The organism is Streptomyces sp. IBSNAI002 (assembly GCF_052244475.1).
GTDB lineage: Bacteria > Actinomycetota > Actinomycetes > Streptomycetales > Streptomycetaceae > Streptomyces.
This window is the reverse complement of record NZ_JBQPXG010000002.1, coordinates 3,374,311-3,429,598: the sequence shown is the minus strand read 5'-3', so window position 1 is coordinate 3,429,598 and position 55,288 is coordinate 3,374,311. Positions and strand designations below refer to the sequence as shown.

The window sequence follows — 55,288 nt, the reverse complement described above, 5'->3', positions numbered from 1 at the left end:
GTGCGTGCAGATGACGATGACACGGCGTCGTGCCTGTGGGACGCCGTGGTCGGCCGCATTCATCACGGCGGGCTCCACCGTGTAGTCGTGCAGCGGATGCCCTGGGGTAGCGGAGGCGGAAAGCAGCTCGGCGTACTGCGGGGACTTCAGGAAGCGATCGACGTTCTCGATGACGAACACCTTAGGGTGAACCTTGGCCACCACACGCACGTACTCCTGCCAAAGCTCGTTGCGAGGGTCCGCCGGATCTTCTTTGCCGAGCCCGGAGAAGCCCTGGCAGGGCGGGCCGCCCATGATCACGTCGACCTGACCCTTGAAGGGCGTGGGATCGAACCTCGCGATGTCACCGGCGAAGACGTGTGCACCGCCGAAGTTCGCCGCGTAGGTGGCTGCCGCGGCCCGGTCGAACTCGACGGCGGCGACGGAGGTGAACGGACTTGCCGCCCCCATCGGGATGTACCGGCTGAATCCAGATGAAAAGCCACCAGCTCCGGCAAACAGGTCCATCACGCGGATCTGCCCAGGTTGAGACGGCTGGGGCTGCTTTCTGGTCATGGGGGTCAAGTGTAATCACCGAGCAGGCTCAGCACGCCTCTCTCCCGCTCCGTCAGGCCCGCAGTGCGGCGGCGATGGCGGTGCCCAGCACGCGTCCGACCGGAGGCGGCGAGGCATGGCCCACCTGCCGGTACATTGCGGTCTTGCGGCCCTCGACCCGCCACGAGGGAGGGAACCCCTGGAGCAGCGCGGCCTGGGCCACGGTCAGGGGCATCATGCCTGCCCGGCCGAGCGCCGGATCCCAGTGGAAGTCGGCGTCCGGGACGGCGTCCGCCACCGTCGCCCCATCGACCCCGAGGCGCGCCCAAGCGCGCTTGGACCCTGTCGGCCCCAGGTCCGCACCACCTCGTTCCCAGGAACCGCCGACGAGGGTCGGGGCGGGTTGGTCGGCTTGTGCCGCCCACCTGCGTGCCTGGGACCAGCCGCCGGCGGACATCGATTCCAACAGCGTCTCACCGACCGTCTTGTGCGGATCGGTCGTCGGAGTCGGCTCGACGAAGGCGTCGATCACGTCGCCCTTGAAGGCCACCAGAACCCCCTGGCGGCGGGTTTGCGGAACACCGAAATCTGCGGCGTTCAAGACGAACCACGCATGCCGATAGCCCAAGTGGGACAGTTCCTCCGCGACGTACGAGCGAATCGCCTCGTAGGCCGGCTTCGTCACCAGGTCGGGCACGTTCTCGACGAGCAGCGCCCTGGGCTGCACGCCGTGGAGGAGGAGCATCGTGGCTCGCAGCAGCTCGATTTCGGCCTCGCTGTCGCGGCGCGCCGCGGTGGCCGTCGCCTTCACCCGTGGCAGGCCCGCCGACAGCAGGTCCACGTCGTAGGTCTCGGTGTGCTCGGACGGGTCGAAGTCGAGCAGGTTCGCTTCGAGGACGTTCCAGGAAGGACGGTTGGCGTGCAGGGTACGGCACGCGACGTCGCGGTTGTCGAGCAGGAGGACGGGATCGAAGCCGGCGTCCTCGAGGCCCAGCGCCAGCCCGCCGGCGCCTGAGCAGACGTCCAGGGAACGCAGCCGATCCGTCGTTCCAGTGTTCATCCCGCCCCCGGAGTCCCCGTGAGGGCGGTGAGGCCTGTTGCCTGCCTCGCCGCCGTTGTACCAGGAGATCAACTCTTGTCGATCTCCGTGACGTCGATGATCGCACTGGCCTTGGGGGAGACTGTCGTGAACTGGACCACCTGTCCGTTCGCGCTGTGGGCCGATGCCGGCGCCACGAAGGCGAACGCCATGACGATCTTGTCCGAATCGATGCGCCGGTCCGCGCCGATGGAGCCTTGTCGAGTCGTCTCGATGACCGGGTAGAGGACGATGGCCCCTCGGCGCTCGGCCACGAGGCTCTCGGTGGCCCCGTCCCCCGAGGCCTCCAAGGTGCTTGCGATCCGGTATGCGACCCCGCGGTGCTTCTTGTCGCTGATCGCTCCGAAGAGAGGTCCGCGGTCGGCGCGACGGTCACGGGAGAACCACGAGTACGACCGGCCCGCCGAGCCGAGGGTGACGGTTTTCGCCTCCGAACCCGAGGCGTGCTGCGGAGCCAGAACGACCCAGTCGTCCACCTTGCCGGCCTCGGTGATCTCCGAGAGGTAGCGAAGGTGCGGAGGAAACTGCTCGGGAACCTCCCAGCGCAGTTTGCGGAGCGTGTCCAGGACCGTGGCCGCCGGGAAGATTCCACTCAGCGCACGGAAGCGGTGGACCAAACCCTTGTCCGGGAAGTGGCACCCGTACGCGATCGCCTGAGAATCGAGGGAATCGAGATACGGAAGCCACAGCTCCGTGTTTCGCCGGAGGTCTTCGCCTTTCTGTGGATAGGCGGTGGGCTCTTCCCAGCGTCCGGCGGACCGCACGAGTTCCAGCCTGGCGTTGTACATCTTGTTCGGGCTGGCCGGCTTCAGCCACGGCAGGTGTTGGGAGACCAGGGGAGGGATCTGTGCGGGTGTGATCTGCGGCCTTCCGTCCACCATGACGGAATACCGGTGTAGCTCCGAACGGAATGCCTCTTCGTCGAGGCAGATCGCCTGGAAGGCGTCGTACAGATCCACCTCGGTCCGCCCCATGAGCTCCCTGCGGCCGAGGTAGAGACGCACCAGGTCGCGGTAGCCCTTGCGGAACCCGAACCAGCGGCCCATCTGCATGAGAGTGGAGGCGTTTCCGGCGCGACGGCGGAAGAATGACACGGTCAACCCCTCGACCGTGAACCCGCGTGCCAATTTTTGGCCCCCGATGAGGATCTTCCAGATCGGACGCTTGTCGAAGTCGGCCTCGCCCGTCTCCAGGTCCTTGTCGCCGTTCACGACAATGATCGGTTGGGCGTCACCGCCGATCCGTACGCTCGCCGGACCGACGTAGCGCATCAGCTCGTCGTAGGACGCGGGAACCGCCTGCCCCTCGGCCCGGACCTCCGAGACCGGAGCGACATCCGTCTCGAAGAGCTTCCGCAGCCGCTCGTGCCCACGGGGGCCGGTATAGCCTGCGTCGTGCCACAGGTTCAGGACCCGATCGTGCAGGTCGCGATGGACCCCGGTGCGCACCGACTCGTGGATGAGCATCGTGTGGTGCTCGAAGTAGCCGTCACCGAGCCTGCCCACGTCCTCCCGGTACAGCTTCATGGCGGCCGTCAGCACGAACATGTCCATGGCCTGCTGCAGGCAGGTGTCGTCCTCCACGTCGTCGACGATGTCCCGGACGTGTGCCTTCTCGTTGGAGTTGGCGACGGTGCGCTCGTGCTCCTCCACGTCGCTGTCCAGATCGTGGAAGTCGCGCGCCCCCATGTATCCCTCGGGGCGTGGCAGGGAGATGAGGAAGTCCTTGGGGAAGATGTCCTCTGTGTCGCTCGGGTCCACGAAGACGTTCGCGAAGGGTGTAGCCGTGTAGCCCACGTATTGAGCGCGCGGCAGCATGTTCAGCAGCTTCGAGATCTGCTCGTTGATCGCGCTGCGCTGGACGTCGGGCTTCGCGGTGTTGACCGAGGCCTCGTCCGACTCGTCGTCGATGATCAGGACGGGGATCTCGGCCAGGGGGGTCTTGATCTTTCCCAGGTCCTTGACAAGTTTGGCCAGCACGGTCTTGTTCTTCTTGACCACCATCAGGCGGGCGGACGAGCGGTGCAGGTTCTCCCGGTCGTACAGCGGAAGGGCCGGCTCCCGCTTCTCGAACTCCAAGGCGGTGATGCCCTGCAACAGGCTCTTGTAGTCGTCGTTCCGTGTGGTCATTCGCACGATGTCGAACGCCCCGAGTGCGGACGGAAGGCCGTGGTGCGTCACGAACTTTCCGGCGGTCCAGGCCGGGTCGTCGGCGTAGTCCGATTCCAGTTCGTCGGCTCCCCTGAGGATGTTCTCCTTGCCGACGAGTTCCATGTCGAGGCGCCGCTGGGTCTGGGCCCGCAGCATGTTGAGCGTTCCCCCGAGAACGATCACCAGCCGGTACCCCGCGTCCACGGCCTTGGCCATGACACCGGTGAAGTTCGCGGTCTTGCCCGACTGCACATAACCCACGACGAGGCCCTTGGACTGGTACACCGCCGGGTCGGTCGGGTCGGCCAGCCGCTCGATCACCTGGTCGGTCGCCACGTCCAGCGCAGCCACGGCAGCGGCAGGCCATCCCTTGGCGGCGAGCAGGCCGCGATAGGCGGGCCAGTAGTGGGGCCGACTGAGCTGGGACTGCGGCGTGTACCAGGGCTTGTGCTCCGGGCTGATCACTACGGAGACCGCCGCTTTAGATACGGGAATCAGTCCGTCGAGCAGCGCGCGCGTGGACTGCTCAAGCTTCAGCAGGCAATGGATATCGGCCCTGCGCTCGTCCGTGCGCGGCGCGGTTTCGGTCCAGGCAGGGCTGTCCGCGTAGTCCCACCGCGTGAGCTGCTTGCGCCACAGTTCGACGAGCTGATGCGTCGAACGGGATCCCTTCAATGCTGCTTGGAAGTCCGCCTCGTCGGCGAATGCCGTGACTTCGGGTGGCATGTCCTCGGCCTGGTACGCCAGAGCGCGGGCCAGGTTCTTCGGCTTGCTGCCGTCGAGATCGGCCAGCACCGCACTGTGCAGCTCGAGCCGAAGGGTTTCGTTGCTTGTCAATTGGGGGTCCTCGTCGGTCACGGAAGACAGAAGTCGCTGAGGTCGACCGGCGAGCCGGGTGCCGAGCTCAGATGGGTCACGTCCATGCGGTAGTCGATCGACGAGACGTGCTCTCGGACGGAGACGGGAATCATCGACTCGGTCAGCCTCGGAAGCTGCTCGGCCGGGACGAGCAATGGTGCCGTGCGCAAGGTCCAGCGCTCGTCGTCCGGGTCGCTCTCGCTCCAGCCTTCGGCCGCGAGGGCGTTCTCCAGTCGCACGGACGCGATGCGCTGCGCAGCGCGGGCGTCACGGATCACCGAGGCCACCGACTCGCCCAGGGAACGGCCGCCGAGGCCTCCGCGGGTCAGTTGGAGAGAGGCGAGCCACAAGGGTCGCCCGGGGCTCTCCGTGAGCTGCTGTATCCCGTGAATGGTGTGCCTACGCCTGTCGGAAGCGGTGGTCTTCACCTCGAGATCGGAGTCGGGCAGCCCGAAGTCGTGCTGCTCCGCCTTGGGGCCGGTCCATGCCTCGACGGCCTGAGCCCACCCGTGGGAGCGGGCCACGGCCCGCAGCACCGCCAGTTCGCCGTGCAGCCCTATGCGACGCTCGACCCCGAGGCCGCGCGGTTGGTCGAGCAGTCGTCCCCAGGCCTGGACGGTCTCCTCGAAGGCCTGCCCGAGATCCCGCTCGCCCGTGACGATCCGGTCCGCGACCGCGATGAGCAGATCGTGGAAATCGCGCATCAATGCGACCTGGGTGGTGTGGATGCGCGCCATCCGACTCTCGCCGCGCCGCACCTGGTCGATGGTGACCGCGGGCAGCGACGAGCGCGGCGGCTGCTGGTGTCGGTCGAGCTGCACCTGTAGCGAGATCTCCTGCCCGCCGTCCCCGATCTCGTACCAGACAGCGCGCTCCGCGCTCGGCGCGGAAAGCCGATAGCTGGCCGCCTGCCGTTCCCCGAGATAGTGCTCGACGGTCGACCATGGGAGTTCCGGGTATCCGGCGGCGTCAGTCATCGTCGCCCATGCGTTCCAGTTCGGTGCGAGCGGCCGCCACCAGGATGGACTGCCACAATTGAAGGTTGTCCTTTTCTCGGCTCCCGCTGTATTCCTTCTCGAACACCTGGTGGAGGAGGAGGTACATAAGGGACTTCAGCGTAGGGGCGTCATTGAGCCCGCCGCGCCTTCCGCCGAGAATCGCCGACCGATAGTGGTGATTCAGGACGATGGTCCGATTCTCCCTGTCGACTTCGAAGAACAGGCTGTTGTCCAACGCATGCCAGCGGATGGCGATGGGATCTTCGCCCGGCAGCAGGGGCAGCTCGTCCTCGATCGCCTCCCGTACGGCGGGGTCGAAGCCCTTGCCCGGACCCACCACGGATCTTCGAGTGGTTCCCGCCCGCTTCCGCGCCTCGCGATAGACGGACTCGGCGTCCGCGACATACTCGACGAAGCGCCGCCCGTCGGCATCCCGCGCCTCTTCCAATGCGGAGACGAATTCGGGAGAGACCTCCACGCCCTCCTTCTTCACGGTCAGCCGAAAGACGTCGCTTCCGTCCGGCGGCAGGTCGACGGCGACACGGGAAAGCGAGAGGTGCTGATCAGGCTGGCGAAAATTGTTCCACCCGCCCGCCTGCACGAGACGGTTGTGCCGGTAGAAATAGAACCCCTGGCGTTCCAGGACGGAGCCAACCGCCTTGTATCCGTCCAGGGTCGACTTCGCCGGCCAGACATGGGCTTCGAGGGATACGGGGAGGACAGAAGCGAGGTCCACGGTAAAGCGCCGAGGGTAGTCGACGTGCCCCGGGACCGGATATCCGAACGGGTCGAGAGGCTCTACACCGAAATTCATGTACTCGGTTCCGGTGTTCACGTCCTCGACCGCGATCGTGATGTTGAAGTCGTCCTTGGCGAGGAACCTGTGCAGGTACAGACCGAGCTGGAGGCCGAGTCGGTTGATGGTCCGGTGCAGGTAGCGGTCGGTTTGGCCGCCTCCGCCGTTGCGGGGGAAGTTCTTGACCCCGTCCCACCGCACGACGGTGCCCTGCCAGGTGATCGGCCGTTGGGCGTACCGGTCGATCAGTGTCTGGGCGTAGTCCCCGGCCACGATGTCGCACTGGTACCCGTTCACCGCCCGTTCCATGAGCCAACGGCGGCCCACGGCCCTGCTCCTGCGCGTCTTGCTCACGACCGTCACGGCGGACGCGTGGCTGAGCGATGCCGACTTCAATCCGGTGCCGAACATGCCCAGGGCTTCGGAGGCGTAGTCGCGCCGGCCTCCGACGGTCATGGCGACGTCGAGTTCCTCCTCGGTCATCCCCTTCCCGTCGTCGATGACGAGGAGGCTCACAAGGCGGTCCTCGTCGCGCAGGAAGTGGATCACCACGTCCCTGGCGCCGGCGTCGATCGAATTGTCGACGAGATCGGCGATGGCCACCTCGAACCCGTACCCCTGGCTGCTGAGCGCCTCCATGTATCGGGCGTCAGGGGGGAGGTGCTTGCTGCCAGTGGTGGGGACGTCGAACTGCCAGTCGTCGGTCATTACCTGCCTCGGGGATCGTCGAATCGAGGACGAGCCTAATCCGCGGCTGTCGCCTTCGGCAGGTCTGGGTGAATCCCGCAGGGATCCCCGACCCGGGAATCAGGGGCCGGCGTTCCCGTGGCACTCCGAGTACGGCTTGCCCGAGGTGCACCAGCAGGGGTTTGTGGGGGTGGGGGGCCAGGGGGTGGCCTTGCCTCGGGCGGCCAGGGTGGTGGCGTATTCGGCCAAGAGGGACGGGGAGGCCGGGGAGGTGCGTTCGGAGGCGGCGAAGGCCTCGTACGAGGGGACGCTGGCCGTGACGATGCCGAGGTTCGTGGTGCCCGAGGCGGCCAGGGCGCGGAGCGAGGTTTCGGTCTCCCGGAGGTGGGCCTCGTGTGAGGGGTACTCCGCGGCGAGGGTGGGGTACGAGGTGAGGAGTTCCGCCAGTTCGCGGGCCGGCCAGTGGAGGATCGCCACCGGGAAGGGGCGCGAGAGGGCGGCGCGGCGGTCGCCCAGTTCGGCGCGGAGGCGGGCGATCTCGGCGCGGAGTTCGGCCGGGTCGTCGGAGCCGAGGGCCCAGATGCGCTTCGGGTCGTGGAGTTCGTCGAGGGGGATCGGGCCGATGTGGCGGGTGTCGGCGACCATGTCCCAGTCGTCGTGCGGGAGTCCGAGCAGGCGGCGGACGCGGTGGCGGCCCGTCAGGAGGGCGGTGGTGGCCGGGGTGAGCGGGTCCTCCTCCGCGATCAGGAGGGTCGCCGCCTCGGTGAAGCAGTCGTGCGAGGCCTCCAGCTCGTCGTGGGCCTCGAGGGCCTCCGCGATGACCTCCCAGGGCGCCGGGTCCTTGGGGGAGGCCGCGCGGAGGCCCGAGATCAGGGCGCGGGCTTCCGCTTCGTGGCCGTACTCCCAGAGGTTCGCCGCCTGCAGGGCCTTGATCAGGTGAGGGTTGGCCGGCGAGGCGGAGAGGAGCTGGTCGTACAGCGCGCTGGCGCGGTCCCGGGCGTCTGCCAACTCGAGGTGGGCAGCGGCCTGGAGGAGCAACGGCTCCTGGTCCTCGGGATAGCGGGTCGCCGTGCGGATGAGGCGCTCGGCTTCGGCGATGTGCTCGGCAGGCGTGTCAGGGCGCATGGATCACACCGTACTGCCGCTGGTCAGTTGACGGGGGAGGACTTAGGGTGCCGCCCGTGCGGGATCACATACCTGTGGTGGTTCAGGGGAGCGGCCGGCGGGCGCGCCGGGCCGGTCTCGCGGGGGTGCTGTGGGCGGCCGCCGAGCTGACCGTCACCGTGGGGGTGGTGGTCCTGCTGCTGGTGGTGCACCAGGTGTGGTGGACCAACCGCCAGGCCGTCGCCGCCGCGCAGCAGCAGGTCAGGGCGCTGGAGAACGACTGGGCCCGGGTGCCGGACGAGCCGGGTCCGGTGGATGAGCCCGCCGGGTCCGGCGACCCCGGCGAACCCGTTGCTTCCGCTTCTGCCGGTGAGGAGGGGGCCGGTGCCGGGCCGCCGCGGCCTGCCGCGTCCGCGCCGGGCCGCGCCCCCGCCGCCAAGCCGCCGGCCCGGGACCAGGCGTACGCCGTGCTGCGGATCCCCCGGCTCGGTCTGACCGTGCCGGTCGCTCAGGGGATCGACAAGCGGGCCGTGCTCGACAAGGGGTATGCCGGGCAGTACCCGGGGACCGCCGGGCCGGGGGAGCGGGGGAACTTCGCGCTGGCCGGGCACCGCAACACGCACGGGGAGCCGTTCCGGTACATCAACCGGCTGCGGGCCGGGGACGAGCTGATCGTCGAGGTGCGGGGGCGGCGGTACACGTACGTCGTCGGGAAGGTGCTCGGCGAGACGACCGAGCGGGACGTCGGGGTGATCGCGCCCGTGCCGCGGAGCCTGGTGAAACCGGAGTACGGGTACGGCGAGCCCGGTGCGTACATCACGCTCACCACCTGCACGCCCGAGTACACCTCCAAGTACCGGCTGGTGGTGTGGGGGGTGCTCAGGTCCTGATCTCCTCGCCGTCCCCTCGCCTTGTCAGTGGGGCCGGTTAGTATCGATCGCAGGAAGCGGGTCTCGTACGGAGGTTCGCTCGGGGGAGTGGAAGGGGGAGGTCCGTATGGCTCGGCGCTTCCTCCTGCTGTTCGCCCGGACGTCACTGGTGCTGGTGCTGCTCGGGGCGGTCCTCGCGCTGTTCGCCGGAGAGGGCGGGCTGGGCGGGCTGGGCGCGGTCGTCGTCGCCTTTGCCGCCGCCGTTGCCGTGGGCGCCGAGGCGCTCGCCGCCGTCGCGCGCCTCGCGCGGCCCGTGCCGCCGCACCGAATACGCACCGCGATCCGTGATCGCGAGCAGCGCACGGCGTTCCTGCCGCAGCGTGATCCCGATGCCTCGGGCCGGTCGCGGCCCAGGGCGCCCGGCCGTCCGGTCCCGACGGCCGCGTAGGGGCGCGCAGTAGCTTCACGCCTTCCCTGACTCCGATCACTGCTTTGCCCCTCGCGGGTCGTCACGCCGAAATGCATGTCCTTGCATCTCATTCGACGTAGACGAGACCCTCCGGAGGGCCCGCGTGTCCGTTTTCACCCATCTTGTTGTTGAGCTGGGCCGGTTCCTCGAGCCGGTGCTGGCCGAGTCCGCGACCGCTGCCGCGATCGTGCTGTTCACCGTGCTCGTGCGGCTCGCGCTGTATCCGCTGAGCCGGGCCGCCTTCCGCGGGGCGACCCCGGCGGCGGGGTGTCTGCCGGTGCTGTTGCAGCTGCCGGTGTTCTTCCTGATGTACCAGGCCTTCACCTCGGGGGGTGAGCTGCTGGAGCACCGGCTGTTCGCGGCGCCGTTGGGCGCCCGGTGGACCGAGGCGCTGGGGGACGGCGGGCTGTTCGGGGCGCAGGGGCTGGTGTTCCTCGGGCTGTTCGCGGCGATCGGGGTGGTGGCCGCGTGGAGTGCGGTACGGGGGCGCCGGGCTGCCGCCGAGGCCGCGCTCGCGCCGTCCCGGCCCGCCCCGGCCGGGGTGAGCGCCGAGCAGCAGGAGGCCATGCGCAAGCTGGGCGGCGTACTGCCCCTGCTGTCCTTCGGGACGCTGATCACCGCTGCCGTGGTGCCGCTCGCGGCCGGGCTGTACCTGCTGACCACCACCGCGTGGTCGGTGGCGGAGCGGGCCTGGATGCAGTCCCGCCGGGAGGGGGCCGCCGCTGGTGAGGTCGCCGGGAAGGCTGCGGGGGCGGCTGCTCCCGGGAAGGCTGTCGGGAAGGCTGCCGGGGCGGCTGCTCCCGGGAAGGCTGCGGGGCGGCGGCGTTCCAGTCCGTGAACAGGGTCTTGCGGATTGGCCGGACTTCTTGGAGGATCAACCAATCCTCCGATGGCCGCAACCCATCGGCCGGCGCTCGGGCCTGCCTTGCCTGCCCATGCGCCGACCACCCACGACCACGGGAGAATGCCCATGAAGCTACTGCGTGTCGGACCCGTCGGGTCGGAGCGCCCCGCGCTCCTCGACCAGGACGGCACCCTGCGTGACCTGTCCGGCCTGATCACGGATGTGGACGGCATTCTCCTCGCCGAGGACTCCGTACTCTCCCGGGTACGCGACGCGGCGGAGGCGGGCGAGCTCCCGGTGCTGGACGCCGAGGGGCTGCGGATCGGCGCGCCGGTCGGCCGCATAGGCAAGATCGTGGGCATCGGGCTGAACTACTTCGGGCACGCGGCCGAGATCGGTGCGGAGCCGCCGGCCGAGCCGATCCTCTTCCTGAAGGCCGCCGACACCGTGGTCGGCCCGGACGACACCGTGCTGATCCCGCGCGGCAGCGTGAAGACCGACTGGGAGGCGGAGCTCGGCGTCGTCATAGGCAGCACGGCCCGCTACCTGGGCTCCGCCGAGGAGGGCCTCGCGCACGTCGGCGGGTACCTGCTGGTCAACGACGTCTCGGAGCGCGAGTTCCAGATCGAGCGCGGCGGCACCTGGGACAAGGGCAAGAACTGCGAGACCTTCACCCCGCTCGGCCCGTGGCTGGTCACCGCCGACGAGATCCCGGACCCGCAGGCCCTGGACGTGAAGCTGTGGGTCAACGGCGAGCTCAAGCAGGACGGCAACACCGCCGACCAGATCTTCCCGGTCGGCGAGGTCGTCCGGTACCTGAGCCAGTTCATGACCTTGTACCCGGGGGACGTCATCGTCACCGGTACGCCGGCCGGCGTGGCCATGGGCCAGCCGGAGCCGAAGCCGTACCTGCGGGCCGGTGACGTCGTGGAGCTGGAGATCGACGGCCTGGGCCGCCAGCGCCAGGAGTTCAAGGGCGCGTAGCGGAGACACCGCGGAACACGCGGAAGGGGCGGGCTGCCATCCATCGGCAGCCCGCCCCTTCCCGTGCGTACGTGTGACCTCGGCCCGGCCGAAGGCTCAGCCTTCGGCCGACGTGCGGCGGCGGCGGTTGGTGAGCACCAGGCCGGCGCCCGCGGCGAGCGCGGCGGCGCTGCCGGCCGCGAACCAGGCGTTCTCGGAACCGGCGCCGGTGTTCGCGAGCGGCGCGGACCCGCCCGCCGCGGTCACGTTGCCGTTGCCGCCGGTGCCCTGGGCGGCGACCTGGGTCGTGGTGCCGGCCGTGCCGGTGCCCGTGCCCGTGGAGCCGTTCTTTTCCTTGTCCTTCTTGTCCTGCTCCGCCTTGGCGGCAGCCTCCTCGGCGGCCTTGTCCTTGGCGCGGGCCTCGTGCTGGCCGGTCTTCAGGAACGTCGCACGGTCCTCGGGCGTCCCCTTGAGGGCGGCGATGGCCGCCTTCTTCAGCTCCGGGCCGGGGTTGTTCAGCATCGACCAGATCAGGACGGTGTTGTCCTCGTCGCGCAGCTTGTGCTGCCCGGTCTTCACGAACTCGCGCAGCTCCGCGTTGGACGGGTGCCCGTTGAGGAGGGCGTTGATGGCCGCCTTCAGGCCCGGGCCGGCGCCCTCGTAGATGCGCGAGAGCTCGACGCGGTCGTCGCTCGCCCGGACGTTGTGCTGGCCCGTCTCGATGAACTCGCGGACCTGCTCCGGGGTTCCGCTGCGCAGCAGCTTCTCGACGGCCTCGCGGATGCCCGAGCCGGCGCCGTTCAGCATGCGGAACAGCTCGACCTGGTCGTCCTCGTAGCGGGCCTTGTGCTGCCCGGTGGCGAGGAACTCCTTCAGCGCGGCGTGGGTTCCGGCCCGCAGGGCCTTCTCGGCCTCCCGCTTGACGGCGGTGCCGCCGGTGCTGTGGATCCGGGAGACCCGTACCCGGTCGTCGGTGTACTGCTCCTGCTGCCAGACGACCTCCAGGAAGTGCCGCATGTCCGCGGCCGTCCCCTTGAGCGCCTTCTCGGCCGCCTCGCGCACGCCCGGCCCGCTCGCCGGGTCGGCCAGGATCGCCTGGATCGCGGCCCGGTCCTTCACGGCCTGCGGGTCCTCGGCGGGCTTCTCCGCGGGCTTCTCCGCCGGGTCCGGGGCGGTGGGAGCCGTCGGGGTGGACGGCGTCGCCGCGGACGGGGCGTCGGCGGCGAAGGCCGGCGAGGAGAGCAGGACGGCCGGGGCTATCGCGGCGGCAGCGACGACCGACGCGATCCGGGGCAGCTTCACAGGAATTCGTTTCCGTTCTTTACACACGTACACGTGGTGATCGTGTGGATGGCAATCCGTGCAGGATAGATCGTCGTCCGCCCCGGACGCGCCCGTTCCTGTGAGCGTTGGCTCACAGCTCCACGATCACTCCGTCCCGGGACGAGGTACGGGCCGCCTCCAGCACCTCCAGGCAGTGCGCGGCCTCGTACGCCGTGACCGGCGCGGGCCCGCCCTCGCGCAGGGCGGCCGCGACCGCCGCGTAGTACGCCGGGTAGTCGCCCGGGGCCGTCGGTACGGGGGTCCCGGCGCCGGTCAGCGGGGACTCGCCGGAGCCCAGCCGTCCCCACAGGTGCTCCGGCTCCTCGCCCCACGGCGCATCCGCGCCCGGCCGCAGCCCCTCGCGCAGGGCGCCCTCCTGCGGGTCGAGGCCGTACTTCACGTAGCCGGCCCGTGAACCGAGGACGCGGAAGCGCGGGCCGAGCTGGGCGGTGGTGGCGCTGACGTAGAGGTGCGAGCGGATTCCGTTCGCATGCGTGATGGCGATGAACGTGTCGTCGTCGGTCTCGGCGCCCGGCCGGCGCGCGTCGGCCTCCGCGTAGACCCGTACCGCCGGGCCGAACAGCACCAGCGCCTGGTCGACGACGTGACTGCCCAGGTCGTAGAGCAGTCCGCCGATCTCCTCCGGCGCACCCGACTCGCGCCAGCCGCCCTTCAGCTGCGGGCGCCAGCGCTCGAAGCGGGACTCGAAGCGCTGGACCTCGCCGAGTTCGCCGTCCGCGAGGAGGCGGCGGACGGTCAGGAAGTCGTTGTCCCAGCGGCGGTTCTGGAAGACGGACAGGAAGGTTCCGGTCCGCTCGGCGAGGGCGGCGAGTTCGCGCGCCTCGGCGGCGGTTGCGGCGAGCGGCTTGTCGACGACGACGGGGATCCCCGCGGTCAGGGCGGCCGTGGCGAGCGGGACGTGGGTCCGGTTGGGCGAGGCGATCACGACGAGGTCGAGGGCGTCGGCGCCGCCCGTGCGCTGCCACAGCTCGTCGGGCGAGGCCGCGATCCGGACGTCGGGGAACTCGGCGAGGACCTGCTCCTGCCGGCCCGGGTCGGAGGTGACGACCGTGTCGAGGACGAGCCCGTCGGTGGCCGTCACGAGGGGGGCGTGGAAGACGGAACCGGCGAGTCCGTAGCCGATCAGGCCGACGCGGAGGGGGGCGGAGCGGGGGGCGGCGGGGGCGGTGGCGTTCATGGGAGCCACTTTGGCAACAGTGTTGCCGAAGTGCAAGGAGGGTGGACAATGGGCGGGTGAACAGGGGAAACGGGGACGGCGGCGAGGGCGTGGGTGCGGGTGAGGGTGAGGGCGTCGGCCCTGGTCCTGGTCCTGGTCCGGGCGGGTACGGGCGCGGCGGGGTGAACCTGCCGGCGCTGCGCGGGCACAACGAGGCGCTCCTGCTGGACCTGCTGCGCGGCGCCGGGCCCGCGGGCCTGGGCCGCACCGAACTCGCCGCACGTACGGGGCTCACCCCGCAGGCCGTCAGCAAGATCACTGCGCGGCTGGGCGGGGAGGGGCTGATCGCGGAGGCGGGCCGTGCCGTGTCCACCGGCGGCAAGCCGCGCACGCTGCTCAGGCTGGTGCCGCAGGCGCGGTACGCGGCCGGGGTGCACCTGGACCGCGACGAGCTCCGGGCGGTACGGGTGGACCTGGCGGGCACGGTCGTCGCGGAGAGCGGGGGCCCGCTGGACTTCGGGGCCGGTCCGGATGCGGTGGTGGAGGAGGTCGTACGGGCGCTCGCGCGGGTCGGTGACCCGGGCGGGCGGCCGGTGCTGGGGGTCGGCGTGGCCGCGCCGGGGCCGCTGGACCACCGGGCCGGGGTGATGGGCCGGGTGACGGGGTTTCCGCGATGGGAGGGGTTCCCGTTGCGGAAGGTGCTGGCGGCGCGGCTGGGGGTGCCGGTGCTGCTGGACAAGGACACGAATGCCGGGGCGGCCGCGGCCGCGGCCGGCGGGTTCCGGGGGGCCTCGGTGTACGTACACGTCGGGACCGGGCTCGGGGCGGGGCTGCGGCTGGGCGGGGAGGTCTACCGGGGCGGGCGTTCGGGGGCGGGGGAGTTCGGACACCAGGTGCTGCTGCTGGACGGGCCGCCGTGCCGGTGCGGGGCGCGGGGGTGCGCGGAGGTGCTGTGCCTGGCGGCGGTGGCCCGGGGGGATCTGGCCGAGGCCGCCCGGATCGTGGGGGAGGGGGCGGCGAATCTGGTGGGGCTGCTGGATGTGGAACGGGTGGTGCTGGGCGGGCGGGTGGTGGCGGGGGCGCCGGAGGTGTTCCTGGACGGGGTCCGGCGGGTGATCGCGGGGCGGGCGGCGGGCGGCGGGCCGGGTTCGGTGTGCGTGGCGTTGGCCGGGGCGGGGGTCGCGGAGGGGGCGGCGGAGCTGGTGCTGGGGCCGGTGTTCGGGCGGGCGGGCTGAGGGTTGGGCCGGGCCGGGCCGGGCCGGTGGGCGCGGCGCCGCCTCGCCCCAAACGCCGGCGAGGCTGAAAGACCGGTGCTCCGCCCCGGACCCCGCGCCTCAAACGCCGGCGAGGCTGAAGTTGCCCCCGGCAGAGCCGAGTCTGACCGGCGGAGCCGGGAGTGGGCCGGCAAGGCGGTGGGAGTGGCCGGTAGGGCCGGGATGCCCCCGGTGGAGCTCGCCCCCCTCGGGTGGAGCTTGGCCCCCCGGGCAGGTTCTTGACGGTTTGGGCTGATTGGGCGTAAACCGTAGGGGCTTGGGCGTGGTGGGGGTGGGGGGTTCGGGCGGCGTGGGAAGGTGCGGGCTGGGTGGGGTGATTGTCACCTCGTCCTACCATCGTCCCGTCCGGTGAGCAGCGAAGCAGCGAAGGGTCTTCCATGCGACTGCGCAAAGCCCTTGCCCTCGGCGCCGCCCTCTCCGCCGCCCTGGTCGTCACCGCCGCACCCACCGCCGGAGCGGACATCGGCACCGGCGGCGGGGCCCGGCCGGCGCCCGCGTGGCCGTCCCGTGCGCAGGCCACCTGCGGGGACGGGAAGAGCACCGCCTTCCCCATCGGCGCCCGGATCCGCGGCGGACCGGCCGTGTACCGGACCGGCGGCGGCCCGCAGACCTGGTACCTGGACCTGACCAACACCACCGACTCCCTCTGCACCGCCATCCACCCCGTCGTCGTCCTCACCGACAAGGCCCGCGCCCTGCGCCCCGCCCACCTGCGGATGGAGTTCGACACCCCCGGCGGCACCCTCCCCGTCAGCCTGGAGCGGAGCGACCGCGACGAGATCATCGCCGTCTTCGACGGAGGGTCCGCCTTCCCCGGCTTCACGGTCGCCGCAGGCGGGTCGCTGACCGTCCGGGTCGGCCTCGCCTTCGCGTCCGACGCGCCCACCGGTGAGGTGCTCGCGGACGCCGCCCTCGTGCAGCGCAAGGGTGACGACGGCGACTGGGTCGGCGAGGCCGGCGGCTACCGGTTCACCGTCGAGGGTCCGCAGGACCCCGTGGAGGCGGGCTCCCTCGCGCACACCGGGCCCCGCGACGAGCGGGCGTACGGGGCGGGGGCGGGGGCCGTCGCGGCCCTCGTCGTCGGTGGCGGACTGGTGATCGGCGCCCGGCGGCTGCGCGCCCCGGCCGCACGCTGATCCGCCCGCCCCGTCCGGCCCGCCCGCCCGGGCGTCCGCGTACACGGCGTCCGCGTACACGGCGTCCGCGTACACGGCATCCGCGTACACCCGCCCCGCATAGAGTCCCAGCGTGGAAGAACAGACCCAGCACCACCGTCCCGGCTCGCCCGTCCGCTCGGGAATCCCCGAGCACGGCCGCATCCCGAAGTACTACGCCGTCAAGGCCCGCATCGCCGAGCTCCTCGACGAGCTCGGCGAGGGCGGGGCGCTGCCCACCGAGCGCGATCTCGCCGAGCGGTACGAGGTGTCCCGCGAGACCGTCCGCCAGGCCCTGCGCGAGCTGCTGCTCGAGGGCCGGCTGCGCCGCGCCGGCCGGGGGACCGTCGTCGCCGGGCCGAAGCTGGAGCAGCCGCTGTCGCTGGCGAGTTACACCGAGGGCGTCCGCCGCCAGGGCCGCCGCCCCGGCCGTCACCTCATCGGGCTCGAGCGCTTCCCCTGCCCGCCCGACCTCGCGCCCGGCATCGGCGCCGAGGCCGGCGAGCCGGTCTGGCACCTGGAGCGCGTCCTGCTGGCCGACGACGAACGGGTCGGCCTGGAGAGCACGTACGTCCGGGTGGCCCGGGCTCCCCGGCTCGACAGCGATTTCCCGCCGGACTCCTCCTTCTACGGATACCTCCGCGACCGCCTCGGCATCTCCTTCGGCGACGCCGACGAGAAGCTGGAGACGGTCCTCGCGACCCCCCGCGAGGCCCTGCTGATCGGCACCCCGCCCGCCCTCCCGATGCTGCTCATCCACCGCTTCTCGCGGGACCAGGACGGCCGGCCGCTGGAGCGGGTGCGTTCGCTCTACCGTGGTGACCGGTTCAGCTTCACGACCCGTCTGCGGCCCGAATAGTCCCCACCGGAACGCCCCATACGCGACGGAATCGGACGTATCGAGATCACAGAAAAGTAACGGGTCTAGTCCAAGCTTGGGGGGCTGTTCACCGGCGGGTCGTCCACCGGATCCCCCCGGGGCACGGGGCGCGCCCACCGTGGACGGCGTGAGAGTCATAGTCGTCGGAGGCGGCGTGGTCGGCACCATGCACGCCTGGCAAGCAGTCGAACGCGGCCACGAGGTCGTCCAGATCGAGCGAGAAGCGGAGGCACGCGGCGCGTCACTGCGCAATTTCGGCCAGATCTGGGTGAGCGGAAGAGCCGGTGGGGAGGAGCTCGACACCGCCCTGCGGGCCCGCGAGCTCTGGGAGCGGATCGGGGAGCGGGTCCCGGGGCTGGGATTCCGCGCCATCGGTTCCCTCACCCCCGTCCGCAACGCCCGTGAGTACGCGGTCGCCGAGGCGGCCGTCTCCCGCCCCGACGCCGCCGCCCGCGGCTACAAGCTGGTCACCGCGGCCGAGGCCCGGGAGATCAACCCGGCCCTGCGCGGCGCCTTCGAGGCCGCGCTGTGGTGCGAGCGCGACGCGGCCGTCGAACCGCGCACCGCGCAGCTCCACCTGCGCGAGGCCCTCGGGGCCACCGGCCGGTACACCTTCCTCCCCGGGCGGGAGGTGCGCGAGGTCGCAGGTCATGGCGCCGTCCGCGACGACCACGGCGACGTCCACCGCGGCGACGCCGTGGTCCTGGCGACCGGGGCCTGGCTGTCGGGCCTGGTCCGCGAGCTGGCCCCCGGCCTGCCCGTGCGCCGCGTCCGGCTCCAGATGATGCAGACCGCCCCGCTCGGCGAGCCGCTGACCACCTCCGTCGCGGACGCCGACAGCTTCCGCTACTACCCCGCCTACGCGTCCGGGGCCCTCGACGCGCTCAACGCCGCGCAGGCACAGGCGCCGGTCGCCGCCGCGCACAAGATGCAGCTGCTGATGGTCCAGCGCCTCGACGGCGGACTGACCATCGGCGACACCCACGAGTACGAGCACCCCTTCGCGTTCGACACCCTCGAAGACCCCTACGAGCACCTCACCGAGGTCGTCGAGTCCTTCCTGGGCCGCCCCCTGCCGAAGATCAGGCACCGCTGGGCGGGCGTGTACGCGCAGTGCACCGACACCACCCGCGTCGTCCACCGCCAGCAGGTGGCCGACGGCGTCTGGCTGGTGACCGGACCCGGCGGCCGCGGCATGACCTGCTCCCCCGCCATAGCCGAGACCACCGCGAACGAACTGGGCTGGTAAGTCTGATGAGTCTGATGACCGAGAACCGCACGCAGAACCTGATCGTCCTGGACATGGCCGGTACGACCGTCGCCGACGGCGGCCTCGTCGAGCGCGCCTTCGAGCGGGCCGCGGAGCGCCTCGGCGTCGAGCCGGGCAGCGCCGACCACGCCGAGAAGCTCCGGTACGTACGCGACACCATGGGCGAGTCGAAGATCTCCGTCTTCCGCCACCTCTTCGGTACGGAGGACCTCGCCCGGCGCGCCAACTCCGCTTTCGAGGAGGCGTACGGGGAACTCGTCGACGGCGGCCTGATCGCCCCGGTCGCCGGAGCCCGCGAGAGCATCGAGAAGCTCCGCGCCGACGGCCGCACCGTCGTCCTGACCACCGGCTTCGCCCGCGTCACCCAGGACGCCATCCTCGACGCCCTGGGCTGGCAGGACCTGGCCGACCTCACCCTGTGCCCCGCCGACGCGGGCGGCCGCGGGCGCCCGTACCCGGACATGGTGCTGGCCGCGTTCCTGCGCACGGGCGCCGTGGACGACGTACGGGACACGGTCGTCGCGGGCGACACCGCCTACGACATGCTCAGCGGCCGCCGCTCCGGAGCCGGGATCGTGGCGGGCGTCCTCACCGGCGCCCACGACCGCGCGGCCCTGACCGCGCACGGCGCCACCCACGTCCTCGGCTCCGTCGCCGAACTGCCGCGGCTGCTGGCGGACCCGGCGTGAGCGGCATCCGCTTCGAGGGGGTCAGCGTCGCCTACGGCGGCAACACCGTCCTGGACTCCCTCGACCTGAGCGTCGAGCCCGGCGAGGTGATGGCGCTGCTCGGCCCCTCCGGCTCGGGCAAGACCACGGCGCTGCGGGCGGTCGCCGGCTTCGTACGGCCCGCGGCGGGCCGGGTGCTGATCGGCGGCCGGGACGTCACCGCGCTTCCGCCGCACAAGCGCGGCATCGGCATGGTCGTCCAGCAGTACGCGCTGTTCCCGCACATGAGGGTGGAGGCGAACGTCGCCTTCGGCCTGAAGGCCCAGAAGGCGTCCAGGGCCGAGATACCCGGCCGGGTCGCCGAGGCCCTGGAGATGACCGGCATGGCGGCCTACGCCAAGCGCTACCCGCGCGAGCTGTCGGGCGGCCAGCAGCAGCGCGTGGCCATCGCCCGCGCCCTCGCCATCCGCCCGGGGGTGCTCCTGCTCGACGAGCCGCTGTCCGCGCTCGACGCGCAGCTGCGCTCCGGGATGCTCGCCGAACTGGCCCGCCTGCACCGCGAACTGCCCGACGTGTCCATCCTGTACGTCACCCACGACCAGGTCGAGGCGCTCACCCTGGCCGACCGGATCGCCGTCATGGACAAGGCCCGGCTCCAGGACTGCGGGACCCCGCAGCAGCTGTACCGGACTCCGCGCACCGAGTTCACCGCGTCCTTCGTCGGCAACGCGAACCTGCTGCCGGTGACCGTGGCGGAGGGCGGTGCGCTCTTCGAGGGCCGCCCGCTGGCCCTCGACCGCGGCCGCGCCGTGCCGGGGTCCACCGCGACCCTGTGCGTCCGGCCGCACCTGCTCGGCCTGGGGGACGGCCCGAACGCGCTGAGCGGCCGCATCGCCGAGGTCCAGTGGCGCGGCTCGACGCACCGGCTGTACGTCGACGTCGAGGGCCACCGGGTGAAGGCGGACCTGCCCGAGCTGCGGGAGACGCCCGCGCTGGGGGACCGGGTCACGCTGCACTTCGAGCCGCGGGATGCGGTGCTGCTGGCCGCCGGGGTGTCGGATGTCTGATGCCACGCGGTACGCCGCGCCCGTCCCGGCTCAGGACCGCGGCTCGGCCCCGGGCCCCGCGCCCCGTACGACGGCGGGGCCGCAAGGTCCCCCGGCGGGGCGCAGGGGGCTGCGGGTGCCGCGGAGCGTGTGGGCGCTGCCGCCCGTGGCCGTGCTCGCGCTGGTGTTCCTGTACCCGCTCGCGCTGGTCGTCCAGCAGTCGCTCAGCCCCGAGGACGGCGGCGGCGCCTTCGACGCCTATGCGCAGGTCTTCGCCTCGCAGAGCTTCCGCGAAGCGCTCGGGACCACCGTCTGGCTGGCCGTCGGGGCCACCGCCGGATGTCTCGTCCTCGGTTTCGCGCTCGCGCTCGTCATCGCCTTCGTACCGTTCCCGGGCGCCCGGGCGGTCGCGAAGTTCATCGACGTCTTCCTCTCCTTCCCCTCCTTCCTCATCACCCTCGCCCTGCTCTTCATCTACGGCACCGTCGGCATGGCCAACGGCGTCTGGACCGACTTCACCGGCGCCGCCGAGGGGCCGTTCCACTTCCTGACCACGCCGTGGGGCGTCCTGCTCGCGGAGATCACGTACTTCACGCCCTTCGTGGTGCGCCCCCTGCTGGCCGCCTTCTCCCAGCTGGACACCGCCCAGCTGGAGGTCGCCGCCGGCCTCGGCGCCCGGCCCGCGCGGATCATCCGGCAGGTGATCCTGCCCGAGGCGCTCCCGGCCCTCGCCGCGGGCGGCAGCCTCGTCCTCGTCATGTGCCTCAACGAGTTCGGGATCGTCCTGTTCACCGGAGCCAAGGACGTCACGACCCTCCCGATGCTCATCTACGGCAAGGCGATCCTCGAGTCCGACTACGCCGCCGCCTGCGTGGTCGCCGTCGTCAACATCGTGATCTCCGTCGGCCTGTTCGGTCTCTACCGGGTGGTGAGCAAGCGTGCTGGTGCATAGCAAGACGGGCCGCTGGGCGGTCTGGAGCCTCTTCGGCCTCCTCTTCCTTCCCTTGTTCGCCCTGCCCCTGCTCGTGGTGGTCGCGGCCTCCTTCGCCACCCACTGGTCCGGCGCGTTCCCCTCCGGCCCGACCACCGCGAACTACACCTCCGCCGTGCGGGGCGAGTCCCTCCAGGCCCTGACCACCAGCCTGGTCACCGCGGTCGCCGCGAGCCTGCTCGCGCTCACCGTCGGCACCTGGGCGGCGCTGGCCGGCTCGGCCCTCGGCAAGCGCGGGAAGCGTTCCCTCGACGCGCTGTTCATGCTGCCCGTCGCCGTGCCGTCCGTGGTCGTCGGCCTCGCCGTGCTCGTCGCCTTCAGCCGGCCGCCGCTGCTCCTCAACGGCACCGGCTCGATCGTCATCCTGGCGCACACGATCCTTGTCACGGCGTTCGCCTACCAGTCGGTCTCGGCGGCGATCGTACGGCTCGACCCCGCGTACGAGCAGGCCGCGGCCTCCCTCGGCGCGCGCCCCGGCTACGTGCTGTGGCGGGTCAGGATCCCGCTCCTGCTGCCGTCCCTCACCGCGGCCGCCGGGCTCTGCTTCGCCCTGTCCATGGGCGAGCTGAGCGCCACGATGATGCTCTACCCGCCGGACTGGATGCCCCTTCCGGTCCGGATCTTCACGGCCACCGACCGGGGTTCGCTCTTCAGCGGGTCCGCCGTCGCCGTCGTGCTGATGGCCACCACCCTGCTCGTCCTGCTGGCGGTCTCCCGCGTCCGCACCAAGGCCTCCTACCGCTGACCCCCACACCCCCCGCTGCCCCACCCCCCGCCGTACCCCTGCTGAGTCCCTGCCGACTCCCTTTCCCCGTAAGGAAGTTCCATGCCCAGCAAGCTCCTGCTCCGCACCGCCGCCGCCCTCGCCGGCAGTCTGGCCCTCGCCGTCTCCCTCACCGCCTGCGGCGGCTCCGCCACTGCCGGCTCCGGCAAGGCCGGCGAGGAGAAGGTCGTCACCGTCTACAGCGCCGACGGCCTCAAGAGCGAGAAGGGCGACGGCTGGTACGACAAGGTCTTCGCCGATTTCACCAAGAAGACCGGCATCGAGGTCAAATACGTCGAGGGCGGCTCGGGCGAGATGGTGCAGCGCGCCGTGCGCGAGAAGACCAACACCCAGGCCGACGTACTGATCACCCTGCCGCCCTTCATCCAGCAGGCCGACGGCAAGGGCCTCCTCCAGGCCTACGCGCCGCAGGGCTCCGAGAAGGTCAACGGCGCCAACAAGGCCGCCGACGGCAAGTGGACCTCGGTCGTCAACAACTACTTCGGGTTCATCTACAACAAGAAGGAGCTCGCCGAGGCCCCCAGGACCTGGGAGGAGCTCCTGGACCCCAGGTTCAAGGGCAAGCTGCAGTACTCCACACCCGGTGTCGCGGGCGACGGCACCGCCGTCCTGATCAAGTCGATGCACGACTTCGGCGGCAAGGAGCCGGCGATGGAGTACCTGAAGAAGCTCCAGGCCAACAACGTCGGCCCGTCCTCCTCGACCAGCAAGCTGGCCCCGAAGACCGACAAGGGCGAACTGCTCGTCGCCAACGGCGACGTCCAGATGAACTTCGCGCAGTCCAAGTCCATGCCGAACATCGGCATCTGGTTCCCCGCGAAGGACGGCGGCAAGCCCACCACCTTCGCCCTGCCGTACGCGGCCGGCCTCGTCGACAAGGCCCCGCACACCGAGAACGGCAAGAAGCTCCTCGACCACCTGCTCAGCGAGGAGGCGCAGCAGCTGGTCAGCGGTGTCGGCGGCGGCTTCCCGGCGCGCACCGACGTCAAGCCGACCGACGCCAACGCCGTCGAGCTCACCAAGCTCATGACGGGTGTCGAGGTCTTCGAGCCGAACTGGGCCGACATCGACGCGAACCTCACCGCCTACGTGGACGCGTGGAAGTCGGCAACCGGCAGCTGACCGGTCACCTACCGGCCACCCTGGTCCGGAAAAATGACGCTTGCATAACGGGTCTGGACCGAAATGCCCTTCGGTCCGGACCCCGGGCCCCCGGACCCTCCCCCGGCCACCACCGGGGGTGCTTCCCTCCGGGGGCGCCGTGCGCACTGTCCCCGCACTCTTCGCCGCTCACCTGCTCCCAGGAGGAGTACGTGTCCACTGCCCTGCCCGGACGGCGCGTCATCGCCGTGACCGCTTCCGCCGCCGCCCTGATCGCCGCGTCCGCCCTGACCACCCCGGCCGGCGCCGCGGACGCCGCCGCTGCCGCCAACACCGACAAGGTGCTCGTCATCGGCATCGACGGCGCGGTCCTCGACCGCGTCAAGGCCGCCAACGCCCCGCACCTGAAGGGCCTGATGGCCCAGGGCCTGACCGCCCGCAGCACCCTGTACGCGAACCCGATGGCCGCCACCTCCTCCGGCCCCGGCTGGTCCACCATCGCCACCGGCGTATGGCCCGACAAGCACGGCGTGAAGGACAACTCCTTCGCCGGCAAGAACTACACCGCCCACCCCGACTTCCTGACCCGCATCGAGAACGCCAACCCGGCGCTCAACACGTACGCGGCCGCCGACTGGGAGCCGATCACCTCCACCGACGCGGGCGGCCCGATCTTCTCCGCCAAGGTCGACAAGCGGCTCTCCCTCAAGGGCGACCGCGACGGCTACCGCAACGAGGACCCCAAGATCGCCGCCGCGGCCGCCGCCGAACTGCGCGACCAGAACCCGGACGCCGCCTTCGTCTACCTCGGTGAGATCGACGTCGCCGGCCACTCCTACGGCGCCGCCAGCCAGCAGTACCTCGACGCCGTCGCCCGCGTGGACGCGCTGATCGGCCAGGTGCTGACCGCCGTACAGAACCGCCCGACCTACGCCCAGGAGAACTGGAAGGTCTTGGTCACCACCGACCACGGCCACACCAACTCCGGGGGCCACGGCGGCTCCACCATCCAGGAGCGCGGCACCTTCGTCATCGCCAAGGGCGCGGGCATCGCGGCCGGTTCGGTACGCGACGACGTCAAGCTGGTCGACGTCGCCGCGACCGCGCTCGCCCAGGTCGGCGTCTCCACCGCCCCGCTGGACGGCGTACCGCTGAACGCCCCCGACAGCGACCCCTTCGACACCCTGCGCCCCGCCCTCCAGGCCCGCGTGGACGAGACGGGCATCCCGGCCGGCGTGAAGGGTTTCACCCGCACCCCGCCCGCCGGCTGGTCCGTCGACAACTCCCGGATGGGCACGGGCGGTGTCGGCGAGTGGGCCGGCTGGGCCTTCGCGACCGACGAGTTCTGGAGCCAGGCCCAGCGCGACCAGTGGCGCGAGCTGAACGTCCGCTCCCGTGACGTCTTCGCCGTCGCCGATTCCGACGAGTGGGACGACAAGAGCCACACCGGAAGCTTCGACTCCACCCTGATCACCCCGAAGTGGGCCGTCACCGGCGGCACCACGAAGAACCTGACCTTCCAGACGCACTACCGCCACGAGGCCGGCCAGACCGCCCAGGTCCTGGTCGCGTACGACGGCGCCGCGCCCACCGTCGTCAAGAGCTACACCGCCGACGCGGTGGCCAGGTCCGAGTCCCTGAACCTCCAGGTCCCGGCCGGCGCGACGGACGTGCAGATCCGGTTCCGCTACACCGGCGACAACAACTGGTACTGGACCGTCGACAACGTCCGCCTGGGCTGACCCCAGGCCCCCGGGGTCCGGGCCGTGGACGCGCCGTACGTCCCCGACCCGGCCCCGATAGGGTGGTAGAGACCACATGGGTCACAGAGGTCAGACGCCACCGAGAGCGGAGAACAGTCCAGTGGCAGAGCGCAAGCCGATCGAATCCTGGCTCACCGACATGGACGGGGTCCTGATCCACGAGGGCACCCCGATCCCCGGCGCGGATGCCTTCATCAAGCGGCTGCGTGAGTCCGGCAAGCCCTTCCTGGTGCTGACCAACAACTCCATCTACACCCCGAGGGACCTCCAGGCCCGCCTCAGCCGCATGGGCCTCGACGTCCCCGTCGAGAACATCTGGACCTCCGCGCTGGCCACCGCGAAGTTCCTCGACGACCAGCGCCCGGGCGGCACGGCGTACGTGATCGGCGAGGCCGGCCTGACCACCGCCCTGCACGACATCGGCTACATCCTGACCGACCACGAGCCCGACTACGTGGTCCTGGGCGAGACCCGGACCACCAAAACACACTTCGCCCTGACCTGCGGGTTGTCGCCCTCCGTGAGACCTAGACGACCAGCGAGTCACGAACACGGAAGGCCCTCCCAAGGTACCGGGAGGGCCTTCTCTGTATCTACCGGGAAGATCAGATGCGGTCGACGAGATCCGCGATCGAGTCGACGACAGTGGTAGGTCGGTACGGGTAGCGGTCGATGTCCTTCCGCCCCGTCAGCCCCGTGAGAACGAGGAAGGTCTCCATGCCGGCTTCCAGTCCGGCGAGAACGTCCGTGTCCATCCGGTCGCCGATCATCGCGCTCGTCTCTGAGTGCGCGCCGATCGCGTTCAGGCCGGTCCGCATCATCAGCGGGTTGGGCTTGCCAACGAAGTACGGCTTCTTGCCGGTCGCCTTCGTGATGAGCGCGGCCACCGCACCCGTGGCCGGAAGCGCACCCTCGGCGGACGGGCCGGTCTCGTCAGGGTTCGTGGCGATGAACCGAGCCCCGTTGTTGATCAGGCGGACGGCCTTCGTCATCGCCTCGAAGGAGTAGGTTCGCGTTTCGCCCAAGATCACGAAGTCGGGCTCGTGGTCAGTGAGGATGTAACCGATGTCGTGCAGGGCTGTGGTCAACCCGGCCTCGCCGATGACGTACGCGGTTCCGCCGGGGGCCTGGTTGTCCAGGAATCGCGCCGTCGCGAGGGCGGATGTCCAGATGTTCTCGACCGGCACTTCCAGGCCGATGCGCGTCAGTCGGGCGTGGAGGTCCCGCGCGGTGTAGATCGAGTTATTGGTCAGAACCAGGAAGGGCTTACCGGACTCGCGGAGCTTCTTCAGGAAGGCGTCTGCGCCGGGGATGGGCACGCCCTCGTGCATGAGCACGCCGTCCATGTCGGTGAGCCAGGATTCGATCGGCTTGCGCTCTGCCATGCGTCCGGACTCCTGCCGTAAAGGGGTATCTCGTCAGGCGATCATTTCACGCCGCACAGGCATCGAACCTAGGGACCATCGACCCTTGACGATTGGTAGGTGCGTCCGATAAGCGGACACGGATACTCGGTAGTAGGTCACGGGCGTGTGGCCCACTTCACAGATTTAGGTGCATCCTAAACGATTAGGGCATAAATCGATCTTCAAACACATGATTGGATTTCCGGAAGTAAAGATTCCGTTAAAGGGGGGTCCGCCCATGAACCGACGCGACGAGGCGTCGAAGGATGAGATCAGCACTCATCCCATTGGGAAGCTCCTTGCCATACCCGTCCGGGGTAGGTCCGATCGGAAGATCGCAATTGCAACGTGGTGTGTCCTCGCGGGCGTCACGTTCACGTGCCTCACCATGAGGATCAGCCTGCAAGATCGGGAGCCCGCTCCGAAGCCCAAGGAGAAGCCGCACGGCACGGAGGTCAACGACGCCTTCAAGGCCGCCCCGGAGGCGGGTTACTACCCGACGTACCTCGACGGCGGAGGCGGCATCGCAGGCGTCCCGCTAACGGAGGAGCAGCGCAAGGCGGTGATCCGTGAGGCGCAGCGACGCGGACTGTCGGCTGCGGATGCGTACGCGCTCGCCTATGGCGACGGAGCCGTAATCCACGTCCACCCAGACGGCACGGCGCATGTCCACACCGAGAAGGTCGTTGTTCCGGATGGCCCGGTCTATGCGAAGGCGGGGCGTGCCGAATCTGGCAGCGTCGCGGCGTCGAGCGGCGGGGCCGCCCAGGGCGTGAAGCCCGAGGGGGCGGCGTCGGGCCCGGAGAATGCGGAGGACGAGCCCGCCGGCACGGAGAAGGCGAAGAGCGGGAAGGTCAAGGACGAGAAGGCCGCCAAGAAGGAGAAGAAGGCTGGCAAGGGCACCCAAAGCCCGTCAGGCAGCGCCTCTCCCGTAGGCGAGGGGTACTACCCGACCACCGGCAAGAGTCTGTATGAAGAAGACGAAGGGGCTGGGCTGAAGACCGTCCTCCCGCCCGCGCTGGAGAAGGTGGTCGACGCGGCAGACGTCTTCACTGAGTGGCTCCGCGCTGCGTCTCCCGGCGAGGCCGTAGTGAGCGGGCCCGTACAGAGCGCCAGCCGCATGTCGCTCAAGATCGAGGCGCCGATGATGGCGGACCTCACGGTCACGACCACGATCGAGGCACCCCTCAGCGCAGAAGCCGCGGTGCAGCCGGTCGTGAGCACCGTCGTCACGGACACGGAGACTGGCGAGGTCTTGGCCGAACAGCGCCCAGAACGCTGCCCCAACGCCGATGCGGTATCCAGCTTGGCAATCGAGCAGGTCGTAGATGCGGTCACGGAAGCGCGCGAATAATTCCGCAGTGGTCATCCGTTCGTGTAGCTCAACCATGCATCGTCCGAGATGAATTGGCCCTAGACTCGTAGCCACTCCACCAGAACCCGAGAATGGATTCGCCCAGGATGGCTCAGGTCGCTCGGCAAGGCAGCAGGATCGTACGGATTAAGAATCCCACGGCTCCGAAACTGGCACTCTCGCTTCGGTCGGCAGAGATGCCCAGGGATAACCTTGAGGATGACGCGATCATCAAGGGGGTGCGCTACGACGGTACGTGCTTCATCGGCTTGGAGGTGGAGGCTCTTGAGGCTGAGGGGAGCGTCTTCGAGAACTCCCGCTTCACGGGAACTCGCCTGACCAGAAGCCAGTTCAGCGACTCGCAGTTCACAACTTGCGACTTCGCCGAGGTGACCGCGCAGGACGTGTCCTTGGTCCGCTGCACCGTAAGCGGCAGCCGGATCACGGGCTCGTCATGGAAGTCGGGGACGTTCCGGGACGTGCGAATTGAGGGATGCGTGATTGCTCCTGCGATGTTCCGGCACATGAAGCTGTTCAGCGTCGTATTCAGCGACTGCAAGATGGTCGGCGCGGACTTTCAGTCGGCCCACATGCACAATGTGCGGTTCGAGAATTGCGACATGACCGGAACGCAATTCGCCAATGTGCAGATGGGCGCTGTTCGTTTCGAGAACAGCACCCTCATTGACGTTGGCGGCGCAGCGAGTTTGAAGGGGGCAACCGTTCAAGGCCCAGGGTCGATGGAGCTGGCCCTGAGCCTTGCGCGGGAGGCGGGGATCGTCTTCGAGCCGTAGCCCGTCAGGCGGCGATGCTGGGCCGGTAGCCCGCGTACTCCGGACTGGAGATCGCGCGGGCTACGAGGTCGAAGTCGATGCGCTCGCCGAACTCGCACAGCTCGTCGAGAAGCATCTGTCCGTACTCGTTGAAGTGCCGGCGCTGCTTCTTCAGGTCTTGGCAGGCGTCCCGGAGCGACTCGGTGTAGAGGTCGACCAGCATGGTCACGCCCTGATGGTTCTGCATGAACATCAGGGGGACCGTCACCACGGCGGCGTGGAACGCCTTGTCGAGCGGACGGCGCTGGCCGATCTTCACGGCCGACAGGGCGCGGTACTCGTCCGATTCGAGTTCGCTGGACGGGAGGTTGAAGGTGCCGTACACCTTGTCCCCCACGAAGAGGTTCAGGTGCATGCCCTCGTGCACGAGGCACATGGCGTAGTCGAGCAGGTCCCACTCCGGGCCGGGGCTCATGACGACGAGTCCGGGGACGTGAGAGGCCGAGCCGCCCCCGTCGACGCCGGAGTTGAGGATCACGAGGTCGGTGATCAGTAGGTCGACAATGCGGCGAAGGTCGGGGCTGATCTCCTGGATGAGATCCAAGGCCGCGGTGACCTGGTTGTCCCAGTCCTCACGTGTCGGTCCATCCGTGGGGCCGGCGCCCTTGAAGATGTGTTCGAAGATGCCGTTGGCGGTGCAGTACTTCGCCCAGGGCCCGTCCTCGTACGTGATCGAGATGCCCTCACCGTCCACCGGCATGGGGCGGAAGCTCGGGTCCGAGATGGCTGCGCGGTACGCCGCGTCGAGCCCTTCGGCGTCGGGGTACGCGTCCGTCACGGCGTGGATCAGGCGAGCGGTGTTCTCGTAGGTGTGGCCGATGTTCATGAAGTGCACGATGGGCCTCCTTTGGAAGTGACCAGGGGGCGTGCGCCCGGAACGGAAGACCGCTCCGGGCGCACTGAAGGGGGTCAGCGCGTCAGCGCATCGCGGGGGGTTAGGAGACCCAGCCGCCCATCATGCAGCTGTTGGCGTCCTCCTGGGACCGCTGGACGGACGCCTTCACGCTGGAGGCCAGCGCCTTCGGGTCCTCCGCGACGGCCGCCACGAGGCTGACCAGGGCGGTGCGGGGCATGGCCTGGGTCTCGGCCGGGTTGGCCTGGATCGGGCTCATGATGCTCCTACTTGTTGGAGTTGAGTCGTGCCTGCACTTGCCAACCCACCTCGATCGGTCCGACGAGGACTGCCGGTCGCGGTGGGGTTCTGCCTCCGCCCCCGAGGATGTGCACTTGCGGGGGAGCCGTGCGGTGGGCACTCGGGGGCGGAAGATCATCGGTTGACGGCCCAGAAGGCCCAGCCCCAGAGCAGCGAGGTGGCGATCATCAGGGCCTGAAAGACCCACTGACGCCAACCGAGTGGCGGGCGACGGGCTTCGGCTCGGCGAGGATCGCCATTACCAGAGCGGCGCCCACTGCCAGCACGGTTAGGACGTAAGCCACCTGCTGGGCCTTCGGGCTCACGCGACATCGGCCCCGATGCCCTGGGCGTAGATCCACAGCAGGCGCCGAGTCACGGTGGCAACCTCGCGGAGGTAGCTGAAGGCACCGAATGCCGGCGTTGCGGCCGTGGGGCGCTGCGTGAGTTCCAGCAGGTTGTACGCCTTGCTGAACTGCTCCTGAACGACGGGGTCAGTATCGGCACCGAGTTCCTCGGCCAACAGGATGTTGAGGTGGCCGATGATGCGGGTCGTGGCGGCGTCGATCTCCACGCGAGTGGAGGTTCCCTGCCGCATCAACAGGGCCGTGTCGGTGCTGTCGGAGACCACCTCGATGTCGATCGGCCTGCCGTCGATATCCGGGGTCTCGGGTTCTTCGGTCACGGTGGACACCACCACGCATCTCCCCTCGGTACCGCATGAGGTGCGGATTCCTTGGCTGCTCGGTTCGGAGCGAACGTAGAGCGGCGGCCGGTCAACCCTCAAGAAAATTGCGCCAGTTTGCGCGAACCGGGTTGACCCGCGTCGAACGGCAGCCCGAACATCGAGGTGTCGCGCAAACTCACGCAAGGCCGACGACAGGGGTCAGCTCATGAAGCTACGGTTCCTTGGTAAGAACTCCCAGGGCGGCGAGTGCCCAACCCTCTACGCCACCGACCGTGACACGTACCTCGTCCAGGGATGGAGGATCTTCGCGCAAGACCTGCTGATACAGCTCACCATTCCGGAAGGCGAGACGGCCGTCGAGGTACCGACCGAGCTGTTCGAGCACTTGGAGAAGGATGGGCTCCCTGCTGGGGAGTTCAGGCGCCTGGAGGATCCCCTCATGGTCCTCACGCCTGAGGGCACGTATGTAGTGCAAGGTCGTGAGGTCACCGATCCCGAGGCCCTGGCAGTGATGGAGATTCCTGACTACGAGACCGTGGTCGAGGTCCCCAAGGCCGCGATCACCGCCCTACTGGAGGGACCACGTGGAGCTGATCACCAGCGCCCAGCGCAACCAGCTCTTTGACCGCCTCACGCATGACGCCTTTCACCTGGAGCTGAGGGACGACTATTCGGTGCCCGGTGAAGGCGGGCCGTTCGAGCGCTGGAAGCGTGGCGAAGTGGACAACTCGTTCATGGAGCCGTGGACGGACCTCGTCACCCGGGTCACTGGCTCTGGGAAGACCATGCGAAGAGTTCGCGTCGTAACGCAGCCGCACAGCCCGTACATCCAGTGGGAGTACGAAACCGCCCACGTCAACGAGGAAGCGGGCGAGGAAGTTCGCTGGCTCCCTCGCAATCAGCTCCCCGAGAAGATGGCCTTCCCCGTGGAGCACAACGATTGGTGGCTGTTCGACGATCGAAGTGTGGCCGTGGGGCACTTCGACGACGAAGGCCGCTTTCTGGGCTCAGAGGTGATCGAAGATCCCTCGGTCGTGGCTGAGTGCGTTCGCGTCAGGGACCTGCTCTGGTCCCTGGCCATCCCTCACCGCGAGTACAAGCCCTGACCCATCAGTGAGCACACAAGCACAAGAAACGCGCGAGGTGCTGGGTGCTCGGCTGCGTGGATTCCGGAAGGACGCCGGATTCGCAAGCGGCCGGGCACTCGCTCGCGTCCTCGCCTGGCAGGAGTCAAAGGTCTCCCGCATCGAGAACGGCAAGCAGAACGTCAGCGATGACGACATCAGGGCCTGGTGCGAGGCGACCAATCAGCAAGGGCACATCCCAGATCTGATCGCCACCGTCCGTCACATCGACGAAATGTGGATGGAGTGGCGCCGCCTACTTAAGGAGGGAGCGGAAGGCCGGCAGAAGTCCGGTCTCCAGGTCTACAAGAAGACGAAGCTCTTTCGTATCTGGCAGCCCACCGTCGTATGGGGAACCTTCCAGACCCCCGAGTACGCGGAAGCCGTCTTCCGGCAGGTGGTCAGCCTCTACGAGATCCCTGACGATGCCGAGGCTGCAACGGCCAAGCGGCTCGAACGGCAGCAGTATCTCTACCGAGGAGACCGCAAGTTCAACGTGATCCTCGGAGAGCAGGCTCTCTACTCCAACTTCGGCGGACCGGAGGTGATGAAGGGCCAGCTCGACCGACTGCTGACGATGATCCGGCTGGCTCGCGTAAGCGTCGGGATCATTCCGCGCTCGGCGCCTCTGCAAATTTGGCCGGGCAACGCATTCTCAATGTTCGACGACAAGCTCGTGCTCGTAGAGACGTACTCGGCAGAGCTGACCGTGACCCAGCCCGGAGAGATCGAGACTCACACCAAGACCTTCGCGTTGCTCAAGCAGTCCGCGGTATACGGAGGCGAGGTCCGAGATCTCATCTGGGCCGCGTTCCAGCACTTCGACCGGATGCCGACCACCCAAGGAGGGTAAGACCATGATCGAGCCGAACTGGCGCACCAGCACTTACACCAGGTCCGATAGCTGCGTAGAGGTAGCCGACAACGACCCTGCCAAAGTGGTGGTCAGAGACACGAAGTGGCGCGACCGGGCGATCGTCGGCGTCGACCGGGCGGCATGGGCAGTATTCGTTAGCTTCGTCAGGCAGCCGGACTGAGGACAACGAGCAGCGGACCGGCCGCAGTGGTCCAGCAGTGGCCGGATTCGATAGCCGTCGAGCCGTCCTTGGAGAGGCTCTCCTGTACGGGACCGAGGAAGGACTCGCGGAAGTGCGCCTGCGCCTTCTCGTCCATGCCGCTCGCTGCGACAGAGGCCGTGATCCTCTGATTCAGGACCGAAGCCGCCTCGGCCAGGTCGATCCCGGTCCACTGGTCTGCGTGCTCCGCGACGAGCGCCCACGTCATCTTGATCATGGCTCCAGCTTAACCTCCGGAATGCCAGAAGGACCCTTCTGTTAGAAGGGTCCAACTTGACTGGCAAGCAACCGAGTTAGCGGATTGGACATGCCCCCGAGGAGCAGTCTTCGTCGGTCGAATCCTCGATCCTGTAGGACTGGTAGGCGTCGAAGTCCTCGCGGGTGATCCGCTCATACGGCGCCTGCGGCCGGGTGCCGTCGACCATGATCGTGGTGCCCTTCAGGTGGGGCAGCCACTCCTCGATCACGTCTGCTGTCTCGTCGAGGTCCAGCCCCTCGGGCACGTTCGCGGTGAACGACACGGCGTTGTCCGCGTACTCCGCCTGATACATGGCCTGGAAGGCGAGCATGGCGTCGAGGGTCAGCTCGTCGGCCGACTCCACCAGGGAGGCCGGGTAGCCCCGCGCCTCGACCTCCGCGACGAGCTTGTCCAGCGTGGGGAAGGTGACGACCATGGTGTTCCCGGAGGAGTCGTACACACAGGGCTCGACCTTGTAGCCCTCCGCCCTGAACCCCTCCACCCTCGCGGCCTGCGCGGGGTCGGCCACGGAGAAGCGGACGCGTCGCAGGAAGGTCCGGGCGTAGACGGGGTGGATGCCCTCCGTCACTCCGGGGAGCTTGGCCACGGTGCCAGTCGGCGCCACGGTGGTCACCTTGACCGGCTCGGGTATCCGCAGCTCGAAGGCGTAGTCGCGGGCGGCTTGGCGGACGGTGCGCTTCAGCCGTCCGAGTAGGAGGCGGAAGCGGGTGTGTGCCGGCGCGCTCGAGTAACGGATTCCCTGCTTGGCGAGGAAGCCCTGCACGCCCAGGTGGCCGACGCCGATCCGGCGCTGGGCGGCCAGGCGCTCCGCCTGTTCCGCGTCGTTCACGTCTCCGTACGTCGCCCGGACGAGGAAGCGGGCCATCAGCTCGTGCGCTCGCATCAGGCCGTCCTCGTCGTACGCCTCGTGGCCGTCGAGTACGAAGGCGTCGAGGTTGACGTGTCCGAGGTTGCAGTTCTCCCAGGGCATGAGCGCAATCTCGCCGCACGGGTTGGTGGCGACGACCTCGCCGGGCTCGCCTACGTTCGAGGCGGTCGAGTTCCAGTAGCCGGGCTCGCCGTTCTTCAGCATCCCCTCGACGACCTTGCGGTGCACCGTGTAGGCCCACTCGGCCCCGCCGGGTCCGAAGTCGTCGTGCTTCCCGTTCGACAGGTAGTCGATGAAGTCCTGGTCGATCTCGACGCTGATGTTCGTCGTCCAGTGCTTCGCCGGGTCGTCCTTGCACGACAGGAACTCGTCGATGTAGGGGTCGTTCCAGCGGCAGATGGCCATCCGGGCAGAACGGCGGTTGCCGCCGGAGACCACGCATTCGGCGATGGCGTGGTCTATCTCCATCGCCTCGACGGGGGTCAGGAACTCAGGGCAGTCCATGCAGGGGAACGAGGATTCGCAGCAGTCGCAACCCCGGTAGTCCTCGACCGCTCCCGTGTCTCCGCAGGACTGGCAGCGCGCAGCCTGGCTGAGGACGCGGGCGATCTCCTGCATCATGCGGCCGAACGGGGCCGGGCCGCTGGCGACGCCGCCGAACGTCTTCAGGCGGGCGCCCTTCCCGCGAACGCGGCTCACGTCGTACACGCGGTCGGCGTGCTTCACGTCGTCGTCGGTCATGAAGGTGTCGATCAGGTCCGTCATCGCGGAGGCCCAGCCCTCGCGGGAGTCCTCGACCTCGAAGGCCCCGGCCCAGTCGGAGTCGTAATCCGCGGAGAGGACGCCGGCAGTCTTCAGGTCCTCATAGTCGGGGTGGGCGGGGTCGCACACGATGTGCACAGTGAGGGCCCGGCGCGGGGCGCCGTACGGCTTCAGGAAGCGGGTCGAGTAGTTGGCGCCGACGCCGCCTCCCTCCATGAGCCTCATGAAGCTGAACTCGAAGTGCCGGCTGAGCTTGTCGCCCCAGCCCGAGACGTGGCAGTTGAAGAGGTACTGGCGGCCCTTCACTCCGCTGGCCCAGAGGTGGCGGCCTGCGGGCAGGATCGCGAAGCGGTTCATGGCCGTGACCAGCTCGTCATGCTCGGCCCGCACTTCGTCGCTCCAGTCCTCGGCGGGACCGTAGACGAGGGCGAGGTTACCGGCGGCGACGCGGCTTACGGTCTCGGGCCAGGTCTCCCGGGAGCCGTCCGGCTTCGTGCGGCTGTAGGTCCGCTCATAGACGGTCTGGCCGGTGGGGCCGAAGGGGACGACGGGGGTGGTGCTGATGGTGATGGGGGTCTCCTTTGAAGTGGGGGTGCTGATCACGGGATGGCGATGCCGAGGCTGTCGAGCCGGGACAGCACGAGCCGGGCGAGGGCGGAAAGCATTTCCGCCTGCGAGGTTGACTGGGCCGTGAGCCTGTCGACCTGGTCCTTCACCTGCGCCTCGGTGCCGGCGCCTGCGAGGTAGCCCTGGTTCGTGAAGATGTCTTCCGACAGCAGGCGAGACAGGCCGGTGACCGTGATCTCCAGCGCGGTCCGGTTCTGCGCCTCGTCCGCCTGGCGGTTCTCGTCCTCGTTGTACGGGCGGGAGACAACCGTGCCGTCTTCCTGCCGTTCGTAGTAGGTGCGGGTCCGGACATCCCAGAACTCGTAGTCGTTGGGGCCCATGCCGGGCGGAGGCTCGACGGCCGCCGGTCCCTCGGGCGGGTTCTCACTCACGCTGCACACTCCAGGTCGTCGTAACTGTCCACGTACTCAGTGCCGTTGAGATGGGCGGCGAGCTTGCCGACCGCCCGTTCAAGGCGGTACCGGACGGCGCGATCGGTGACCGCCTCGCGGGCCGCGATGCGCCTGTCGTCCCAGTCGAGGCCGAAGCGCATGAAGACCGCCCGGCGCTCGACCAGGGAGAGCGGGGCCGTCACCCATCCCCGCCGGATGTCGGCGAGGTGAGCGAACAAGGTCCCCGCGGCCTTCTTGTCGACGGTCCCCCTCGGCATGTCCGCATCGGGGGCCTGCGGGTTGCGGATGCCGTACGCCGCTTCCACGTCCCAGACGGCCGGAAGCAGGTGCTCGACGAGGCGCCGGTCGTATCCGCTCACAGGCGACCTCTCTCCGCTGCCTCGCAGGCAGCCTCGTAGGAGATGTGGCGACAGCGATACTTGGCCTGGGTCTTCACGCGGTCCATCAGGTCCAGGACCAGGCGGTGATAGAGCACGCCGAGGCCGAGCGAGGGATCGGCCAGGCACTCGTTCACCATGTCCGGCTTCGTCGCCAGGATGATCAGCGCCTCCTGCCGGGCGTCCTCGTACTCCAGCGTCAGCGTGTCCTCGTACCCGTCCGCGATACGGCGGGCGGCACGACCCGCGAGGGCCACCACGGCGGGCAGGTCGAGGATTCGCCAGTCGGCCGGGGCCGTCACCGGATCACTTCCTTGACCGGCACGGCCCCGTCCTTCGTGACCATGACCATCAGGCCCGGCGCCCCGCGCGTTCCCTTCAGATGCCGCCACCAGGTCGATTCGGACTCCATCGCCGGCACCTGGATGAACGTCCTCGGGCCGTCCGTGTCGACGAACTCGTGATGCAGGTGACCGCTCAAGAGCAAGTCGGCGGTGTGCATCGCGCTCGTCTTGTCGAACGCCTGCCCCTTCCACCACTCGAAGTGGCGGCCCGGCTTCCACTGATGGCCGTGAGCATGGGCAACGACCGTCCCCGAGCACTCGACGACGACAGTCAGTTCGTCCGTCTCCGGCACGTACACCTCGACGTGGGCGAACTCCTCGCCCGCCAGGGCCAGGGCTTCGCTCACCGAGACCAGGGCGTCAGTGTCGTGGGAGTCGTCGTAGCGCGTGACACCGCGCCCGTTGGGGCGGACGGCATCGCCGTGGTTCCCGGGTACGGCGACGACGGTCAGCCGACTGGCCATCGGCGCGAACCGGATGATCGCGTGCGCCATCAGCCGGCGGGTGAGGCGGATCTGTTCCGTAAGAGTGAGCTGAGTGCGCCAGATGTTCGCGCCGCCCTGCGAGACGAAACCTTCAATGTGATCACCGAGCCACGCGAGATGGACGTGCTCGATGTCGAAGCGGCTCTGGTACTCCGCGAGGAGGTCGACCGCCCGATCGATGCAGTGCATCGCCCGCGTCAGAGTGCCCGCGTACCCGTCGCCGTCGATCTTGCCGAACTGCATGTCGCCCAAGGCGACGATGAACGTGAACTCGCCCTCCTCGTCCTCCTGGACGTAGCCAGGAGCCTGTTCGAACAGGGCGAGAAGCTCGTCGATGTTCGGTCGCTCGGTCACCGCCGGCACCTTGCGACGGCCGAAGGAGAAGCGGGCGGAGACGCCCGGGTCACCGTTAGCCATGGTCCACTCACTCGACCGGAAGCCGGTGACCTCCCACTCGGCGGGGTCGAGCTGGTGCGAGCGGAGCACATCAGCGGCCGTGGACTCCGGGTCGATGCCCTCGGGCCCGCGAACGGTCACCTCGGCCGCGTCGCCAGTGACCTCGATCTGACGGGTGAAGTCCTTGTCGGGATCGGCCTGCCGCGCCGGGATGGCTGGTGCGGCCGGGGTGGCGAGAAGGTCGTTCAGCAACTCAGTCTGGTTCAAACTTTATACTCCATCGCGAAGGGATCGCCGGTACGTGCGGATGGTGGACGCGCTCACGGCGTGCCCGTGTCGGCGCAGGACCAGGGCAAGGCGCTCGGCCGAGGAGCTATCGAGCAGCCGGACGAGGACGGTCTCGCGCACGTCGGGCTCCAGCTCCTCGTACAGCCGGGTGAGGGTCGGGCCGGGGTTGCCCGGCAGGGCCTCGCTCACTCCTCGCCCCCTTCGAGTTCGTCGGCCCGTGCGTGCAGGATCTTGACGGCTTCGCCCACACCGAGCCCGGTGTAGAAGTCGGCTCCCCACGGGTCCTTCGGTTCCCACGCGTCCAGCTCTGCGGCGGCCTGGCGGTAATGCTCGGCACTCATCACGGCCGTCACTCGCCTTCCCGGTCAATCTGCTCGACGGCGGCGACCGCGAGCGAGGCCAGGCGGACAAGGCCACCGCGGATCTCTTCTGGAGTGCGCCCACCGAAGGCCGCGAAGGCAACTTCGATCGCCAGGCCATCCATGCCCAGCACCCCGACCTCGCCTCGGTCGGCGTTGATGATGGCCCACTCTTCGCCACGCCTTCGGTAGGCGTCGGTTCCCCGCTCCGGGTACTTGCCCCCGACTAGGTGGCTGGGCAGGTCCGGCGTCGCGCGGGCCGCTGCGCGGACCTCGGCCAGGATGGCGGTGAGCGGGTCGGGCTTGCGGCCGGTGGGCTTCTTCATGGCGGTCTGGGTCACTGTTCGTCCTCCTTGATCAGGCTGAGTAGGGCTTCCGCGCCCTCTTCGACGTAGGTCTCGGTCACGTCCCCAGCTCGCAGCCGCATTCCCTTCGCGGATCGCAGGGCCCGGCAGATGCGGGCGGTGAACTCGGCGCCGGCATCGTCGGGATCACCCCAGACGCGAACCCGGTTGAAGCCCGCGAGCATCCGGCGGTGGCGTCCCTGCCAGATGGAGGCGCCGGGGATGGCGACCGCATGGAGGCCGAGCTTCTCCAGGACGATCCGGTCGAGTTCGCCCTCGGTCACCTCGATCACGCTGTCGGCTTTGTGGACGGAGCCGACGCCGTACATGCGGGGCGGGTCGTCCTTGATGGTGTTGTACTTGCCGTGGCCGAAGGTGCGGTGGTCGTGCTCTTGCAGGCAGCGGAACCGGATGGTCAGCGGGGCGTCGCTGCGGTCGAGGTAGGGGATGGAGAGCATCCCCCGGTACTTCTCGTGGCCCGGGAACGGGTGGTCACCCACGACGCCAAGCCGGTACGTAGCCGCCTCCTCGCGGCCGATTCCCCGGCCGAGGAGATATCTTGCGGCGTCCGCCGTAAGCGCTGCCTGATAGGTCGCGGTCGCTTCCTCCAGCATCTCGCGTTGCGAGGGAGAGAGAGGCCGCAAGGGCTCGCGCTCCGACAAAGTCTGTGCCTTCCTTTTCCATGATCAAAGTGAATGAGTCGCCGCCCTTGCCGCACGAGTGGCACTTCCAGAGCTGCCGGTCGGTGTTCCAGGAGAAGGACGGGGTCTGGTCGTCGTGGAATGGGCAGGGGGCCATGCCCGTGGCGCGCTGGTCGTTGAAGTCGATGCCGTAGTGGTCGAGTACCGATTCGAGTGTCGGCTTCTCGTGGTCCTGGTCGTCGCTGTCGATCCGGCTGAACCTCACGGCACCCGCCTGCCGACGAACCAGCCCTTGTCGTCGTCGTATCCGAGTTCGTCAAGGCCCTGACCGGCGGCCGTGCTCAGGTCGAAGCGGCCCAACTCGGCGATGAGCCGGTCGCGTTCGGCCTGCTCCTCGAACGTCGCCGTGATCACGCGGTGTCCAGTCCGAAGTACGCCTCGACCGAGGTCAGCACGAACGCCTTGCGCCAGCCCTTGCCCCTGCGCTTGACGACAACGACCGAGTCCACCCGGGCCGGTTCGATGCCACGGTGCTTGGCGAAGTTGAGCCGCTCCCGCTCGGCTTCGTCGAGGAAGGGGCCCGGCTCGAAGCGGGCGTTCTTCGTCTCGATGACGGTGAACAGGCCGCCGTCCTCACGGATGACGAGGTCTCCCTCGTCCTCGGCGCCGGTCAGCCGCAGCCGCTCGGCGTCCTCGCCCACCGACCGCAGGCCCGCGAGGAGTTCGGTCTCCCAAGCGGCACCCTTGCGCCGGTTGGTGCGGTTCCGTTCAGCGATCGTGGTCAATCTTTACACTCCCTGCTTCTGGAGGATGGCAGTCGGGGACCAGGGCTGTGCCGGTGCGGCGACCGGGGGGAGGCGGTCGAGCTTCGAGAAGCGCGTGACCTCGGGGTGGCAGCGCATCGACGCGTACCGCCGAGCGGTCGGGTCGCAGGGGCCCATCCTTTGTTTGACCACCGCGACCCGGTACTCGTGGCTGTTCGGGTCGAGCGCCACAGATAGGGACAACTCAGGCTTCTCGGACAGTCCGCCCTTGATTTGATCACGGGACGGCGGGGCCCACGGGTCAGACTTCGCCTCCCAGCTCTTGTCGCTCGCGTGATGCAGGACGATCACGGTCGCGCCGGTCGCGCGGGCCAGCTCGGTCAAGCCGCTCATGGTGGCCATCTGTTCGGTGTAGTCGCTCTCGGCGCCTTCGAAATCCATGAGGTTGTCGAAGACGAAGACGGCCGGGTAGTTGTCCCACAGCTCGACCCAGGCTTCGAGCTCTTCGTCGATCGCCTGCCACGTGATCGGCGAGCCGAACGAGAAGGTGAACGGCAGGCCCGACAGAGAGTTGAGATACTCGGCTCGGTGACGGCCGCCGGCACCCATACCTGCTTCCACCATCTCGGTCGTGTCGCCCGTCATCATCGACGCCAGGCGGCTGCTCGCGGTGAAGGCCGACATGTCGGCGGAGAAGTACAGGGTCGGCAACCCCATCTGTGCCGTCCAGTACAGCGCGAAGCCGGACTTCTGCGTGCCCGACCTGCCCGCGATCATCACCACCTCGCCGTGACGCGGGCGGCATCCCATGGCGTACAGGGCGTCGAACGCCTCGACGCGGGGCAGCTCCTTGCCGGACTCGGCGTTCAAGGCCAGCGACCTAGCGGGGGTCAGCACTCGGTATCTCCTCTCTGTAAACGACGCGGCGGATTCCAACCGCCTCGATCAAGGTCAGGCAGGCCGGGCACGGCTTGCGGGTGACGTACAACGTGGAGCCGGGAAGCTCCTTCGGTTCAGCGCGCTCGATCGCGTTCCTCTCCGCATGGCTCGCGGCACAGTTCGCGTAGTCCGAGTCGCGCGCACAGTCCTCGACGGACAGGCGTCCACGAGGGCAGTTGCCTGCCGTCGCGCAGCCAGGCACGCCCGCCGGCAAACCGTTGTAGCCCGGCGACATGTCGCGCTTGTTGGCGTAGAGGACAACGGCCCCGACCTGGGCCCGCGTGCAGTCCGCACGAGTGGCCACGGCCTGAGCGATGCCCATCGCCCAGCAGTCCCAGGACGGGCGTCCTGGCGTTGGTGACTGCTCCGGACTCTTGCCGGATGACGAGAGATGGCGATGGATGGTCGCGCGTGACACTCCGACTGCTTCGGCGATGTCGGTGTAGCTCCACCCCTCGGCGCGCAATGCTTTCGCCTCGGCGAGGATGCCCACGCTGACGACTGTGGGGCGCCCCGGAGGGCGACGGGTCTTGCTCTGCTGCACGGGTCCTCCAGACCCGCGAGAGCTGGGGGCCAGCCGTGCGACCGGCCCCCAGCTCGTCGCGTGGATCAGTCGAAGGACGGGGCCTCGGCGACGGCGGCCTCGACGGCGGCCTCGCGCTGCTCGGCGTAGTTGACGACTGCCTTCCGCACGCTGGCGTCGGCGACGGGGCGCCAGACCCAGGCCGGGTACGCCCCCGGCCGCTTGGGCGGGATCTGGGCGAGGGTCACGATGGTTGCGCTGCCCACGAGCGGAGCGAGGTCGCGGGCGAGGAGGGTCTGCTCGATGCGCATCCCCTGGTTGACCTCGGGGCTGAGGGCGTCCAGGGCGGCGCGGTCCTTGAAGACCGTGACCGTGCAAAGCGCACTGTCCTTCGGGCCGTTCGGGGTGGGGCGCTGGGCCTCGTAGGAGTTGACCTCGATCAGCAGGGCGGGGGCGTCCTTCACGTCATTCGGCTTGAGCCAGCCGCCGCCAGCGGTCGCGATCTCGACGAGGTTCAGGGGCACTCGGTGTCTCCTTCGGTTCGGTAATAGGGGGTGGGCTCGGAGAGCCGGGGGGTGACGACCGCGCCGAGCGCGGACAGCGTCAGGACGAGGCAGAGCGAGATGACGGGCATCGGACTCACCCGGTCTTCAGGGCCCTGCCCCGGGCCTTGTAGGCGGTCATCACGGAGGGGTCGGCGAACTGGGACTGGTTCGCCGCCCACAGCTTTTGCAGGTCGGCCACGCTGGTCTGCTTCTCGATCTCGCCGAGAATCCAGGCGGGGCCGCTGTCGGTCTGGGGCTGAGGTGGAGCGGCTGTGGCCGTCGCCCAGGGGTCGTCTGCCGGCGCCGCGGTCGTGGTGTCGTCCGGGATGATCCGGGCATCGAGCATCGAGGCGATGTTCCCCTTGCCGTGGGCGAGGCTCGTCGCGTTGACAACGAGGTCGCTGAGCGAGAGGCTTGTTACATCTTTACACTCGAACCCGAAGTAGTCGCAGAGCAGCTCGCGAACCTGCCTCACGGAGCCACGGAAGACGGCCCAGGTGTCCTCGTAGCTTTTGCCATATTTGATGGTGATGCCGATCGATCCGTCCGGGAAGGACGTCACGAGTTCTGCCTGATCTGCCTTCACTTCACTCCCTCGGTTCTGGGTCAAACTTAACACTCGTGCCGGCGATTAGGCGACCTTTGAATCTGTGAGGCCAGTCACCCAGGGGCGCATCGCGCCCTTCGTGCTGCGCATGGCGCGGATCTCGCGGGCGAGCTTGGCCGCAGCCCAGCCGATTTCGAGGTCCACCCAGTACAGGGTGCACTCGGCCGAACCCGCGGGCAGGTTGATGATGATGCCCCACTTCTGCGACACGCCTGGCAGGGCGTTGTATGCCTGCGCGGCTTCGTCCGCCGGCACCTCCCTCTTCTTCCACGCGGCAAACGCTTTCTTGTCTGCCGGGTCCACGGGGAAGCGGCTGTAGTCGTACAGCTCGCCGCGCGAGTAGACGGCGAGCTGCGTTGCCATCTTGAGGCCGCCGTACTGGACGCTGCCCGTTTTCAGGTCGCCGATGAACCGGCCTTCGATGGGCTCGCCGTCCGGGCCCGGTCCGGCGTATTCGAGAATGCGGTCGGGCGTGCCGCCGGTGCCCAGCTCGGGCACGACGACGAACTTCTCCACGGCCTTCACGTCGAACTCGACGGTGGCGCCCATGTAGGCGGCCATGTCGAGCTGGTCGCGCACGGCGGTGCTGGCGGGCAGGGGCTCACCGCGGTCGGCGTACTCCGACAGCGTGTGCAGGTGCGTCCCCTTCTCCCGCTTCTCGTTGGCTCCGGAGATGTCCATGGCCTGCTCGGCGAGGGCGTTCAGCCTGCGCTTGTCGGCGGCGTCCTCGGGGTCGAGCTGCTTGACCACGTCCAGCAAGGACGGGCGCTTCGCGGCCCCGACCAGGGTCATCCTCGACTTCCAGCCGGACAGGGCGGTCTTGTCCTCGATGCAGTCGATGTACGTAGTCGTGCGGGTGAGAGGGACGGGCTTGCCGCCCTGCTTGGGGATGACGAGCGGGCGGTCCCAGCCGTCGCGGGGGACTGTTGGTGTCGGTGTGAGGTCGACGATTCTCAAGCGGCGATCTCCAGGTTGAGGGCGGGGGACTGGTCCTCGTTGAAGGGGTCTCCTTCGGTGGGCACCAGCCAGATGCGGACTCTGCCGTCGTCGAGCAGCTCTGGTTCGTGCTCGTCTTGGTCCATGGGCTCCAGGCCCGCATCGCGGAGTGCGGTGTAAACCTGGGCCATCTGTGAGGCAGGGGTTTGCGGGTGAACGATCAGCGCGCAGTCCCAGGCTGCGGGATCTCCGACCAGCTCGGTGCCAGTCGGAAGGTTCGTCTTGATACCGCTGAGCACGCTATCGGTCCTTGCATGAAGGCCGTCCTAGTGACGGCCAGGGCGTACAGGTCGGGGAGTCCTGCTTCGTGAGGCACGTCTTCCTTGTCCCTCACGAATAAGCACTTCGTGCCGTACTGCGTCGGCCCTTGATCCGAGACAGGCTCGCTTGGATGCAGCGGCACAGCTCGACCCCCCCAGGTGTAAACATTGAACTCGGTGGCTTGTTTCTACGTGGCGTTCCGGCACCGTGTCAACCGCTGGCAGGCGGCTCGTGCGCAGGACGGAAGGGCAGGCTCCGTTTGTGCGCATCAGGTGAACGCCAGGTGAACACACACTACTCATGCGCAGGTCAGGGGCGCATACGACTTGAGAACGAGAAACCCCCCGCCAAGATGCGACGGGGGGAGGGCAACCCTTCCGTGCGGGAAGGTTACCTGGATGTTCGAATGCGCGTTCGAGTGTTCGGGTGTAGGGTCAGTCCCGAGCCTGGTTGCCGGTTTTGCGAGGGGGGATACGGATGAGGTCAGTGTCTTCGGGCCTGCGCGGCACCAGGAAGAAGCCCTCCTCGGTGTCGGCGTCGTAGTGGACGACGAGGTCATGCCCGTCCGCCTTGAGGCCGTTCTTCCACGACGCCAGACGCTTCTTGTCGCGTTCGCTCACGCGCTTCTTCGGCTCCTCCCCCCGCTCCAGGGCCGCTCTCTCCTCGCGTAGACGCGCCTCGATCCGCAGCATGATGGGCGGGTAGTGGTGCCTATGCTCTTCCTTCATCTTCCAGGGCAGAAGGTCGTCGGCTCTTAGATTTCGCCGGTCGAGACCCCTTCGCCGGCGGAAGGAGGACCACATGGGTGCGGTCGTCTGGATGCCGTACTTCTCTTCGTAGATGGCGATCATCTCGGGGTAGGTCTTGCCGTCCCGGAACCAGCCGATGACTTCCTGCTCGTCCACGATCTTCGACGCGGGCATGTGTCCTCCTTGGGTGGGGTCTGCGCTGTCCGCGCTCATCCCCCAGGATGACCCCGAACCTGTGCTGTCGAGTAAAGATTGACCAATCACTAGTGATCATGTCAAGCTGAACCCGTCAGCGAAGCTGATCCGCCTAGTCGCAGGTTTACGAAAGTGCCTGGTCAGGCGCAACAAACAGGTGACCCCGGCAGCGCGCCAACGCTCCGGGGTCCGGCATCGAGAGTGGTAGCTCCCAATGCGTATCCATCGTACTCGGCACGACCGTGACTTCACGGTGGTGCCCAACCGCACGGCCCGTAACCGCAAGCTGTCCTTCACGGCGCGCGGCCTGTGGCTGCACCTCATCTCCCTGCCCAACGGGGCCAAGGAAGACGTGCGCACCCTGGCCGACAACAACCCCGGCGTCGGCCGCAAGGGCGTAGCCAACGCGCTGGATGAGCTGGTGGCTCAGGGCTACTACTTCCGGTTCACCATCCGCGACCCCGAGACCGGCCGCGTGTGGACCGAGACAGCCCTTCACGACCTTCCCCAGACTGAGGACTCCCCGGCTCCCGCATCACCGGGAACCGGCGACCTGGCCCCCGGCCACGCGGGAGCGCCCCTTTCAGGGGAAAGGATCTCTTCTAAGAAGCAGGGAAAGATCCCTCCCTTCCCTCCCGTCGTAGAGCCTGCTCAGGTAGCCGCGTCTGCGGTGAGGGAGGGCTCCAGCGAGAAGCAGGACAACCAGACTCCTCAGCTCGTCGAGGCTGCCCGCATCGTGCGCCGCTTCGCCGCCGTCGACAGCCGTCTGAACCTGTCCGAACGGCAGGCCGCCAAGCTCGCCCCGTCCGTGGCCGACTGGCTCGACCGTGGCGCCACCATCGGCGAGATCACCGACGCCGTGACGCAGGGCCTCCCCTCGAAGGTCTACAGCGCTGCCCGGCTGATCGAGGACCGCCTCGACCGCAAGCGCCCCGAGCGCAAGCGCCAGTGGAAGCAGTACGCCGACTGCGCCGAGCGCTGCGGCAATCTCCTGCCCGCTGGCCAGGACACCGGAATCTGCACCGAGTGCGCCCTCGGCACCGCCGCGTACTTCGAGATCGACTGCACCACGGGCGAGATCGCCGACGCCCCCGAGGCCCCCGCGCTCGACGCGCCCGGCCCGCTCGCACCCCAGGGCCTCGCCGTCTTCCGCGCTGCGCGCGCGGCCATGGCGTAACCCTCACAGCCTTCCTTCTCCTGCACGCCTCGAAAGGCACCACCATGTCTCAGCCTGCCCGTATGCCCTGGTACGTCCACGCCCTCGGCGGCCTCGTACTCGCCGTCGCCCTGGCCATGGCCGCCCCCGGCGAGTACCAGCTCGCCCGCGCCGCCGGATGGGGTGAGTGGGCCGCAGCAGGAATGCCGGTCTGCATGACCGTCTACGCCTGCTTCGCCGTCTGGTTCGTCGAGAGCAGGAAGAAGGGCGAGAAGGGCCGCGGAACCGCCGTCGTCGGCGCGGTCGGCGCTCTGGCCCTGGCCATCGTCGGACAGATCGTTGCCCACTGGATAGCCGCCGGGTACATGCAGTCGTCCATGGCGCTCACCGCCGCCGTCTCCTGCGTCCCGGGCATCGTCGCCGGGCATGTGGCCCACATGATCATCCGTGCCGCCAGGGCTGTGCCGGCGGAATCCGCGCCGGTCGTCGAGGACCAGGCCGACGACGAGCACCAGGACCAGGACGCCAAGCCCGTGCAGCAGACCATCGACGGCAAGGAGCTGCCGGTCGACGAGGTGGCCAAGGCGAGGAACCGGCGCCGTCCCGGCCGCCCGACGCCGAGCATCGCGGAGATCCGCCAGGCCGTCGCCAAGCTCAAGGAGCAGGAGAAGGAGGTCACTGGCCCCGCCCTGGCCAAGCTCATGGGCCGCGACCGGCGGACCGGCAGCCGCTACCTCCAGCGACTCGAATCCGCCTCCCTCTGACAACTTCGACCCGCAGCCCCCTCGTGAGCGACAATCAACACATAGACAGTCACGCAGCGCGAGGGGGCGCCGAAATGGAACTCACGATCACCGTGCGCCTATGCGACCAGTGCAAGAACAAGGACCGCCCTACGACGCGGTACACCCTCGCCCTTGCGGGCTGCGAGCCTCGGGAGCGCGACCTGTGCGACGAGGACGCGGCACCGTTGAGAGACCTGTTCGGTGACGACCTTGCTGCGCAGGGTCCTCCGGAGCTGGCCCCTCTCGAACGAGCGGCTGCGGCCATCCTCGCGGCGGTCGAGGACCAGAAGGCAGAGGTGCCGGGACAGCAGTCGCCGGCAAGCAAGCCGAAGCCGAAGAAGGCGGCCGAGGGCGGCAAGCCTGCCCGTCCAGCCGGGCGCCGTTCGAGGACGCCCGTGATGACGATGGACGAGATCGAGGCGAGGAAGGCCGAGAAGGCTGGCGAGTCCTGAGACGACAAAAGCGCCCCCCTGCTGGTCCTCCTTGGACTGGCAGGGGGGCGTGCGTCTACTCGGTGGTGTCGGAGTCGGGAGACTCGACCAGGCCGAGAGCTGTTGCGATCTGGACGATGACGGCGACCTCCGGCTTGTCGGCGTAGACGATGGCGCAGACGCTTACGATCACGCCGAGCGCTGCCAGGAAGGCCCCGGCGCGGGAGCGGTAGCGGACGGGCAGCAGGGACAGAACGCTCGGCGGCTTGGAGCCGGGCATAAGCATCTTGCTCATCGGCGGCCCGCCTGCTTCTGGAGCGCGGTGAAGCCCTTCGGACCGATCCGCGGGTCGTGCAGGCCGCTGCGGTAGGCGGGGTTCCGGTCGTGGAAGCGTGCTACCGCCCGCTGGGTCTCGGGGCCGTAGAAGTCGGTGACGGCCCCGCTGATCGGGCCGTACCCGGCCTTGATGAGGAGCTGCTGAAGGTCGCGCACCTGGGCGTGCTTGGCGCCGGGCTTCACCGCCGCGTTCAGCGCGACGATCTGCGAAGCGGGCTGCGGTGCCGGCGGCTGCGGCTTGGGAGCCTTGTCCTTCCATGCCGGGTCGGCCGACTTGATGCCCTCGGCGAAGGCCGGGTAGCCGTACCCGTACACGTAGGCGTCGGTGCGGCGGTGCTTCTTCTCGTACACGCCGTCGCCCTCGGGCGAACCGTTCCCGTTGGTGTTGCCCTCGATGGTGTAGACGAACGTGTCGTCGTAGTCATAGACGAGGCCGGTGTGAGTCCCGCCGTTCTTGCCGAAGAACACCTGCGCGCCGGTCGCGGGGTAGGCGGAGAACCGGTTGCGCTGCTTGAACCAGCTCACGCCGGTCAGGCAGGACGCGGTACGCGGGTAGAGATCGGCGACACCGGCCTTCAGCGCACACCAGGAGACGAAGGTCGCGCACCACGCCTGGAAGTCGCTCCACTCCAGGCCGGGGACCTCGTTGCTGTACTTCTGGTCGTTGTTCCAGTGGCCGTCCTTCCGGCCCTCCTGGTATCCCTTCTCGGCACGTGCGATGCCAAGGATCTTCTGAGCCTGATTGCTCAAGGGGTGTCCTCCTTCGGGACATGCGAAAGGCCCCGTCCGGTGGGACAGGGCCTTGGGGTGTGGGTCGTCTTACGGAGTGGGGGCAGAGGCCGATATGTGGGTGTCGAGACGCTCGGAGACGGCCAGGCGCTCGACGCGCTCGTGGGACAGGTCGGTGCGCAGATCGCGGATGTCCCGGCTGTGCCGGACCTGCCCTTCGAGGACGCGATCGAGTCCCGCGATCACCTTGTCCAAGTCGTCCCGCAGGTTCGTCGTATGGTCGTTGGAGACCTGGTCGCGGGCTTCCTGCGCGTGCGCGCGCACCTCGGAGAGAGCTGTCCCCTGGCGGCGCACCAGCTCGACCAGGACGCCGACCAAAGCCGCGGTGACCATGCCGCCGGCGGAGACGATCGCCACCTGGACGGCCGGGTCAAAACTCATCGGGACATGTCCCGGACGAGCTGCTCCAGACGCTCGATGCGCTCGGCCTGGTCTTGCACGACCGACAGAAGCGCGACCCCGATCAGGTCGTAGCGCACGCTGTCGATCTGTCCCTCCTCGTCGCGGATGACGATCTCGGGGAGTGTCTCGTCGACCTCTTCGGCGATCAGGCCGAACTCGTCCCGGCGCCCCTCGATCGTTTCGCCCTCGTCGTTCACGGACGGCTTGCGGTCGTAGACGCGCGGGCGCAGGGACAGAACGGCTTCCGGGTCGATATCGATGTCCCGGATGTTCTCCTTGAAGCGGCGCGCGGAGGTGTTGCGGCAGAAGTTGTGATTGCCGTCGACCCACACCGCGTACCAGGTGGCACCAGTCGGGCTGTAGGAGTGCGGACGGTCCGAGCCGTTGGCACGGTGGATCGTGTCCCCTGACCCCAGGTAGCCGGAGTGGGAGTGCGAACTCGGCGGGAACGAGCCCGGCTTCGAGGTGATGCTGTCCCACGAGTGCGAGTGGGAACTCGGGGCGAAAGTCGAGGGGACACCGCTCAGTTCCGACCAGGCGTGCCCGTGCGCGCTCGGGGCGAAACTCGACGGCTTGCCCGTGACCTGGGTCCAGTCGTGCGTGTGCGCGGTCGGGGTCATGGTCGACGGCCGGTCGCTGATCTGGGACCAGGTGTGCGTGTGGGTGGACGGCGTGAACGTCGCAGGCTTGCCCGACAGGTTGGACCAGTCCACCGTGGAGAGCAGGGGGGCCCAAACTGCGCCCGTCCAGTATTCCCAGGTGTCGGTGGTGGTGTTGTAGCCGAGCTGCCCGATTCGCGGGGACGAGGGACGAGTCGCGGTAATCCACGCGCCGACGCGATGTCCCACGAACGGGCGGGTCATCGTGATGTCCCCGGCAGTGATCGAGGTGACGTTTGCACCGACCGCGACCGACGCGAGAGCCATCTCGAAGACGCCGGTGTCCGTCTGGGTCAGGGCCGGGGGGTTGGCCGAGCCCGCGGTGCCGGCCTTCACTGCCAGGGTGATCGAGTTGGTTGCAGGGTCGAGCTTCAGGACTACCCGGTCGACGCGGGCCTGAGCACTGGCTGCCGAGATGGTGACGTTCTCGGTTGCCGTGGACTGCACCATGTGGCCTCGCAGGAAGGCGAGGCCCGCGCTTACCGCGAGCGTCATTCCGGTCGCGGGGTTCACACCGAATCCGGAACCGCCGAGCGAGGTGACGACGCCCGAATCCTGGAACTCCCGGAACATCTGCGAGAACTGGGTCTCGGTGACCGACTGGCCGTCGAAGGGGTAGGAGGTGATTGCCAAAGGGGGAGGCTCCTTAAAGTGCCGCGCCCGCGTCCTCGACGACGAGCGTCGACAGGGAGCCCGGGAGGTAGCGGACCATGCCGTACGTCGCGGCGGTCCGGCGGGTGTTGAGCGTGACGCCGACCGTGACGGGTCCGGCCGGAGGGTTGTTGATGTAGCAGGTGAAGTCGAGGCCGGTCGACGTGTTCGAGTCGTCGTCGTAGGTCGTGCTGAACACGTCGGCCGCGAGGGTGCTCGCGGTCGTGACCGTGGTACCGGCGGCCCAGCGGACGCAGGTGTACGCGCCCTGCTTCGCGTAGCGGATGTTCGAGCTGGCGTTGTCGCCCGTGCCGTCCGTGTCGACGGCTGCGATCCTGACCGCGACCTTGTAGCAACGGCCCGCTTCAGCGGTGAACTGCTGCGTGTAGACGACTGTTGCGGTGTCGCCGATGTAGGCCGTGGTCGAGAGGTTCTGGATGGAGACGACGCCCTTCGCGGACTTCTCGTTGTGCGCCGAGGTGCGCCACGTCGTCCAGCCCGCCGCGTCGTTGCCCGAGCGGGTCCACTCTTCCGTGACGGTGGGGCTCAGCCGGAGCCAGGTCTGATGCGCGAAGGAGGAACCCACCGGATGAACGGTCCGCACGACGCCGTACTTGCCGCCCGAACCGAAAGCCCAGCCGCCGGCAATCGCCTGCGTCTCGTTCATGGTGAGCGTCGACATGCCGAAGGGGTACGCGGCTGGCAGGGAGGCCGAGGTGTAGTCCGCCGGTAGGAGCTGGTTGTCGAAGCCGACCTGTCGCCAGGCGCTCCAGCCGGAGGAGCGGTTGCCGCCGCGCACCCATTCCTCGTGTGTCGTCGCGGCAGCGTGTACGCGGCTCCAGGTCTGGTAGGCGTCACCGTTCGCCTGGCGGCGTGTGGTGACGAACCCATACTTACCGCCGAAGTCCCAGCCGCCAGCCGTAGCGTCCGCAGCCGTGAGGTACATGACGCTTGCGCGTTCGGGATAGGCGTCCGGGACGCTGGACTGGGTGAGAGTGCCTGCCGGCAATTCTCGAGTACCGGCAGGACTGGCCTCCGCCGTGCGTTCCAGGGAGGAGACGCGGGACTCCAGCTCCTTGACCGCCTTCGCATCGGCCATCGCCGGGTCGAGCGGAGTCGGGTCGCCCAGCGTGGCGCCGAGCCGGTAGCCGTCCGAGTCGACCTTCAGGACCATGCCCGTGACGACGGCAGCCATCTCGGAGGCGCCGACGATGACCGACACCCTGTCGCCGAGGAACCAGTCCCGCCCGAAGTCGAGGGCGGAGTCCTCCATCGGAACGGCCTGGGCCGCCGTGACCGTCTTGCCGCCGTCGGCGAGGGCTTCCGTGCCCTTCTGGGTCAGCTCGGCCGTGTCCGTCGAGGAGCGCTCGTCGATGAACGTCTCGATGCGGCGGCCCCAGTCGCTCTCGGAGGCGATCGAGTCCGGGCTGTCGACGCCGACGAACAGCCGGTTCGAGCCGTCCCCGTCGCCGCCGACGATGACCCTGGTCTTCAGGGGGGTAGAGGTGCTCACGCGCTGACCAGCGAGCGTGTTGTTCACGACGCCGAGCCGGGCTTCCTTCGTACGGTCCTGCACCGCGTGCGTCTCGAAGACCAGGCTCTCGCCGCGCTGCACCACGCGGAAGCCGAGTCCAGCAGGCTCGGCCAGTTCCTTGCACAGCTCGCCGAGCTGCTGGAAGCGGGCGGCCTTCGTGACCACTGGACCCCGCGCCCCGTCCACGCCCATCACCAGGCCGGAGCGGCGCCGGTTGGCGGGAGCCGAGGGGCCGCAGTTCGCGTTCACGTACGCGTGCATCAGCGTTTCGGCCGGGCCTCCCCGCTCGTCGTAGGCGAAGTTCTGGCTGGCCGCGTTCCCGTTGGACGGGTCGGGCCAGGCCAGCATGTCCGACAGGATGATCGTGTCGTCTACGCCCTCGACCTTCAGCGTGCCGAGCGGGTCCGTCGCCGTGGCTGCGGACTCGGTCTTCGTCACCGGCCCGGAGAAGAGGACATCAGCAGGACCCGTGACGATGATGCCCGCGCCCGGAGTCGAGAGGATGGAGGCGAGAGGGTGCTCGGCGTTGATGCTGAGCTTCCACGTGCCGACGTTGTTGTGTACGTCCTCCGCGTCCATGGTCAGGAGATCCGCAGGGATGGCGCCGACGCGCGTCAGCGTCTTGTCGCGTACCTCGACGAGGAGATCCTCTTGCCGCACTAGATCACCACCCACTTCCGAGGACGCCAGGAGCACACGACCCGGGAAGCAGTCGTGATGTTGAGCAGGGAAGCCGTCGCGGTCGAGGCGCCCGGGGGGACGGACCAGAAGGCGGGGGCCGCAGCCAGCAGGGCGTACTTGTTGGCTCCGGTGCCGCTCTTGACCGTGCCTGCCCCCATGTCGACGATCAGCTTCTCTCCGGCCGCGAGGGTGCCGGTCCAGTGCAGGACTTTCCCTTCGGGGCTGATGGCCTTGAAGTTGTCGCCCGGCCCGGTCACCTCCCAGACGGGAAACGCCGGCACGTCGCCCTCGTTGGAGAGCTGCACAGAGCCGATCGCCTGCGACGAAGCGAGCGGCATCGACGACAGCGAGGACAGGAACGCGCCCGCTGTCGCGCCGCCGATGGAGACCGTCTGCGCTGCCTCCGCCAGGAAGTAGGGAGAGGGAGCCCGGAGCGTGATGACGGTCTGCACGTCACGCTCGCCCGAGCCGGGGTCGATGTCCCCTCCGCCGGTCCACTGGACAGGAGCGGACCACCGCACGCCTTCGGCGTCGATGTAGGTCAGGGTGCACTCCGCGGCGAGGACCCGCGCGAGGCGGTTCACCAGCTCGGCGAGGTGCACCCTGTCCCGCCCCACGATGTCGAGGGGGATGTCGATGTCGCGGGGCAGGACGCGCCGCCCGCGATAGGCGGCGCCGTCCCCCGCGCCTTCAAGCCACTGCACGGAGAGCTGGGGCAGGCCCAGGCCGGTTATCCCGGCGAGGGCCTGGAATCCCAGCCCGTTCTTCTCGAAGCCGTCCAGGTCCAGCCTGTCTGCGGCCGAAGCCAGTTCGAGCTTCACCAGCCGACCATCCTTGCCCGCGAGGCAGCCGCGAACAGCTCCTCCTCGGACGAGAGGGAGCTGCCGGAGCCCGCGTAGTAGTTCAAGACCTTCGTCACGGACCGGCCGGAGTCGGCCGCCGCCAGGCCGCCGGAGACAGCGGCCGTGACCTCGCGGGAGGCCCCGGAGGTCGCACTCGAAGCGAGCGCGTTGGTGGCGCGTTCGACGCGCCCTCGCTCGTCCTCGACGCCCAGGCCGAAGCCCTTGCCGACGAAGGAGCCGAGCTTCCTGAACAGCCGTGACGGGCTGTGGATGTCGAGGGCCTTCTTGATGGCATTGACCATCGCGTCCGCGATCTTGAGCATCTGTGCTTCGATCGCGTTCTGCTGGGCCTCAAGGCCCTTGACCAGGCCCTCGGCCGCCTTGACCCCGGCGTCGTACATGTAGTGCGACGCGGTGGCCCCGGCCTTGCCCGCGTACTTCTCCAACTCCTTCTGCAAGGCGTTGATCTCGGCGACGCCGGATGCGCCGGCGTTGGCGATGGCCTCGGCCGCAGCGAGTCCGGCTTCGGGGCCAGCGGTGGCTATCTGGTCGAACGAGGTGGCGTTGAGCCCGAGGGCCTTGAGCCTCTTCAGCACGTCGGCGAACTTCTTCGCCTGCTCGACCGCGTTCTTCAGCTCCGACGAGATCCCGTTGAAGGACGTGTCCTTGATCTTCGTGACATCGCCTGTGCTGATGACCTTGTCCGCGACCGACTGCGCGTAGCGGCTGGCCTCCTCGCGGAGCTTGTCGAGCTTGTCGCGCGCCGCTTCCAGCCGCTTCGAACCCGCCTCCCACTGGGCGGCGAGCTTCAGGAGTGCGGCCCTGTCCCGGTTGATCCGGTCCTTCAGGCCCTTCGAGGCGTTCTTCGGGATCTTCGCCGTCAGCTCGTTGAGCGACTGCTTCACCTTGTCGTACTGGGACTCCAGGCCCTTGATGAGGCCCTGGATGATGAGCCGACCCGCGTCGTACAGCAGGACGGCGTCCTTCGGGGCTGGGCCCTTCCAGTCCGTGAGCTTGCTCGTCAGGTCGCCGAGGGTGCTCTTGACCGAGCCGAACATCGACTTGAGACCGTCGATCAGGCCGGAGATGATTTTCCGGCCCGCATCCATAAGGAGGTTCTTCGCGTCGCCGAAAATCTCCTTCACGTTCTTCGGGAGATCCCTTACGGAGCGGACACAGTCATCGACCTTCTGAGAGAAGATGCGCTTGACTGCTTCCCACGCTTCACCGGCCGCAGACTTAATGTTCGTCCACGTGTCGGAGAAGAACTTCTGAATCGAACGGAGGGCCGCTCCGGGCGTTTCCTTCAGGGCTGTCATGAAGGAAGAGAAGTTCGCCCGAATGGAGCCCCAGAGCCCCGTAGCAGAAGTCTTCAGGCCGTTCCAGATATTGTCCCAGAGGGTGTTAATGCCGGTTAGGATCTTCTTTCCGACGCCGAGAATTCCGATGTTCATGAAAATCATGAACAGGCCCTTGATGGTGTCCCAGAGACCGGAGAGGAATGACTTGATTCCGTTCCATATCTGCTTCAGTCCATCCTGGAACATGCTCCAGTCGCCGGTAATCGAGCCAACGAAAAACCCGATGACGAACTTGAAGTAGCCGACGATCATGTCCCAGACGCCCTTGAAGACGTTCCACAGCCCAGTGAATACGTCGGCTACGCCGTTGATGGCTCCGACCAGGGAACCTAGGAGGATGCCAGCGATGAACTCGATGGCAGGCGCCAGGATCGGCATCAGGAAGTTGACGACCTGGAGCAAGGCGTTGAGGAATGGCTGGATGGCCTCCATGACGGCGGAGAAGGCTTCAGAGATAAGAGGCAGATATTCGGCGGCCAGTGATTGCACCACGGGAATGAGCGGCAAAATGGCAGCCGTCAAAATCTGCATCAGAATTTCGATGACCGGCTGGAGCGCGGCCGACATTGCGGCGAGCGCTTCCGAAATCAGCGGGATAACTGGGGCGAGCCCAGCGACGAGCGCCTCAATAAGTGGAACGCAGGCTTCCACTACCGTCATGATCAATGGGGCGAGGGCGGCGACGATTCCCATCAAGCCCTCGCCAAGCAATCCGATCAAAGGCTCTATCGCAGGGACTAGCATAGTGAATGCCTGCGAAAGCGGCGTGAGGACGGCGGCCACCAGCGGTCCCAGCATTGCCAGGAATGAGGAGACCAGGGTGAGAATTGCGCCGAAGGCCACACCCAGCGGGGCCATCGCGGGAGCGAGGGCATTTACCGCAGTCTGAATTCCATTGAAGAGGGCGTAAACGCCAGCGAATACTTCTGGCTGGTTAAGCGCGCCAGCGATGGCGCCCACGGCCGTTCCGAGGATCGTGCCGACCTGCGGGAGGATCTCGGTCAGCAGTCCGACGAACTGGCCGAAGAAAGCTTTCACCTCGGCCCCGCCCTGCGCTGCCATGTTGGACATGGCGTCGTGGGCTGCGGTGAACAGACCGACGAGCTTGGCCTGTACGCTACTGCTGTCGACGGCCTCGTGTACCCCGGCGAGGGTCTGGCGGATCATGCCGAGGGTGGAGCCGCCCGCCTCGGTGGCTGCGCGGGAGATGCCGGCGAAGATGCCGCCCGTCTCCATCAGGACTCCGCCGAGATCCTTGAGCGCTTGCACGCCCGCGTCGATCTCCTCGCGGAGCCCGGATTCGCCCTTGGTGTTCAGCCAGTTCGACGCCTTGGTGGCCACATCCACGAACCACTGCGCGAGCTGCGGGAGGTAGCCCGCGCCGACCTCGCCGAGAACCTTGATGATGTTGGCGAAGGCTCCGGTGCCCGTGGTGGCGATGTCGATCGACTTCGAGAGGTCACCGAACATGCCGCCCAGGGCGGGGGCGAGGCTGCTCTTGAGGGAGTCGGCGAAGCCGCCGAAG

General features: G+C 68.6%; 62 protein-coding genes and 1 pseudogene (2 of these 63 running past the window's edge). 24 read left to right on the top strand and 39 right to left on the bottom strand.

Features of this window, described 5'->3' with window-relative positions; translation table 11 throughout:
• From ACTVZO_RS16635 to ACTVZO_RS16610, 6 genes are all read right to left on the bottom strand, one after another.
• Positions 1 to 555, bottom strand: partial view of a DNA cytosine methyltransferase gene (locus tag ACTVZO_RS16635; protein WP_443299134.1) — the start only. It extends 723 nt beyond the left edge of the window; 555 of the gene's 1,278 nt are visible here — the first part of the coding sequence; its start codon is at positions 553 to 555; its stop codon lies off the left edge, out of view.
• 52 nt (positions 556 to 607) lie between these two features.
• The gene (locus ACTVZO_RS16630; protein ID WP_443299133.1) at positions 608 to 1,594 is read right to left on the bottom strand and encodes a DNA cytosine methyltransferase; all 987 of its coding nucleotides are present in this window, start codon (positions 1,592 to 1,594) and stop codon (positions 608 to 610) included.
• 68 nt (positions 1,595 to 1,662) lie between these two features.
• The gene (locus ACTVZO_RS16625) at positions 1,663 to 4,620 is read right to left on the bottom strand and encodes a Z1 domain-containing protein (protein ID WP_443303193.1); all 2,958 of its coding nucleotides are present in this window, start codon (positions 4,618 to 4,620) and stop codon (positions 1,663 to 1,665) included.
• A gap of 17 nt (positions 4,621 to 4,637) precedes the next feature.
• Positions 4,638 to 5,618 (bottom strand): PD-(D/E)XK motif protein, encoded by a 981-nt coding sequence (locus ACTVZO_RS16620; protein WP_443299132.1) that lies wholly within the window; start codon positions 5,616 to 5,618, stop codon positions 4,638 to 4,640.
• Complete coding sequence (locus tag ACTVZO_RS16615) at positions 5,611 to 7,143, bottom strand: ATP-binding protein (RefSeq protein ID WP_443299131.1); 1,533 nt, start codon at positions 7,141 to 7,143, stop codon at positions 5,611 to 5,613. The genes ACTVZO_RS16620 and ACTVZO_RS16615 overlap by 8 nt, the downstream gene beginning before the upstream one ends.
• Positions 7,144 to 7,242: 99 nt before the next feature.
• Positions 7,243 to 8,247, bottom strand: coding sequence for an SEC-C metal-binding domain-containing protein (locus tag ACTVZO_RS16610; protein ID WP_443299130.1), 1,005 nt, complete (start codon positions 8,245 to 8,247; stop codon positions 7,243 to 7,245).
• 77 nt (positions 8,248 to 8,324) lie between these two features.
• Between ACTVZO_RS16610 and ACTVZO_RS16605 the strand changes: the two genes are divergently transcribed.
• From ACTVZO_RS16605 to ACTVZO_RS16590, 4 genes are all read left to right on the top strand, one after another.
• On the top strand, positions 8,325 to 9,116 hold the full coding sequence (locus ACTVZO_RS16605) for a class E sortase (RefSeq protein WP_443299129.1): 792 nt from the start codon (positions 8,325 to 8,327) through the stop codon (positions 9,114 to 9,116).
• A gap of 106 nt (positions 9,117 to 9,222) precedes the next feature.
• Positions 9,223 to 9,543 carry a DUF6412 domain-containing protein gene (locus ACTVZO_RS16600; RefSeq protein WP_443299128.1) on the top strand — a complete coding sequence of 107 codons (321 nt, stop codon included), beginning with the start codon at positions 9,223 to 9,225 and terminating at the stop codon, positions 9,541 to 9,543.
• A 124-nt stretch (positions 9,544 to 9,667) separates the two neighbouring features.
• Positions 9,668 to 10,402 carry a YidC/Oxa1 family membrane protein insertase gene (locus ACTVZO_RS16595; protein WP_443299127.1) on the top strand — a complete coding sequence of 245 codons (735 nt, stop codon included), beginning with the start codon at positions 9,668 to 9,670 and terminating at the stop codon, positions 10,400 to 10,402.
• Positions 10,403 to 10,534: 132 nt separating this feature from the next.
• Positions 10,535 to 11,392, top strand: a complete 858-nt coding sequence (locus tag ACTVZO_RS16590) for a fumarylacetoacetate hydrolase family protein (protein ID WP_443299126.1) — start codon at positions 10,535 to 10,537, stop codon at positions 11,390 to 11,392.
• A 96-nt stretch (positions 11,393 to 11,488) separates the two neighbouring features.
• Here ACTVZO_RS16590 and ACTVZO_RS16585 read toward each other — a convergent pair whose 3' ends face one another.
• Both ACTVZO_RS16585 and ACTVZO_RS16580 read right to left on the bottom strand, forming a co-directional pair.
• On the bottom strand, positions 11,489 to 12,673 hold the full coding sequence (locus ACTVZO_RS16585; protein WP_443299125.1) for an LPXTG cell wall anchor domain-containing protein: 1,185 nt from the start codon (positions 12,671 to 12,673) through the stop codon (positions 11,489 to 11,491).
• A gap of 112 nt (positions 12,674 to 12,785) precedes the next feature.
• Complete coding sequence (locus ACTVZO_RS16580; RefSeq protein ID WP_443299124.1) at positions 12,786 to 13,892, bottom strand: Gfo/Idh/MocA family oxidoreductase; 1,107 nt, start codon at positions 13,890 to 13,892, stop codon at positions 12,786 to 12,788.
• Positions 13,893 to 13,948: 56 nt separating this feature from the next.
• Between ACTVZO_RS16580 and ACTVZO_RS16575 the strand changes: the two genes are divergently transcribed.
• The 11 genes and pseudogenes from ACTVZO_RS16575 to ACTVZO_RS16525 form a co-directional block, all read left to right on the top strand.
• Positions 13,949 to 15,106, top strand: coding sequence for an ROK family transcriptional regulator (locus ACTVZO_RS16575; protein ID WP_443299123.1), 1,158 nt, complete (start codon positions 13,949 to 13,951; stop codon positions 15,104 to 15,106).
• A gap of 416 nt (positions 15,107 to 15,522) precedes the next feature.
• Positions 15,523 to 16,281 carry a hypothetical protein gene (locus ACTVZO_RS16570; protein ID WP_443299122.1) on the top strand — a complete coding sequence of 253 codons (759 nt, stop codon included), beginning with the start codon at positions 15,523 to 15,525 and terminating at the stop codon, positions 16,279 to 16,281.
• Between the two features lie 112 nt (positions 16,282 to 16,393).
• Positions 16,394 to 17,158: a GntR family transcriptional regulator gene (locus tag ACTVZO_RS16565; RefSeq protein WP_443299121.1), complete on the top strand. Its 765-nt coding sequence runs from the start codon at positions 16,394 to 16,396 to the stop codon at positions 17,156 to 17,158.
• Between the two features lie 148 nt (positions 17,159 to 17,306).
• Positions 17,307 to 18,428: a TIGR03364 family FAD-dependent oxidoreductase gene (locus ACTVZO_RS16560; protein ID WP_443299120.1), complete on the top strand. Its 1,122-nt coding sequence runs from the start codon at positions 17,307 to 17,309 to the stop codon at positions 18,426 to 18,428.
• A 14-nt stretch (positions 18,429 to 18,442) separates the two neighbouring features.
• The gene (locus ACTVZO_RS16555; protein WP_443299119.1) at positions 18,443 to 19,138 is read left to right on the top strand and encodes a phosphonatase-like hydrolase; all 696 of its coding nucleotides are present in this window, start codon (positions 18,443 to 18,445) and stop codon (positions 19,136 to 19,138) included.
• Positions 19,135 to 20,184, top strand: coding sequence for an ABC transporter ATP-binding protein (locus tag ACTVZO_RS16550; protein WP_443299118.1), 1,050 nt, complete (start codon positions 19,135 to 19,137; stop codon positions 20,182 to 20,184). The genes ACTVZO_RS16555 and ACTVZO_RS16550 overlap by 4 nt, the downstream gene beginning before the upstream one ends.
• Positions 20,177 to 21,115, top strand: coding sequence for a 2-aminoethylphosphonate ABC transporter permease subunit (locus ACTVZO_RS16545; RefSeq protein ID WP_443299117.1), 939 nt, complete (start codon positions 20,177 to 20,179; stop codon positions 21,113 to 21,115). The genes ACTVZO_RS16550 and ACTVZO_RS16545 overlap by 8 nt, the downstream gene beginning before the upstream one ends.
• Positions 21,102 to 21,899, top strand: a complete 798-nt coding sequence (locus tag ACTVZO_RS16540) for an ABC transporter permease (protein ID WP_443299116.1) — start codon at positions 21,102 to 21,104, stop codon at positions 21,897 to 21,899. Before ACTVZO_RS16545 ends, ACTVZO_RS16540 begins: the two co-directional genes overlap by 14 nt.
• 81 nt (positions 21,900 to 21,980) lie before the next feature.
• Complete coding sequence (locus ACTVZO_RS16535; RefSeq protein WP_443299115.1) at positions 21,981 to 23,060, top strand: 2-aminoethylphosphonate ABC transporter substrate-binding protein; 1,080 nt, start codon at positions 21,981 to 21,983, stop codon at positions 23,058 to 23,060.
• Between the two features lie 191 nt (positions 23,061 to 23,251).
• Positions 23,252 to 24,781 (top strand): alkaline phosphatase family protein, encoded by a 1,530-nt coding sequence (locus tag ACTVZO_RS16530; protein WP_443299114.1) that lies wholly within the window; start codon positions 23,252 to 23,254, stop codon positions 24,779 to 24,781.
• Positions 24,782 to 24,902: 121 nt separating this feature from the next.
• Positions 24,903 to 25,280, top strand: a pseudogene (locus ACTVZO_RS16525) (TIGR01457 family HAD-type hydrolase); the annotation flags it as partial.
• 127 nt (positions 25,281 to 25,407) lie between these two features.
• On the opposite strand, the gene ACTVZO_RS16520 reads toward ACTVZO_RS16525, so the two are convergent.
• Positions 25,408 to 26,187 (bottom strand): HAD-IIA family hydrolase, encoded by a 780-nt coding sequence (locus ACTVZO_RS16520; RefSeq protein ID WP_215147618.1) that lies wholly within the window; start codon positions 26,185 to 26,187, stop codon positions 25,408 to 25,410.
• 259 nt (positions 26,188 to 26,446) lie between these two features.
• On the opposite strand from ACTVZO_RS16520, the gene ACTVZO_RS16515 reads away from it, so the two are divergent.
• Positions 26,447 to 27,562, top strand: coding sequence for a hypothetical protein (locus tag ACTVZO_RS16515; RefSeq protein WP_443299113.1), 1,116 nt, complete (start codon positions 26,447 to 26,449; stop codon positions 27,560 to 27,562).
• Positions 27,563 to 27,669: 107 nt separating this feature from the next.
• Positions 27,670 to 28,356 (top strand): pentapeptide repeat-containing protein, encoded by a 687-nt coding sequence (locus ACTVZO_RS16510; protein ID WP_443299112.1) that lies wholly within the window; start codon positions 27,670 to 27,672, stop codon positions 28,354 to 28,356.
• Between the two features lie 4 nt (positions 28,357 to 28,360).
• Here ACTVZO_RS16510 and ACTVZO_RS16505 read toward each other — a convergent pair whose 3' ends face one another.
• From ACTVZO_RS16505 to ACTVZO_RS16495, 3 genes are all read right to left on the bottom strand, one after another.
• Positions 28,361 to 29,221 carry an aKG-HExxH-type peptide beta-hydroxylase gene (locus ACTVZO_RS16505; RefSeq protein WP_434600391.1) on the bottom strand — a complete coding sequence of 287 codons (861 nt, stop codon included), beginning with the start codon at positions 29,219 to 29,221 and terminating at the stop codon, positions 28,361 to 28,363.
• A 109-nt stretch (positions 29,222 to 29,330) separates the two neighbouring features.
• Entirely contained in the window at positions 29,331 to 29,507 is a 177-nt protein-coding gene (locus ACTVZO_RS16500) for a hypothetical protein (protein WP_215147610.1), read from the bottom strand.
• Between the two features lie 342 nt (positions 29,508 to 29,849).
• Positions 29,850 to 30,212: a hypothetical protein gene (locus tag ACTVZO_RS16495; protein WP_434590021.1), complete on the bottom strand. Its 363-nt coding sequence runs from the start codon at positions 30,210 to 30,212 to the stop codon at positions 29,850 to 29,852.
• Positions 30,213 to 30,420: 208 nt separating this feature from the next.
• On the opposite strand from ACTVZO_RS16495, the gene ACTVZO_RS16490 reads away from it, so the two are divergent.
• Genes ACTVZO_RS16490 through ACTVZO_RS16475 form a run of 4 tightly spaced genes read left to right on the top strand, consistent with a single transcriptional unit; the run spans position 30,421 to position 32,376 of the window.
• Positions 30,421 to 30,840, top strand: coding sequence for a hypothetical protein (locus ACTVZO_RS16490; protein WP_269288409.1), 420 nt, complete (start codon positions 30,421 to 30,423; stop codon positions 30,838 to 30,840).
• Complete coding sequence (locus tag ACTVZO_RS16485) at positions 30,800 to 31,321, top strand: DUF6879 family protein (RefSeq protein ID WP_443299111.1); 522 nt, start codon at positions 30,800 to 30,802, stop codon at positions 31,319 to 31,321. Before ACTVZO_RS16490 ends, ACTVZO_RS16485 begins: the two co-directional genes overlap by 41 nt.
• A 7-nt stretch (positions 31,322 to 31,328) precedes the next feature.
• Positions 31,329 to 32,192 carry a helix-turn-helix domain-containing protein gene (locus tag ACTVZO_RS16480; RefSeq protein WP_443299110.1) on the top strand — a complete coding sequence of 288 codons (864 nt, stop codon included), beginning with the start codon at positions 31,329 to 31,331 and terminating at the stop codon, positions 32,190 to 32,192.
• 4 nt (positions 32,193 to 32,196) lie between these two features.
• A complete protein-coding gene (locus ACTVZO_RS16475) occupies positions 32,197 to 32,376 on the top strand; it encodes a DUF397 domain-containing protein (RefSeq protein WP_443299109.1) in 180 nt (59 codons plus the stop codon).
• Here ACTVZO_RS16475 and ACTVZO_RS16470 read toward each other — a convergent pair.
• From ACTVZO_RS16470 to ACTVZO_RS16375, 20 genes are all read right to left on the bottom strand, one after another.
• Positions 32,360 to 32,632, bottom strand: a complete 273-nt coding sequence (locus ACTVZO_RS16470; RefSeq protein ID WP_443299108.1) for a hypothetical protein — start codon at positions 32,630 to 32,632, stop codon at positions 32,360 to 32,362. The genes ACTVZO_RS16475 and ACTVZO_RS16470 overlap by 17 nt on opposite strands.
• A 76-nt stretch (positions 32,633 to 32,708) precedes the next feature.
• Positions 32,709 to 34,907 (bottom strand): ribonucleoside-triphosphate reductase, adenosylcobalamin-dependent, encoded by a 2,199-nt coding sequence (gene nrdJ / locus ACTVZO_RS16465; RefSeq protein ID WP_443299107.1) that lies wholly within the window; start codon positions 34,905 to 34,907, stop codon positions 32,709 to 32,711.
• Positions 34,904 to 35,302 (bottom strand): hypothetical protein, encoded by a 399-nt coding sequence (locus ACTVZO_RS16460; RefSeq protein WP_443299106.1) that lies wholly within the window; start codon positions 35,300 to 35,302, stop codon positions 34,904 to 34,906. The genes nrdJ and ACTVZO_RS16460 overlap by 4 nt, the downstream gene beginning before the upstream one ends.
• Positions 35,299 to 35,682 (bottom strand): hypothetical protein, encoded by a 384-nt coding sequence (locus tag ACTVZO_RS16455; RefSeq protein ID WP_443299105.1) that lies wholly within the window; start codon positions 35,680 to 35,682, stop codon positions 35,299 to 35,301. Before ACTVZO_RS16455 ends, ACTVZO_RS16460 begins: the two co-directional genes overlap by 4 nt.
• Positions 35,679 to 36,002, bottom strand: coding sequence for a hypothetical protein (locus ACTVZO_RS16450; RefSeq protein ID WP_443299104.1), 324 nt, complete (start codon positions 36,000 to 36,002; stop codon positions 35,679 to 35,681). Before ACTVZO_RS16450 ends, ACTVZO_RS16455 begins: the two co-directional genes overlap by 4 nt.
• A complete protein-coding gene (locus ACTVZO_RS16445; RefSeq protein WP_443299103.1) occupies positions 35,999 to 37,192 on the bottom strand; it encodes a hypothetical protein in 1,194 nt (397 codons plus the stop codon). The genes ACTVZO_RS16450 and ACTVZO_RS16445 overlap by 4 nt, the downstream gene beginning before the upstream one ends.
• 3 nt (positions 37,193 to 37,195) lie before the next feature.
• Positions 37,196 to 37,402: a hypothetical protein gene (locus tag ACTVZO_RS16440; protein ID WP_443299102.1), complete on the bottom strand. Its 207-nt coding sequence runs from the start codon at positions 37,400 to 37,402 to the stop codon at positions 37,196 to 37,198.
• Entirely contained in the window at positions 37,399 to 37,554 is a 156-nt protein-coding gene (locus ACTVZO_RS16435; RefSeq protein WP_443299101.1) for a hypothetical protein, read from the bottom strand. The genes ACTVZO_RS16440 and ACTVZO_RS16435 overlap by 4 nt, the downstream gene beginning before the upstream one ends.
• Before the next feature lie 8 nt (positions 37,555 to 37,562).
• The gene (locus ACTVZO_RS16430; protein ID WP_443299100.1) at positions 37,563 to 37,913 is read right to left on the bottom strand and encodes a hypothetical protein; all 351 of its coding nucleotides are present in this window, start codon (positions 37,911 to 37,913) and stop codon (positions 37,563 to 37,565) included.
• Entirely contained in the window at positions 37,910 to 38,416 is a 507-nt protein-coding gene (locus tag ACTVZO_RS16425; RefSeq protein WP_443299099.1) for a toprim domain-containing protein, read from the bottom strand. The genes ACTVZO_RS16430 and ACTVZO_RS16425 overlap by 4 nt, the downstream gene beginning before the upstream one ends.
• Positions 38,409 to 38,822: a CHC2 zinc finger domain-containing protein gene (locus ACTVZO_RS16420; RefSeq protein WP_443299098.1), complete on the bottom strand. Its 414-nt coding sequence runs from the start codon at positions 38,820 to 38,822 to the stop codon at positions 38,409 to 38,411. The genes ACTVZO_RS16425 and ACTVZO_RS16420 overlap by 8 nt, the downstream gene beginning before the upstream one ends.
• Positions 38,819 to 38,971 (bottom strand): hypothetical protein, encoded by a 153-nt coding sequence (locus ACTVZO_RS16415; RefSeq protein WP_443299097.1) that lies wholly within the window; start codon positions 38,969 to 38,971, stop codon positions 38,819 to 38,821. Before ACTVZO_RS16415 ends, ACTVZO_RS16420 begins: the two co-directional genes overlap by 4 nt.
• Entirely contained in the window at positions 38,968 to 39,342 is a 375-nt protein-coding gene (locus ACTVZO_RS16410) for a hypothetical protein (protein ID WP_443299096.1), read from the bottom strand. The genes ACTVZO_RS16415 and ACTVZO_RS16410 overlap by 4 nt, the downstream gene beginning before the upstream one ends.
• 3 nt (positions 39,343 to 39,345) lie before the next feature.
• Entirely contained in the window at positions 39,346 to 40,218 is an 873-nt protein-coding gene (locus tag ACTVZO_RS16405; RefSeq protein WP_443299095.1) for an AAA family ATPase, read from the bottom strand.
• The gene (locus tag ACTVZO_RS16400; RefSeq protein ID WP_443299094.1) at positions 40,202 to 40,804 is read right to left on the bottom strand and encodes a deaminase; all 603 of its coding nucleotides are present in this window, start codon (positions 40,802 to 40,804) and stop codon (positions 40,202 to 40,204) included. Before ACTVZO_RS16400 ends, ACTVZO_RS16405 begins: the two co-directional genes overlap by 17 nt.
• A gap of 65 nt (positions 40,805 to 40,869) precedes the next feature.
• A complete protein-coding gene (locus ACTVZO_RS16395; RefSeq protein ID WP_443299093.1) occupies positions 40,870 to 41,307 on the bottom strand; it encodes a hypothetical protein in 438 nt (145 codons plus the stop codon).
• Positions 41,308 to 41,422: 115 nt separating this feature from the next.
• Positions 41,423 to 41,914: a hypothetical protein gene (locus ACTVZO_RS16390; RefSeq protein ID WP_443299092.1), complete on the bottom strand. Its 492-nt coding sequence runs from the start codon at positions 41,912 to 41,914 to the stop codon at positions 41,423 to 41,425.
• A 45-nt stretch (positions 41,915 to 41,959) separates the two neighbouring features.
• Positions 41,960 to 42,892, bottom strand: a complete 933-nt coding sequence (locus ACTVZO_RS16385; protein WP_443299091.1) for a hypothetical protein — start codon at positions 42,890 to 42,892, stop codon at positions 41,960 to 41,962.
• Complete coding sequence (locus tag ACTVZO_RS16380; protein WP_443299090.1) at positions 42,889 to 43,170, bottom strand: hypothetical protein; 282 nt, start codon at positions 43,168 to 43,170, stop codon at positions 42,889 to 42,891. Before ACTVZO_RS16380 ends, ACTVZO_RS16385 begins: the two co-directional genes overlap by 4 nt.
• A 456-nt stretch (positions 43,171 to 43,626) precedes the next feature.
• Positions 43,627 to 44,115, bottom strand: coding sequence for a hypothetical protein (locus tag ACTVZO_RS16375; protein ID WP_443299089.1), 489 nt, complete (start codon positions 44,113 to 44,115; stop codon positions 43,627 to 43,629).
• Positions 44,116 to 44,350: 235 nt separating this feature from the next.
• On the opposite strand from ACTVZO_RS16375, the gene ACTVZO_RS16370 reads away from it, so the two are divergent.
• The 3 genes from ACTVZO_RS16370 to ACTVZO_RS16360 all read left to right on the top strand — a co-directional run bounded on the left by ACTVZO_RS16370 (position 44,351) and on the right by ACTVZO_RS16360 (position 46,529).
• Complete coding sequence (locus ACTVZO_RS16370) at positions 44,351 to 45,313, top strand: hypothetical protein (protein ID WP_443299088.1); 963 nt, start codon at positions 44,351 to 44,353, stop codon at positions 45,311 to 45,313.
• Between the two features lie 44 nt (positions 45,314 to 45,357).
• Positions 45,358 to 46,056, top strand: a complete 699-nt coding sequence (locus tag ACTVZO_RS16365) for a hypothetical protein (protein ID WP_443299087.1) — start codon at positions 45,358 to 45,360, stop codon at positions 46,054 to 46,056.
• A 74-nt stretch (positions 46,057 to 46,130) separates the two neighbouring features.
• The gene (locus tag ACTVZO_RS16360) at positions 46,131 to 46,529 is read left to right on the top strand and encodes a hypothetical protein (protein ID WP_443299086.1); all 399 of its coding nucleotides are present in this window, start codon (positions 46,131 to 46,133) and stop codon (positions 46,527 to 46,529) included.
• Between the two features lie 55 nt (positions 46,530 to 46,584).
• On the opposite strand, the gene ACTVZO_RS16355 is transcribed toward ACTVZO_RS16360, so the two are convergent.
• The 7 genes from ACTVZO_RS16355 to ACTVZO_RS16325 all read right to left on the bottom strand — a co-directional run.
• Positions 46,585 to 46,803, bottom strand: a complete 219-nt coding sequence (locus ACTVZO_RS16355) for a DUF7439 family protein (RefSeq protein ID WP_443299085.1) — start codon at positions 46,801 to 46,803, stop codon at positions 46,585 to 46,587.
• Complete coding sequence (locus ACTVZO_RS16350) at positions 46,800 to 47,594, bottom strand: C40 family peptidase (protein WP_443299084.1); 795 nt, start codon at positions 47,592 to 47,594, stop codon at positions 46,800 to 46,802. The genes ACTVZO_RS16355 and ACTVZO_RS16350 overlap by 4 nt, the downstream gene beginning before the upstream one ends.
• 69 nt (positions 47,595 to 47,663) lie before the next feature.
• Positions 47,664 to 48,014, bottom strand: a complete 351-nt coding sequence (locus ACTVZO_RS16345; RefSeq protein WP_443299083.1) for a DUF2746 domain-containing protein — start codon at positions 48,012 to 48,014, stop codon at positions 47,664 to 47,666.
• Positions 48,011 to 49,327, bottom strand: coding sequence for a tail fiber domain-containing protein (locus ACTVZO_RS16340; protein ID WP_443299082.1), 1,317 nt, complete (start codon positions 49,325 to 49,327; stop codon positions 48,011 to 48,013). Before ACTVZO_RS16340 ends, ACTVZO_RS16345 begins: the two co-directional genes overlap by 4 nt.
• Before the next feature lie 13 nt (positions 49,328 to 49,340).
• Positions 49,341 to 51,539 carry a siphovirus ReqiPepy6 Gp37-like family protein gene (locus ACTVZO_RS16335; RefSeq protein WP_443299081.1) on the bottom strand — a complete coding sequence of 733 codons (2,199 nt, stop codon included), beginning with the start codon at positions 51,537 to 51,539 and terminating at the stop codon, positions 49,341 to 49,343.
• Positions 51,539 to 52,381 carry a phage tail domain-containing protein gene (locus ACTVZO_RS16330; protein ID WP_443299080.1) on the bottom strand — a complete coding sequence of 281 codons (843 nt, stop codon included), beginning with the start codon at positions 52,379 to 52,381 and terminating at the stop codon, positions 51,539 to 51,541. Before ACTVZO_RS16330 ends, ACTVZO_RS16335 begins: the two co-directional genes overlap by 1 nt.
• Positions 52,378 to 55,288, bottom strand: the 3' portion of a protein-coding gene (locus ACTVZO_RS16325) for a hypothetical protein (protein WP_443299079.1). Its footprint extends 1,517 nt past the window's final position; 2,911 of the gene's 4,428 nt are visible here — the last part of the coding sequence; its start codon lies off the right edge, out of view; the stop codon is at positions 52,378 to 52,380. The genes ACTVZO_RS16330 and ACTVZO_RS16325 overlap by 4 nt, the downstream gene beginning before the upstream one ends.

Bases quoted from the DNA above. Each gene is read 5' to 3' on its own strand.
- ACTVZO_RS16630 (WP_443299133.1), bottom strand. From the start codon at position 1,594: ATGAACACTGGAACGACGGATCGGCTGCGTTCCCTGGACGTCTGCTCA.
- ACTVZO_RS16620 (WP_443299132.1), bottom strand. From the start codon at position 5,618: ATGACTGACGCCGCCGGATACCCGGAACTCCCATGGTCGACCGTCGAG.
- ACTVZO_RS16615 (WP_443299131.1), bottom strand. From the start codon at position 7,143: ATGACCGACGACTGGCAGTTCGACGTCCCCACCACTGGCAGCAAGCAC.
- ACTVZO_RS16610 (WP_443299130.1), bottom strand. From the start codon at position 8,247: ATGCGCCCTGACACGCCTGCCGAGCACATCGCCGAAGCCGAGCGCCTC.
- ACTVZO_RS16600 (WP_443299128.1), top strand. From the start codon at position 9,223: ATGGCTCGGCGCTTCCTCCTGCTGTTCGCCCGGACGTCACTGGTGCTG.
- ACTVZO_RS16590 (WP_443299126.1), top strand. From the start codon at position 10,535: ATGAAGCTACTGCGTGTCGGACCCGTCGGGTCGGAGCGCCCCGCGCTC.
- ACTVZO_RS16580 (WP_443299124.1), bottom strand. From the start codon at position 13,892: ATGAACGCCACCGCCCCCGCCGCCCCCCGCTCCGCCCCCCTCCGCGTC.
- ACTVZO_RS16570 (WP_443299122.1), top strand. From the start codon at position 15,523: ATGCGACTGCGCAAAGCCCTTGCCCTCGGCGCCGCCCTCTCCGCCGCC.
- ACTVZO_RS16555 (WP_443299119.1), top strand. From the start codon at position 18,443: ATGACCGAGAACCGCACGCAGAACCTGATCGTCCTGGACATGGCCGGT.
- ACTVZO_RS16545 (WP_443299117.1), top strand. From the start codon at position 20,177: ATGTCTGATGCCACGCGGTACGCCGCGCCCGTCCCGGCTCAGGACCGC.
- ACTVZO_RS16535 (WP_443299115.1), top strand. From the start codon at position 21,981: ATGCCCAGCAAGCTCCTGCTCCGCACCGCCGCCGCCCTCGCCGGCAGT.
- ACTVZO_RS16520 (WP_215147618.1), bottom strand. From the start codon at position 26,187: ATGGCAGAGCGCAAGCCGATCGAATCCTGGCTCACCGACATGGACGGC.
- ACTVZO_RS16515 (WP_443299113.1), top strand. From the start codon at position 26,447: ATGAACCGACGCGACGAGGCGTCGAAGGATGAGATCAGCACTCATCCC.
- ACTVZO_RS16510 (WP_443299112.1), top strand. From the start codon at position 27,670: ATGGCTCAGGTCGCTCGGCAAGGCAGCAGGATCGTACGGATTAAGAAT.
- ACTVZO_RS16505 (WP_434600391.1), bottom strand. From the start codon at position 29,221: ATGAACATCGGCCACACCTACGAGAACACCGCTCGCCTGATCCACGCC.
- ACTVZO_RS16500 (WP_215147610.1), bottom strand. From the start codon at position 29,507: ATGAGCCCGATCCAGGCCAACCCGGCCGAGACCCAGGCCATGCCCCGC.
- ACTVZO_RS16490 (WP_269288409.1), top strand. From the start codon at position 30,421: ATGAAGCTACGGTTCCTTGGTAAGAACTCCCAGGGCGGCGAGTGCCCA.
- ACTVZO_RS16475 (WP_443299109.1), top strand. From the start codon at position 32,197: ATGATCGAGCCGAACTGGCGCACCAGCACTTACACCAGGTCCGATAGC.
- ACTVZO_RS16470 (WP_443299108.1), bottom strand. From the start codon at position 32,632: ATGATCAAGATGACGTGGGCGCTCGTCGCGGAGCACGCAGACCAGTGG.
- ACTVZO_RS16435 (WP_443299101.1), bottom strand. From the start codon at position 37,554: ATGAGTGCCGAGCATTACCGCCAGGCCGCCGCAGAGCTGGACGCGTGG.
- ACTVZO_RS16375 (WP_443299089.1), bottom strand. From the start codon at position 44,115: ATGCCCGCGTCGAAGATCGTGGACGAGCAGGAAGTCATCGGCTGGTTC.
- ACTVZO_RS16370 (WP_443299088.1), top strand. From the start codon at position 44,351: ATGCGTATCCATCGTACTCGGCACGACCGTGACTTCACGGTGGTGCCC.
- ACTVZO_RS16365 (WP_443299087.1), top strand. From the start codon at position 45,358: ATGTCTCAGCCTGCCCGTATGCCCTGGTACGTCCACGCCCTCGGCGGC.
- ACTVZO_RS16360 (WP_443299086.1), top strand. From the start codon at position 46,131: ATGGAACTCACGATCACCGTGCGCCTATGCGACCAGTGCAAGAACAAG.
- ACTVZO_RS16355 (WP_443299085.1), bottom strand. From the start codon at position 46,803: ATGAGCAAGATGCTTATGCCCGGCTCCAAGCCGCCGAGCGTTCTGTCC.
- ACTVZO_RS16345 (WP_443299083.1), bottom strand. From the start codon at position 48,014: ATGAGTTTTGACCCGGCCGTCCAGGTGGCGATCGTCTCCGCCGGCGGC.